Origin of the sequence: Rhodospira trueperi (genome assembly GCF_900101965.1) — a bacterium.
Taxonomy (GTDB): domain Bacteria; phylum Pseudomonadota; class Alphaproteobacteria; order Rhodospirillales; family Rhodospirillaceae; genus Rhodospira; species Rhodospira trueperi.
Window position 1 is genome coordinate 170,272 of the sequence record NZ_FNAP01000004.1, and the last position, 57,671, is coordinate 227,942.

48 protein-coding genes and 1 pseudogene (2 of these 49 only partly in view) are annotated in these 57,671 nt (G+C 68.6%); 25 read left to right on the forward strand and 24 right to left on the reverse strand.

The genetic code is table 11. The features are described from left to right. The 13 genes from meaB to BLS85_RS07355 all read right to left on the reverse strand — a co-directional run. Positions 1-87, reverse strand: partial view of a methylmalonyl Co-A mutase-associated GTPase MeaB gene (meaB, locus tag BLS85_RS07295; RefSeq protein ID WP_092784483.1) — the 5' end (the start) only. The gene continues 909 nt to the left of window position 1, outside the view; 87 of the gene's 996 nt are visible here — the first part of the coding sequence; its start codon is at positions 85-87; its stop codon lies beyond the left edge, outside the window. A 635-nt stretch (positions 88-722) separates the two neighbouring features. Beyond that, positions 723-962, reverse strand: a complete 240-nt coding sequence (locus tag BLS85_RS07300; protein WP_092784486.1) for a hypothetical protein — start codon at positions 960-962, stop codon at positions 723-725. Positions 963-1,095: 133 nt separating this feature from the next. Continuing rightward, positions 1,096-1,863 (reverse strand): triose-phosphate isomerase, encoded by a 768-nt coding sequence (gene tpiA, locus BLS85_RS07305; RefSeq protein WP_092784489.1) that lies wholly within the window; start codon positions 1,861-1,863, stop codon positions 1,096-1,098. Positions 1,864-1,988: 125 nt separating this feature from the next. Beyond that, positions 1,989-3,314 carry a TRAP transporter large permease gene (locus BLS85_RS07310; RefSeq protein WP_245699131.1) on the reverse strand — a complete coding sequence of 442 codons (1,326 nt, stop codon included), beginning with the start codon at positions 3,312-3,314 and terminating at the stop codon, positions 1,989-1,991. 24 nt (positions 3,315-3,338) lie between these two features. After that, complete coding sequence (locus tag BLS85_RS07315) at positions 3,339-3,884, reverse strand: TRAP transporter small permease subunit (protein WP_176793467.1); 546 nt, start codon at positions 3,882-3,884, stop codon at positions 3,339-3,341. Between the two features lie 147 nt (positions 3,885-4,031). After that, a complete protein-coding gene (gene dctP / locus BLS85_RS07320) occupies positions 4,032-5,117 on the reverse strand; it encodes a TRAP transporter substrate-binding protein DctP (RefSeq protein WP_092784495.1) in 1,086 nt (361 codons plus the stop codon). Between the two features lie 45 nt (positions 5,118-5,162). Further along, positions 5,163-5,867 (reverse strand): GntR family transcriptional regulator, encoded by a 705-nt coding sequence (locus BLS85_RS07325; protein ID WP_092784498.1) that lies wholly within the window; start codon positions 5,865-5,867, stop codon positions 5,163-5,165. 144 nt (positions 5,868-6,011) lie between these two features. Further along, positions 6,012-6,917, reverse strand: coding sequence for a DUF3830 family protein (locus tag BLS85_RS07330; protein WP_092784500.1), 906 nt, complete (start codon positions 6,915-6,917; stop codon positions 6,012-6,014). A 5-nt stretch (positions 6,918-6,922) separates the two neighbouring features. After that, a complete protein-coding gene (locus BLS85_RS07335; protein WP_176793469.1) occupies positions 6,923-7,699 on the reverse strand; it encodes an SDR family NAD(P)-dependent oxidoreductase in 777 nt (258 codons plus the stop codon). Positions 7,700-7,716: 17 nt separating this feature from the next. Further along, positions 7,717-9,117, reverse strand: a complete 1,401-nt coding sequence (locus BLS85_RS07340; protein ID WP_092784506.1) for an acetoin dehydrogenase dihydrolipoyllysine-residue acetyltransferase subunit — start codon at positions 9,115-9,117, stop codon at positions 7,717-7,719. 14 nt (positions 9,118-9,131) lie between these two features. Next, positions 9,132-10,103 carry an alpha-ketoacid dehydrogenase subunit beta gene (locus BLS85_RS07345; RefSeq protein ID WP_092784509.1) on the reverse strand — a complete coding sequence of 324 codons (972 nt, stop codon included), beginning with the start codon at positions 10,101-10,103 and terminating at the stop codon, positions 9,132-9,134. A gap of 1 nt (position 10,104) precedes the next feature. Next, a complete protein-coding gene (locus tag BLS85_RS07350; protein WP_092784512.1) occupies positions 10,105-11,106 on the reverse strand; it encodes a thiamine pyrophosphate-dependent dehydrogenase E1 component subunit alpha in 1,002 nt (333 codons plus the stop codon). 114 nt (positions 11,107-11,220) lie between these two features. Beyond that, a complete protein-coding gene (locus tag BLS85_RS07355; RefSeq protein WP_176793472.1) occupies positions 11,221-11,916 on the reverse strand; it encodes a GDSL-type esterase/lipase family protein in 696 nt (231 codons plus the stop codon). A gap of 96 nt (positions 11,917-12,012) precedes the next feature. Between BLS85_RS07355 and BLS85_RS07360 the strand changes: the two genes are divergently transcribed. Next, positions 12,013-13,017: a C45 family peptidase gene (locus tag BLS85_RS07360; protein ID WP_092784518.1), complete on the forward strand. Its 1,005-nt coding sequence runs from the start codon at positions 12,013-12,015 to the stop codon at positions 13,015-13,017. On the opposite strand, the gene BLS85_RS07365 is transcribed toward BLS85_RS07360, so the two are convergent. Then, complete coding sequence (locus BLS85_RS07365; RefSeq protein ID WP_092784521.1) at positions 12,980-13,618, reverse strand: class I SAM-dependent methyltransferase; 639 nt, start codon at positions 13,616-13,618, stop codon at positions 12,980-12,982. The two genes, BLS85_RS07360 and BLS85_RS07365, sit on opposite strands and share 38 nt — an antisense overlap. A 261-nt stretch (positions 13,619-13,879) precedes the next feature. Here BLS85_RS07365 and BLS85_RS07370 point away from each other — a divergent pair, with 261 nt between their 5' ends. From BLS85_RS07370 to BLS85_RS07415, 10 genes are all read left to right on the forward strand, one after another. Further along, a complete protein-coding gene (locus tag BLS85_RS07370; RefSeq protein WP_092784524.1) occupies positions 13,880-15,256 on the forward strand; it encodes an efflux RND transporter periplasmic adaptor subunit in 1,377 nt (458 codons plus the stop codon). After that, positions 15,253-18,414 carry an efflux RND transporter permease subunit gene (locus tag BLS85_RS07375; RefSeq protein WP_092784527.1) on the forward strand — a complete coding sequence of 1,054 codons (3,162 nt, stop codon included), beginning with the start codon at positions 15,253-15,255 and terminating at the stop codon, positions 18,412-18,414. The genes BLS85_RS07370 and BLS85_RS07375 overlap by 4 nt, the downstream gene beginning before the upstream one ends. 225 nt (positions 18,415-18,639) lie before the next feature. Beyond that, positions 18,640-19,125: a peptidoglycan-associated lipoprotein Pal gene (gene pal, locus BLS85_RS07380; RefSeq protein WP_092784551.1), complete on the forward strand. Its 486-nt coding sequence runs from the start codon at positions 18,640-18,642 to the stop codon at positions 19,123-19,125. 240 nt (positions 19,126-19,365) lie between these two features. Next, positions 19,366-20,253 carry a tol-pal system protein YbgF gene (ybgF, locus tag BLS85_RS07385; protein ID WP_092784554.1) on the forward strand — a complete coding sequence of 296 codons (888 nt, stop codon included), beginning with the start codon at positions 19,366-19,368 and terminating at the stop codon, positions 20,251-20,253. Positions 20,254-20,487: 234 nt separating this feature from the next. Next, complete coding sequence (tilS, locus tag BLS85_RS07390; protein ID WP_176793474.1) at positions 20,488-21,885, forward strand: tRNA lysidine(34) synthetase TilS; 1,398 nt, start codon at positions 20,488-20,490, stop codon at positions 21,883-21,885. Positions 21,886-21,970: 85 nt separating this feature from the next. Next, positions 21,971-23,902 carry an ATP-dependent zinc metalloprotease FtsH gene (ftsH, locus tag BLS85_RS07395; protein WP_092784560.1) on the forward strand — a complete coding sequence of 644 codons (1,932 nt, stop codon included), beginning with the start codon at positions 21,971-21,973 and terminating at the stop codon, positions 23,900-23,902. A 5-nt stretch (positions 23,903-23,907) separates the two neighbouring features. Then, positions 23,908-25,122, forward strand: a complete 1,215-nt coding sequence (gene folP / locus BLS85_RS07400) for a dihydropteroate synthase (protein WP_092784563.1) — start codon at positions 23,908-23,910, stop codon at positions 25,120-25,122. Between the two features lie 32 nt (positions 25,123-25,154). Continuing rightward, on the forward strand, positions 25,155-25,439 hold the full coding sequence (locus BLS85_RS07405) for a hypothetical protein (protein WP_092784566.1): 285 nt from the start codon (positions 25,155-25,157) through the stop codon (positions 25,437-25,439). Positions 25,440-25,569: 130 nt separating this feature from the next. Continuing rightward, positions 25,570-26,259, forward strand: a complete 690-nt coding sequence (locus BLS85_RS07410; protein WP_092784569.1) for a thioredoxin domain-containing protein — start codon at positions 25,570-25,572, stop codon at positions 26,257-26,259. A 21-nt stretch (positions 26,260-26,280) separates the two neighbouring features. Next, positions 26,281-29,763 (forward strand): AAA family ATPase, encoded by a 3,483-nt coding sequence (locus tag BLS85_RS07415; protein WP_092784572.1) that lies wholly within the window; start codon positions 26,281-26,283, stop codon positions 29,761-29,763. Positions 29,764-30,130: 367 nt separating this feature from the next. Here the strand turns inward: BLS85_RS07415 and BLS85_RS07420 are convergent, their stop codons facing one another. The 5 genes from BLS85_RS07420 to ftsE all read right to left on the reverse strand — a co-directional run bounded on the left by BLS85_RS07420 (position 30,131) and on the right by ftsE (position 35,848). After that, complete coding sequence (locus BLS85_RS07420) at positions 30,131-32,500, reverse strand: adenosylcobalamin-dependent ribonucleoside-diphosphate reductase (protein ID WP_092784793.1); 2,370 nt, start codon at positions 32,498-32,500, stop codon at positions 30,131-30,133. Between the two features lie 274 nt (positions 32,501-32,774). Continuing rightward, entirely contained in the window at positions 32,775-33,500 is a 726-nt protein-coding gene (locus tag BLS85_RS07425; protein WP_092784575.1) for a lysophospholipid acyltransferase family protein, read from the reverse strand. Next, a complete protein-coding gene (locus tag BLS85_RS07430; RefSeq protein ID WP_245699132.1) occupies positions 33,497-34,147 on the reverse strand; it encodes a YdcF family protein in 651 nt (216 codons plus the stop codon). Before BLS85_RS07430 ends, BLS85_RS07425 begins: the two co-directional genes overlap by 4 nt. Positions 34,148-34,170: 23 nt before the next feature. Next, the gene (locus BLS85_RS07435; RefSeq protein ID WP_092784578.1) at positions 34,171-35,064 is read right to left on the reverse strand and encodes a cell division protein FtsX; all 894 of its coding nucleotides are present in this window, start codon (positions 35,062-35,064) and stop codon (positions 34,171-34,173) included. A 13-nt stretch (positions 35,065-35,077) separates the two neighbouring features. After that, the gene (gene ftsE / locus BLS85_RS07440) at positions 35,078-35,848 is read right to left on the reverse strand and encodes a cell division ATP-binding protein FtsE (RefSeq protein WP_092784581.1); all 771 of its coding nucleotides are present in this window, start codon (positions 35,846-35,848) and stop codon (positions 35,078-35,080) included. Between the two features lie 121 nt (positions 35,849-35,969). Between ftsE and BLS85_RS19775 the strand changes: the two are divergent. The 8 genes and pseudogenes from BLS85_RS19775 to BLS85_RS07475 all read left to right on the forward strand — a co-directional run. Then, positions 35,970-36,068 (forward strand): annotated as a pseudogene (locus BLS85_RS19775) (zinc-ribbon domain-containing protein); the annotation flags it as partial. Positions 36,069-36,080: 12 nt separating this feature from the next. Continuing rightward, complete coding sequence (locus BLS85_RS19065; RefSeq protein ID WP_342729287.1) at positions 36,081-37,037, forward strand: DUF3426 domain-containing protein; 957 nt, start codon at positions 36,081-36,083, stop codon at positions 37,035-37,037. Positions 37,038-37,240: 203 nt separating this feature from the next. Continuing rightward, complete coding sequence (locus BLS85_RS07450; protein WP_092784584.1) at positions 37,241-38,794, forward strand: acyl-CoA carboxylase subunit beta; 1,554 nt, start codon at positions 37,241-37,243, stop codon at positions 38,792-38,794. Between the two features lie 102 nt (positions 38,795-38,896). After that, on the forward strand, positions 38,897-39,286 hold the full coding sequence (locus BLS85_RS07455) for an OadG family transporter subunit (protein WP_092784587.1): 390 nt from the start codon (positions 38,897-38,899) through the stop codon (positions 39,284-39,286). Positions 39,287-39,306: 20 nt separating this feature from the next. Beyond that, entirely contained in the window at positions 39,307-39,690 is a 384-nt protein-coding gene (locus tag BLS85_RS07460) for a biotin/lipoyl-containing protein (protein ID WP_092784589.1), read from the forward strand. Positions 39,691-39,745: 55 nt separating this feature from the next. Further along, positions 39,746-40,894, forward strand: coding sequence for a sodium ion-translocating decarboxylase subunit beta (locus tag BLS85_RS07465; protein ID WP_092784592.1), 1,149 nt, complete (start codon positions 39,746-39,748; stop codon positions 40,892-40,894). A 487-nt stretch (positions 40,895-41,381) separates the two neighbouring features. Then, positions 41,382-41,699 (forward strand): hypothetical protein, encoded by a 318-nt coding sequence (locus BLS85_RS07470; protein ID WP_143027124.1) that lies wholly within the window; start codon positions 41,382-41,384, stop codon positions 41,697-41,699. Between the two features lie 125 nt (positions 41,700-41,824). Beyond that, positions 41,825-42,892: a ChaN family lipoprotein gene (locus tag BLS85_RS07475; protein WP_143027125.1), complete on the forward strand. Its 1,068-nt coding sequence runs from the start codon at positions 41,825-41,827 to the stop codon at positions 42,890-42,892. A gap of 36 nt (positions 42,893-42,928) precedes the next feature. Here the strand turns inward: BLS85_RS07475 and BLS85_RS07480 are convergent, their stop codons facing one another. Both BLS85_RS07480 and BLS85_RS07485 read right to left on the reverse strand, forming a co-directional pair. Next, positions 42,929-43,498, reverse strand: a complete 570-nt coding sequence (locus tag BLS85_RS07480) for a demethoxyubiquinone hydroxylase family protein (RefSeq protein ID WP_092784601.1) — start codon at positions 43,496-43,498, stop codon at positions 42,929-42,931. Then, positions 43,495-44,028, reverse strand: coding sequence for a disulfide bond formation protein B (locus BLS85_RS07485; protein ID WP_092784603.1), 534 nt, complete (start codon positions 44,026-44,028; stop codon positions 43,495-43,497). Before BLS85_RS07485 ends, BLS85_RS07480 begins: the two co-directional genes overlap by 4 nt. Before the next feature lie 198 nt (positions 44,029-44,226). Between BLS85_RS07485 and BLS85_RS07490 the strand changes: the two genes are divergently transcribed. From BLS85_RS07490 to BLS85_RS07500, 3 genes are all read left to right on the forward strand, one after another. Next, the gene (locus tag BLS85_RS07490) at positions 44,227-44,811 is read left to right on the forward strand and encodes a nitroreductase family protein (protein ID WP_176793478.1); all 585 of its coding nucleotides are present in this window, start codon (positions 44,227-44,229) and stop codon (positions 44,809-44,811) included. Positions 44,812-44,961: 150 nt separating this feature from the next. Beyond that, complete coding sequence (locus tag BLS85_RS07495) at positions 44,962-46,338, forward strand: YcjX family protein (RefSeq protein WP_092784609.1); 1,377 nt, start codon at positions 44,962-44,964, stop codon at positions 46,336-46,338. Then, positions 46,335-47,408, forward strand: coding sequence for a YcjF family protein (locus BLS85_RS07500; protein WP_092784611.1), 1,074 nt, complete (start codon positions 46,335-46,337; stop codon positions 47,406-47,408). The genes BLS85_RS07495 and BLS85_RS07500 overlap by 4 nt, the downstream gene beginning before the upstream one ends. A 167-nt stretch (positions 47,409-47,575) precedes the next feature. On the opposite strand, the gene tyrS is transcribed toward BLS85_RS07500, so the two are convergent. Then, complete coding sequence (gene tyrS / locus BLS85_RS07505) at positions 47,576-48,826, reverse strand: tyrosine--tRNA ligase (RefSeq protein WP_092784614.1); 1,251 nt, start codon at positions 48,824-48,826, stop codon at positions 47,576-47,578. Between the two features lie 96 nt (positions 48,827-48,922). Here tyrS and BLS85_RS07510 point away from each other — a divergent pair, with 96 nt between their 5' ends. Next, positions 48,923-50,092 (forward strand): anhydro-N-acetylmuramic acid kinase, encoded by a 1,170-nt coding sequence (locus BLS85_RS07510; protein ID WP_218128335.1) that lies wholly within the window; start codon positions 48,923-48,925, stop codon positions 50,090-50,092. Positions 50,093-50,359: 267 nt separating this feature from the next. Here BLS85_RS07510 and BLS85_RS07515 read toward each other — a convergent pair whose 3' ends face one another. Then, positions 50,360-51,718: a replication-associated recombination protein A gene (locus BLS85_RS07515; RefSeq protein WP_092784617.1), complete on the reverse strand. Its 1,359-nt coding sequence runs from the start codon at positions 51,716-51,718 to the stop codon at positions 50,360-50,362. Further along, on the reverse strand, positions 51,715-53,160 hold the full coding sequence (locus BLS85_RS07520; RefSeq protein ID WP_092784620.1) for a DegQ family serine endoprotease: 1,446 nt from the start codon (positions 53,158-53,160) through the stop codon (positions 51,715-51,717). The genes BLS85_RS07515 and BLS85_RS07520 overlap by 4 nt, the downstream gene beginning before the upstream one ends. Positions 53,161-53,355: 195 nt before the next feature. On the opposite strand from BLS85_RS07520, the gene BLS85_RS07525 reads away from it, so the two are divergent. Further along, a complete protein-coding gene (locus BLS85_RS07525; protein WP_176793480.1) occupies positions 53,356-55,110 on the forward strand; it encodes an ABC transporter ATP-binding protein in 1,755 nt (584 codons plus the stop codon). A gap of 261 nt (positions 55,111-55,371) precedes the next feature. Further along, a protein-coding gene (locus BLS85_RS07530) for a sensor domain-containing protein (RefSeq protein WP_176793482.1) crosses the window boundary here: on the forward strand, positions 55,372-57,671 show its 5' portion. It continues 250 nt past the right edge of the window; only the first 2,300 of its 2,550 coding nucleotides appear in the window; its start codon is at positions 55,372-55,374; its stop codon lies beyond the right edge, outside the window.

Genomic DNA, 57,671 nt, shown 5'->3' on the forward strand with positions numbered 1-57,671 from the left:
CAGGGTGATGGCCTGACCCAGGGCGGCGCGGTCACCGGAGCGCACGCCGGTCACATAGTCCTCAACGGTCAGTTCGGCACGGGTCATGGGGCGGCTCTGGGCTGAGGGAGGCGAGGGACGCGGATGGGCGGCGGGGACGGCGCGACCGCCGAACCCCACTGAACCCGGTTCGCGTCGCCGGTTCAACCCCCGGGATGGCCGCTGCACCGCAGCGAGCCGCGCGCATCGGCGGCCAAGCCGGATCGGTTCGGACGCCGCCCTGGCGCGCCACGGCGTGGTCTCGCCGGGTTTTCCCGGTCGGCGCTGTCGGCTTCGGAGCAATCGATATCAATTTTATTTAAGATGCCACAAAAATACCTTGCAAGTGTGTGGTCGAGGTCACAGTCGTGTTCAAGACTAAAATCCTGGCCGTCTGGTCAGGTTCTGCGGAAGGGGTCACAGTGGTAAGGTCGAAGGACTGAGACAATGGGGTCATGGAGGGCGCCATGTTCATCCAGAATGAAATCACCCGCTATATATACATCGTCTACATAGTCATGGCCGGTGTATCGCTTTATGCCGGGTTCTGATGCCGCCCGACGAACAGGTCGGCCCTTTTTGGAGGGTGGCTGGCGCAAGTGCCCCGGTGTCGCGCGCCTCGAAGGGGTGCCGCGGCGATAAGAAATGACGAAGACTCATCGCCATCGCTGCACCGCAGTGATCCTGATCGAGACGAGTCAACGCTATCGACGGCTCGACAGAATCGGCGGATCGTCGCTGCGGTCGGGATCCGCCGTGCCCTCCGCCGCTTCCAGGGCGGCGAGGTGCCGGTTGCCCAGGACAATGACCGGGCCGAGGGCGACGAAGAACACCGTCTGCGTCATCCACGTCACCCAGTGCGGCAGGACGCCGACGACGGACAGGGTGACCAGCACCATCATCAGCGCCAGCAGCAACCACATCGCCAACGCCGCGTGGACCATGAACCGGCGCGGCGGCCCCGGCCGGGCGTTGTGGATCGACGCCCAGGTGCCGAGCGCGCCGCCCAGTGTGCCGATGATCGCCCCGGCGATGCCGCCGATCCATCCCTACTCCGCGCCCGTCAACCGGACAGCCTTACACGCACGCGCTGGCGATGGCCTGGAAGTCGGCGGCCTTCAGGCTGGCGCCGCCGACCAGGGCGCCGTCCACATCGTCGATGGCCATCAGTTCGGCCGCGTTGCCCGGCTTGACCGACCCCCCGTAGAGAATCAGCAGGGCCTCGGCGGTGGCGCCCATGCGCTCGCGGGCGTCGGCGCGGATGCGCTGGTGAATCTCCGCCACGTCCTCGGTGGTCGGCGTGCGCCCGGTGCCGATGGCCCAGACCGGTTCGTAGGCAATGACGACGTTGGTGCCGGTCGCGCCGTCGGGCAGCGAGCCATTGAACTGGCGCGACACGACGGCGAGGGCCTGCCCGGCGTCGCGCTCGGACTCGGTCTCGCCGATGCAGATGATGGGCACCAGACCGGCGGCCATGGCGGCCGTGGCCTTGGCGCGGACCTGCTCGTCGGTTTCGTGGTGATCGGTGCGCCGCTCCGAGTGGCCGACGATCACATGGCTGGCGCCTAGGTCCTTGAGCATCCAGGCGCTGACGTCGCCGGTGTGCGCGCCCTTGTCGGCGGCGTGGCAGTCCTGCCCGCCGACGCCCAGCGACGTTCCGGCGATCGTGTCGGCCACCGGCGCCACCAGCGTGGCCGGCGGACAGACCAGCATGTCGACATGGTCGCGCACGGCGGTGCCGTCGGCGTCCAGCCAGGCGGCCAGGGATCGGGCCAGATCCAGGCCGTCGGCGCGCAGACCGTTCATCTTCCAGTTGCCGGCGATCAGTTGCCGTCGGACGTGCATGGTATCCCCCTGCGGTGGTTGCGGTGAGTGGGCGTCTGTCTATCACGCTGGACCAGGAATTTGAACGTCGCCGTTGGGGATGGGATGGCGCCCCAGGGCGGGTCTGCTTGATCGTCGGCCTGGTTTCAGAATCCCCTGACGAGCACCGTGGGCAGCCATGTGGCCAAGGACGGGAAGGCGATCAGCAGCCCCATGACCAGAATCTGACACACAATGAACGGCAGCACGCCGGCATACATCTGCCGTGTCGTCATGTCCGGGGGCGCGATGCCCTTCAGGTAGAAGATCGAGGGCGCCATCGGCGGCGTCAGGTATGACGTCTGCAGGATCACGAACGTCAGCATGGCGAACCAGATGGGATCGACGCCGTGGCTGTCCAGCAGGGGCACGAAGATCGGCAAGCAGATCAGCAGCACCGACACCCATTCCAGGATAAATCCGGCCACGAAGACGATCAGCAGCAACAGGAGGACGAGGCCCTGGGCGTCCAGGGCGGCGGCCTCGACGAGGCCGCGCACCACCGTGTTGCCGCCCAGGCCCCGGAAGATCGAGCTGAACATCGATCCGGCCACCACGATCAGCAGGATCATGCTGGTCAGGCGGACAGTGCGCTGGAAGGCGTCCCACACCATGCTTGCGGACAATCGCCGATACAACGCGGCCAGCAGCAGGGCGCCCAGGGCGCCGACCGAGGCGGCTTCCGTCGGCGTGGCGACGCCGGCCAGGATGGTCCCCAGGACGGCGACGATCAGCCCCGTGGCCGGCAGCAGTCCCACCGCCGTCAGGCCCAGCTTGCGGCCCAACGGCATGTCCTGGTCCGTGGTGTCGGTGTCGAGCCGTGAGGGCGGACTGACGAGGCCGCGCGCGGCGATGTACAGCAGGAACAGGCCGACCATCAGCGCCCCGGGCAGGATGGCGGCGGCGAACAGCTTGCCCACCGACTGGTTGGCGACCGAGGCGTAGACGATCAGCACCAGGGACGGCGGAATCATGGTGCCCAGCGAGCCGCCGGCGCACACCGTGCCGGCGATCAGGTCGTTGCGGTAGCCCACGCGCTGCATGGCCGGGATGGCCATCAGGCCGATCATGACCTCGACCGCGCCGACAATGCCGGTGGTTGCGGCGATCAGGGTGGCCATGGACATGGTGGTCAGGGCCAATCCGTTGGGCAGGCGCCCGACCCAGAGTTGCAGCACTCGGAACAATCGCTCGGCGATGCCGGAGCGCTCCAGCAGGCAGCCCATGAGGATGAACGGTGGCACGGCGGTCAGCAGGAACTGCGACGCCGTGGTCTGCACCACGTTGAACAGCTGGATGCCGACGCGGTGGTCGTACAGCACCCAGCCGAACAGGACGCCGACCACGATCAGCGTGAAGGAGACCGGCATTCCCAGCAGCAGCAGCGCGACGGCAGCCGGAAACATCAGCACGGCGAGGACTTCGGTCTCCACGGGCGGTCGGCTCCGGCTGGGCGGTCAGGACGCGGACGGTCGGGTCGGGTCGGGCGGATCCGCGATTCCGGCAAGGCGCAGGCCGTTGCGCACGCCCTCCGCCACCACCTGAATCAGCAGGCCCAGCAGGCCCACGGCCAGCGCGGTCAGAAACGGCCAGATCAGGGGTTCCCAGGCGCTGGCCGTCTCGACCGAGCCGCGCTCCCAGGCCCGCCACGCCTTGACGATGGCGTAGTACGTGCCGAGCCCGAGAACGGGCGCGAACACGCCCAACAGAAACACCGCCTGCACCCCGTGGCGCGCGCGCGCCGGCAGCATCTGCCACACCACGTCGATGCGCACGTGGCCGTCGTTGCGCAGGGTGTGCCCGGCCGCCAGCAGGAACACGCTGCCGTTCAGCATGGTGCTGACGTCGTTCGACCAGATCGTCGGCGCGTTGAACACGTACCGCGCCACGATCTCATACAGCGTGGCGCCGATCATGACTGCCATCAGCCCGACCGCCAGGGCCGCCGTCGCGTCCGACAGGCGGTCCACGCCGCGCAGGAGTCTATGAATCGTCTGGCTCACGCCTTGTCTTTTCCACTTCATCCTTCGTCATGGCGAGCCCGCGTCATGTGACGCGGGCGAAGCAATCCAGGGCAGGGAGCGCAACGTTTCGCCCTGGATTGCTTCGTCGCTACGCTCCTCGCAATGACGGGCCTGCTTTGCGTCTTGTCACGGCCGGTGGTCGATCACCAGGTACTTGCTGTTCGCGCGCCAATGGTCCTGGAAGCTGAACACGGACTCGGCCAGACGCATCGGCAGATCATCACCGCTGGCCGCCGCCTCCTCGGCCAGACGCATGGCCCAGGCGCGTGACTTCTCCTGCGCGTCCTCCATGAACGCCTCGTCCAGGCGGACGAATTCATTCCCGCCGGCCTGCAACTCTTCCATGGTCTCCAGGTCGCGGGTGATCATGGCGTTCAGGCTGCGATAGGTGGTCAGTTCCGCCGCCAGTTCCATCTTGCGTTGGATGTCCTCGGGCAGGCTGTCCCAGGTTTCGGTCAGCATGACGGTTTCGAACGCCCAGGACGGCGCCTGGATGCCGGGATAGATGATGTACTTGGCCACTTCGTGGAAGCCGATCTTGGCGTTCTCCGAAGGGATGGAGTATTCGGCCATGTCGATGCCGCCTTTCTCCAGCATCCCATAGATCTCGGAGCCGGCGACGACGGTCGGTGAGGCACCGTAGTTTTCCTCGACGATGGCTGCCCAGTTGCCCAGGGTGCGGAACTTCTTGCCTTCCAGGTCGTCGGCATTGCGGATCGGTTCGTTGGCGTGGGCGAAGAACTCCGACGGGCCGAGCGAGGTGACCAGGGCATGCATGCCCATCTTCTCCCGGCGGTGTTCCTGCCAGAGCTCCAGGCCGCCGCCCTCGTACAGCCATGGCAGATAGCTGTCCACGCCCAACCCGGTCGGGAACGAGGCCACCATGGCGTTCACCAGATCCGACGTGCCCAGGAAGATGGGCGTGGTCTGCGCCATGTCGATCAGGCCGTCGGAGACCGCGTCATGCAGCTTCAGCACGCTGCCGACGGTGCCGGCCGGCAGGATCTCGATGGCCACGCGACCGTCGGTCAGGTCGGCCACCAGATCGGCGAAAGGCTTCGCCATGTCCTGGTAGTAGATGCTGTTCTCGCTGGAGATGATGGCCATGCGGAACTCGAAATCCGCCGCCTGCGCCGGCAAGGCCGCCGCTCCCATCGCCAGGGCTCCGGCGACCAGCGCCGGGCGGGTCCACTCCATCATCCGCTGCGTCATGACGTCGTCTCCGTTTCGGTTTTGCGTTGGGGCGACCTGGGTCCGCTAGTCGGCGGGGTTGGCTGACGATTCTTCCAGACCGCGTATCGTGTCCAGCAGGGAGCGACCAGCCGTTTCGATGTCCGCCTCCACGGCGCGGGCGAATCGTTCGGTGTCCCCGTTTTCCAGACCTTCGATAATGTTGATGTGGTTGCGGATGCCGATGTCGGCGCGGCCGTAGTCCGGATAAAGATAGTGCAGGTAGGAGCCGGTCTTCAGCCAGCAGGTTTCGATCATGCGGGTCAGGGTGGGCATCTCCGCCAGCCGGTAGATCTCGAAATGAAAGTGCCAGTTCAGTTCGATGACGTCGCGGAAGTTTCTGGTGTTATAGGCCTCGACCAGGCGATCATTGATCGCCCGGATGCGTTTGGCGGCGACGCTGTCCAGCTTCGGCGCCGCCTCGCGCGCCGCCGCGCCCTCCAGGGCAATGCGGATGACCAAAAGCTCCCGCACCTTCTGGGCGTCCATCACCGGAACCGAGACCGTCCCGTTGGGTCCCAGTTCCAGCGTTCCCTCTGAGACCAGACTGTAAAGGGCCTCGCGGGCCGGTGTCAGGCTGATGTCGAGCGAGCGCGAGACCGAGCGGATCGTCAGCTTGGCGCCGGGTTCGAAGCGGCCCGCCATGATGGCGACTCTCAACTGTTCCCGGGCGCGTTCCGCCAGGGTGCCAGGCCGGTCCACGGGGTTCAGGCGCAAGTCAATGTCGTTCACGAGGCTTCACTCCAACCAACCCATCGGCAAAGACAGCGCGAAACAAGCTCAAAAAAAGTACCGTTGCGCTTTTATCTGGCGGTGTCCTCGACTGTGGCGGGTTTCGCGGCGGTCCGTCAAGCCATTGATCCGCTTGGGGAACGGTCAGGGCTTGCTTGGCCCGCCTGCCCGATGGCGCAGAACGATCCCGTTGGCGTCCCACCACGGGATTCGCAGGTCCAGCCACGCGGCCATGCGTCCGCAGAAGATCGTGAGGTCCGCAAGCGTTTCGCCGACCGGTGAGTCGTCCGTCCGGGTCAGGGCCTCGCGACCGGCCCGGAGAACCTCGCCCGATTCGTGTAGATGGCAATAGCCGACGATCCGGTCCAGGGTCAGGTCAAGTGTTTCACAGGCGATGGTCGCCCGGGTTCGGTCGTCGTGGCCGGTCGCGTTGCGCCACAGGCGCCACATCAGTTCCTGGGTGCGTCGGAACTCGCCCTCGGCTGTGACCAGGGGGCCGAACGGGATGTTAAGGCCGTCGCGGCGCATCAAGGCCTCGACCTCGGCGGGTTCTCCGGCCCAGACCCTGCGGCGCCCCTCGCGCAGCCGCCCCAGCGGTCCGCTGTCGGCGACCGGTGAGGCGCCGGCCGGAGCCGCCGCCTCGTCCTGCCCGGAGAGGAACAGGCGCGCGGAGAAGGTCCGCCGGCCATGCTCGCGCCGCTGAACATCCGCCAGATCGCGCAGCCACCCCACGTCGCCGACGATGTGGCCCAGCAGGTTGACCGAAGCGGTCTCGGCCTGAAGGGCATCGTAGGTGAGTTCCATGTACTGGCGATCCGGGTAGTACAGGAAGGCCCCGGGCGGCAGGGAATGGATGTCGGCGCCCTGCTCCAGCGGTTCCAGAATCGGGGTCGGCCAGTAGATGTGGCAGCCGGCGATCTTGGCGCAGTGAAGGGTGATGTCGGCCGGCAGCCAAGCCTTCAGCGCGGCCAGGGTGCGCGGCGCGGCCTCGTCGGTCAGCGTCACCGCATGATCGGTGCCCTCGCACCGAAAGATGAGCTGGTCGGGCATGGCCGTCACCGGTTGGTGTTGGAGGGCTGGATGAAGCCGTTGGCGATCCAGCCGCCGTCCACCGGAAGAATGGTGCCGGTGGTCATGCCTGCGTCCGGGCTGGCCAGGAAGGCACAGGCCGCCGCCACCTCTTCCACCGTCGCCATGCGCCCCAGGGGTGTTCGGGCCTCCACGCCGGCCTGATTGTACAGGCCGCGCGCGATCAGATCGCGGATCATCGGAGTCATGACACCGGTGGGCGCGACCACGTTGACGCGCACACCGCGCGGCCCGAGTTCCACGGCCAGCGCGCGGGCCAGATTGTGGACGGCGCCCTTGGAGGCGCAGTAGGCGGAGCGGTCCGGGGCGCCGCCCTCGCCGTAGACCGAGCCGAGCAGAACCGCCCAGCCCCCGAGGTCGGGCATGGCCTCGACCGCCGCGCGCACCGAAAGCCAAGTGCCCGTGACGTTGATGTCCATGATCTCGCGGAACTGCTCGGGGGTGAGCGTTGCGATGGGAGCGATGCGGGTGATCCCGGCGGCGGTCACGACGCCGTCGATACCGCCGAAGGCCTCTGTCATGACCCGGGTTGCGCGCTCCAGGTCGGCGGAGTCGCGGACATCCCCGGTCACCGCCACGACGGAGTCCGCCGGCGCATTCAACGCGCGCCGGGCCTCTTCCATGCCGCCGCGCCCGAACAGGCACACCCGCGCGCCGTCGGCCAGGAAACGCCGCGCGATGGCGTGGCCCAGTCCCTGCCGCGCGCCCGTGATGAGGACCCGTTGCGTCGTCAGATCAGGCACATCCTGCCTCATGCCGATTACGGAACACCACCCCTGTCTGCCATCCGATTCCCCGATCCGGCGCACACGATCATATCACGAATGATCTGGGTCACGGTATCCGGAACCTCCAGGTGCGGCAGATGACCGACGGCGGGCAGCAGATGAAGGGCGACGCGGCCCGGTGCGGCCAGGGCGTGACGCCATGGCACCAGTTCGTCGGCGCGGCCCCAGACCAGGCGGATCGGCATGGTCACGCGGCGCAGAAGGGGCGTGACGTTGATCGACTGGGTCCCGTCCGGAAACAGGGATGCGGCCAGGGCCCGCTGCGAGGCCCGCAGATCCGGGTCCTCGCGCGCGACCATGGCGGCGCGGGCGTAGGCGTCGCTGATGCAGGCCGGATCGACCACGAGGCGGCGCAGCCAAGGGGTCAGGCTTTCCGGGCGTGCGGCGCGGCACAGGCCCTCCAGGACATGGTTGTCGATCTCCGTGCCCAGGCCGACCGGCGACAGCAGGGCCAGCGAGCGGACCAGGTTGGGACGCCGCTCGGCCAGGGTCAACGCCACGGCCCCGCCCAGGGAATGCCCGACCACATGCATCGGGCCGGCCTTCAGGGCATCGACGGTGTCGAGTACCGGACGGATGAAGTCGCGGAAGGAGCGGAACCGCTGACGCGGCGACCGCCCGTGGCAGGGCAGGTCCAGGCGGACGACAGGGTGAGTGCGGGCGAGCCGGCGCTCAATGGCATGCCACGCCGTGACATCGCCGGCGAACCCGTGCAGAAGCAGGATCGGTGTGCCGGTGTCGGGGCCGGATCGGGTTACCGCGAGCGGGTGGGCCGCTTCGGTCACCGCCGCTGGAACGAACTCCGGAAGGGGATCGGGGGCAAGCTCGGACAGGACCTCATCGCGCCCCCGCAGCGCGGCCGTGACATCCCGGACCTTGATACGTCCGCCGGGTCCGGTGCCGACGACCGCTTGCAGGTCCAGGCCGACCGTCTCGGCGTGGCGCCGGGCCGCCGGACTGGCAATGATGCGATCCGTCCATGCCTCGCCTGACGTCGAACGGGGCGCGTCGGCACGACGGGCCGTGCCGTCGGGGGTGGCGGGGGCGGTCGGCGTGGCGCCTTCTGCGGGCTGGATCGCTGTGGCCAGGGTCGCGTCCGCGTCGTCGCCGATCAGGCCGAGCGGGCTCGCAATCGCGATTTCGGCGCCGACCTCGGCCAGAATGGCGGAAAGGACGCCGTCGCGGGGCGCCTCGACCTCCGTGGCCGCCTTGGCCGTTTCCACCACGGCCACGACCTGCCCCGCGCGAACCGCGTCGCCGGGTGCGACCCGCCATTCGAGGACCACCACCGTGTCCATGTAGGCGCCGGCGGCGGCACCCACGGTGATCACCGTTGCCATCCGTCCGTCCTCTGTTCCGGTGGGGGTGGTCATGGTTCGCGCCCTCCTCAGGCCAGCGCCCTCAGGGCCGCCGCCGTGATGACGTCAGCGTCGGGAATGACGGCCGTTTCAAGCGATTCGGCGAACGGAATCGGCATGTCGCGCGTGGCGACGCGTTCGACCGGCGCGTCCAGATCGTCGAAGGCGTGCTCCATGATGGTCGCCGACAGTTCGGCGGCGTAGCCGCAGAAGCCCCAGTCCTCGTTGATGACCACGGCATGGCGGGTCTTGGCGACCGACCGCACGATGGCCTCCACGTCCAGCGGGCGCAGGGTGCGCAGGTCCAGCACCTCGGCCGAGATGCCCGATTCGGCGAGCCGGTCGGCGGCGGCCTCGGCCTCCACTACCATGCGCGAGGTGGCGATCAGCGACACGTCCGAGCCGTCGCGCGCCACCCGGGCGCGGCCCAGCGGGACGGGACCTTGGTCGTCCGGAACTTCCGCCCGAGTGTTGTAGAGCCGCTTGTGCTCCAGGACGATGACCGGATGCGGATCCTGGATCGCGGCCAGCAGCAGGCCTTTGGCGTCGGCCGGCGTGACCGGCGCCACCACCTTCAGGCCCGGGATGTGGGCCACGAAGGAGTCCAGCGACTTGGCATGCTGGGCGCCGGTGCCCAGTCCGCCGCCGCCCTGGGTGCGGATCACGAAGGGCAGGGTGATCTCGTCGCCCCAGACGTACCCATACACGGACGCCTGGTTGACCAGCGCGTCCAGGGTCAGGGGCATGAAGTCGGCGTACATGATCTCCAGCACCGGACGCAGGCCGGTCATGGAGGCCGACACCGCCATGGCGGCCAGGGTCTGCTCCGAGATGGGGGTGTCGCGCACCCGGTCGCCGAAGGCCTCGCGCAGGCCCCGCGACACCTTAAAGACGCCGCCGTAGTCGGCGACATCCTCGCCGAACAGGAAGACCGACGGGTCGGCCGTCATGGCCTCGCGCAGCGCGGCGTTCAGGGCCTCGGCATAGCGCATTATCGCCATCCTACCGGCCCTCCGTCGCAAAGGCGCGCGGGTCGCTGGGGGCATGGGGCACGAAGTGAGGCGGTGGATCGGCCTGGGCCGCCTCGGCAGCGGCGGCGACGGTCTCGGCGGCGGCCCGCTCCACATCCATCACACGGTCTTCGCCCAGCGCCTCGACCAGAACCGCCCGCGACAGCGTGATCGGGTCGCGCGCCCGCCAGCGCGCCAAGTCCTCGTCGGACTGATAGCCGCCCACATCGGAGGTGGAAAAGCCCTCCATCCGGTAGGTTCGGGCCTCGATCAGGCTCGGCCCGTCGCCGCGTCGCGCCCGCGCGGCCGCCCGCGCCACGGCCTGGAACACTGCCACCACGTCGTTGCCGTCGATCTGCTCGCCCGGCATGCCGTGCCCGGCGGCCCGAATGTACAGATCGGCGACGGAAGACTGGGTGGAGGCATGGGCCGTCAGGCCGTACTCATTGTGCTCAAGAAGGAAAACGACCGGTAGCTTCCACAGCGCCGCGATGTTCATGGATTCATGACAGATGCCGGTCTGCGCGGCGCCGTCCCCGAACGTGGCCAGGGCGATCCGGTCCTCGCCCAGCACCTGGGCCGACAGGGCCATTCCGGTGGCGGCCGGAATCGAGGCGCCGACGATGGCGTTGCCGCCCATCATGCCGTGGACCGGCGAGCCGATCAGCATGTGACCGGCCCGCCCGCCGTTGTAGCCGGTTTCGCGGCCCAGGATTTCGGCCAGAATGCGGCGTGGGGCGAGCCCCTTGCCGATGTACACGGCGTGCCCGCGATGGGTCGTGGTCACGCAATCGCGGTCCTCAAGGGCGCCGGTGGCGCCGACGCCGACCGCTTCCTGACCATCGCAGCGGTGAATGGGGCCGCGTGTCACGCCCGCTTTGTGCAGGGCGCCAAGCTGGCGCTCCAATTCACGGGTCACAACCATCCGCCGATGCATCTCCAGATGCTCGTCGATGGAGGGGCTGTTGTGCGGTAAAGCGGGCTTCGGGGTCATCCAAGGTCGCTCAAGATGGTGATGCAATCTGTTATAACAGGTAGCATCCGGGGCGCGCGGCTGACCATCAGAATCCGCATGCGGTGGCGAATGGTCGGGCTGCTGCGGAGCAGATCAGGCCAACGCGTCCGGCGCGGTCAGGAGTCGCGTGACACGATCCACCAGGGCATCCGCCATGGCCGCGTGATCGGATTCGGTGAAATGAACGCCGTCCTCGCCGTGTGCCGAGCCGCCCATTACGTCTCCGGCAAGAACAATGGGCCGACCGGCCGCCGCCGCCATGCGCTCCAGGACGGGACCGAGCGCCCGCGCGGCATCGTGACGGCCGCCGAAGCTGTCCTCCGTCCAGGGCGCGAGCGGTCCCAGCGGCGCCGGCCCCAGGATCAGCACGCGGGGCGGGGCATAGGCGCTGTCGGGGCGTCCGCCGACGATGTCGTCGGCCAGCGCCAGCACGCCCCCGGCGATGGTCTCGGGCGTGCGGCCGAACCGAGCCTTCAGGTCGTTGGTGCCCAGGGCCACGATGACGAGGTCCACCGGCATGGCCCGCACCAGGGCCGAGGGCAGGTGGGCGCGGGCGTTGAAGTCGTCGGGGCGCAGCGGCGTGAAAATCTCCGCCGCCACCGGGTCGTCGAGGTCGGTGGTGCGGGCGGGCACGGCGTCCACCCGGACGCGCACGTCGGGGCCCAACCGGGCCGCCATGGCCTCCGGCCACGGAATGCCGTCCGCGAACCGGTGCAGCGGCCGGCGTTCGACTGCGGGGACCCAGCCCCAGGCGTTGGAGTCTCCGAGAACGAGAATACGGCGTGGCATGGGGGACTCCATGAAGGCGGGGCTTGTGCCGGACCTGCTGCTGGAGGATGGTCGCGGCACCTTATCTTATCCTCTCTCATGTGTGTGGACGCTCGCATGCTTTCCAGCGCCGATGCCCCCGATCTTCCGGCGATTCCCGTGCTTGACATCGGCGAGGGCGGCGCCCCGGCGCTGCTCAAGGCGACACGGGAGCGGGCGGAGCGGTTGCTTGCCGTGGCCCGGCGGACCTATTCGGCACCCGCGCTGAGACTGGCCGATTCGCTGTGCGCGCGCTGGCTGGACCGCAACGCGACACCGTATGCGACGGAAATTCGCCGGGCGGCGAGGGATTTGGGGGCGCCGGGGGCGCTGGCCCTGAACCTGTCGCACCAGTGGGCTTGCACGGCCGCCGCCGCGCCCGATCCGGACGGCGGTGGGGTGACCCTGCTGCGCACGCTCGACTGGGCCATGGACGATCTGGGCGCCGCCGTCGTGGTGGCGCGGATGCGCGGGCCGGCCGGTCCCTTCGTGGCGGTGACGTGGCCCGGGTATGCCGGCGTGCTGACCGGGCTGGCGCCAGGGCGGTTCGCCGTGGCGCTCAATCAGGCGCCGATCAGCGGCCCCGGCCTGCGCCCGCTGCGCTGGGTTCATGACCGGCGGGCGGTCTGGGCCAGCACGGCGCCGCCGCCGGATCATCTGTTGCGGCAAGTCCTGGAGACCGCGCCGGACGCCACCACCGCCCTGCACCGGCTGCGCGAGGCGCCGGTGTGCGTACCGTGCATTCTGACCGTGGCGGGCGTGGATCGCGCCGAGGCCTGGACCATCGAGAAGGATGTCACCGGTGCCCGCATCCGCCAGGATCCGGCGGTGGCCGCCAACCACTGGCGCGCGGATATTCCGTGCCATCCGCGCGGGCGCGACAGCCTGGGCCGGTGGAAGGCCATGGCGGCAGCCGTGGAGGCCGGCGAGCGGGATCTTGCGTGGTTGCGCCCGCCCATCGTCTGGCCCGCCACCCGCCTCGCGGTTGAGGCCAACGCGACGGCCGGGACTCTGCTGCTTCAGGGGATGGAGGGGGCTCGTGCCGTCACCGCGCCGTTGCGTCTGGGCGAGTCTCCGCCATAGGCGCGCGTCCGACCAGTCGGGTCGTATGGGCGCGGCCCTGGTGATGGGCGCCCTCGTCAAGGTCGGTCTCGCCGTCCTCCAGCACGTCGATGTCGAGCAGGCCGCCGAAGTCGGCGGCCAGTGTGTCCGGGTCGTACAGCATCTCCGCGTTCGGCGGCCCGCCGGTGCCGTACCGGAGTTGGGCAGGGTGGAACGCCTCCATGATGAGCAGTCCGCCCGGCGCCAGAGCGCCCGCCATCGCCCGGTGAACGGCGGCGCGGTGCTCCGGCCCAAGGTGCAGGAACAGGCAGACCACCGCGTCATAGGCGGCGGTGGGCCAGGTCCAGTCGGTCAGATCGGCGCATGTGGTCCGCAGGGTCACGCCCCGGTCCAGGGCTAGCCGCATGGCCTTCTGCAGCGCCACCGCCGAGTAGTCCACGGCGTGGACGCGCATGCCGTGGCTGGCCAGCCAGACGCCGTTGCGGCCCTCGCCGTCGGCGACCGCCAGCACCGACATGCCCCGGTCGAGGCGGTGGCGCTGGCGTGTCAGAAAGGCATTGGGCTCCACGCCGTAGACGTACTTTCGGTCGGCGTAGCGCTGGTCCCAGAAATCGGCGGTCATCGGGGAGGTCCTATGGAAGTGGCCGTGCAAGCCAACCGAACCGCCGAGGCGGGGGTCGTGCATCGGTCCCTGGTATCACGGTGTCACGCCATGTCATACCTTTGGCAACGGGAAGAGACACGCGGCGTTCCGGATGGCCGCGTTCGCTATGGCCCCCGCCCATCGGCCATCCATTGACCTGCATCATGGTCGGCGGGCCGCGCGGTGGCGCACGGTCTCGCCCGTTCCCGAAACGACGCCCGCGAGAGGAGCGACTGCATCATGTTCGGTTTCGTGGCCCGCCACTGGCGCAAGAGCCTCGTCATCCCTCCCGTGCTCCTGGGCATCGTCCTGATTCTGGGAATGGCCCAGGGAAAGACGCCGCCGGTGCGGGCCGAGGGGATGGACGCCGCCCGCCCTGCGCGCGTCATCTCGGTGCCGGCCGTCGATCTGGTGCCCCGCGCCACAGGCTTCGGTCAGGTCACGCCCGAGCATGTCTGGCAGGCCGTGGCCCAGGTGGCCGGCCGCGTGGTCGAGGTGCATCCGCGTCTGAAGCGCGGCGCGATCCTGCCCGAGGGAACGGTTGTGGCGCGCATCGATCCCTCCTCCTACGAACTGACTCTGCGGGAGCGCGAGGCGGAACTGCGCGAACTGGATATTGACGAGGAGAACGCCCGCGCCTCCATCGCCATTCAGGAGCGCGCCGTCCAGGTCGCGCGTCGCGATCTGGAGCGGCAGCGCGATCTTCGCGGCAGTGGCGCGGCCTCTCAGGCGGCGCTCGATCAGGCGGAAACGGCGCTGCTGAGCGCGGAACAGAGCCTTCAGACCCAGCGTAACGCCCTGAATCTGATCCCGGTGCAGCGCTCGCTGGTTCAGGCGCGGCTGGATCAGGCGCAGCTGGATGTCGAGAACACCGCGCTGACGGCTCCCTTCGACATCCGGGTGGGCAAGGTCAACGTCGCCGAATCGCAGTTCGCCACCGTGGGGCAGGTGCTGGCCGAAGGCGATAGCATCGATGTGGCCGAAGTCGAGGCTCAGTTCACCTTCACCGATCTGGCGCCCCTGATGCACGATGTCACCATGACCGAGATGCGTCGCGCCGCCGGCGCGGACGACATGGGGACCATCACGGAGGTGGATGCGGTGGTCCGCCTCCTGGGTGGTGGCGAGGTCGCACAGGTCGTGGAGTGGCCGGCCAGTCTCGTCCGCGTGTCCGATACCGTGGATCCGCAAACCCGGACCTTCGGCGTCATCGTCGCCGTCGAGGGCAGTTACGATACGGCCAAGCCGGGTGTGCGGCCGCCGCTGGTCAAGAACATGTTCGTCCAGGTGGCGTTGCGCGGCCGGCCTGTTCCTGGGGTCATCGTCGTGCCGCGTCTCACCCTGCACGGCGATCACGTCTATGTGCTGGACGACGACGACCGGCTGGAGAAGCGGCGCGTGCAGGTGCATGCGGTCCAGGGCGATCTGGCCGTCGTGGCCCATGGCTTGACCGAGGGGGACCGCCTGGTGGTCTCCGACCTGATCCCGGCGGTCGAGGGCATGCTGATCGATCCGCGACCCGATCCCGATGAGCGTGCCCGCCTGATCGCCGCCGCCGAGGCGCGGGACGGGCAGGGCGCCCCGGGTCATCCGCATGGCGGGGAGGCCGAGCGATGATCGGCTTTTTCGCCCGCCACCCCACCGCCGCCAACCTGATCATGCTGGGCATCCTGGTACTCGGGATGGCGGCGTTGCCGGGGTTGCAGCGCGAGACCTTTCCCAAACTGTCGCTGGATACGGTCCAGGTGATGGTCGTCTATCGCGGCGCCACCGCCGAGGAGGTGGAGAACGCCATCTGCCAGCGCCTGGAGGAGGCCGTCTCGGGGATCAACGATCTCAAGGAGGTCACCTGCGAGGCCACCGAGGGCAGCGGCACCCTGACGGCGGAAATGAGCGAGGGCGGCCAGATCGCCGCGTTCGAGGCCGACATCAAGACCGAGGTCGATGCCATCGACAGCTTTCCGGAGGACGCCGAGGATCCAGTGGTTCGGACGTTGGGGCGGACCGATTTCGTCGCCTCCGTGGCCATCACCGGCGAGATGCCGGCCACCCACCTGAAGGCCTACGCCGAGGAGGTGAAGAACCGGATGAACGAGGCCGGGCTGGGGCAGGTGGACATCTCCGGCTTTTCCGACCGTCAGATCCGCATCGAACTGGCCACGGAGACCCTGCGTCGCCACGGTCTCAGCCTCGCCGACATCGCCACCTTGATCCAGCGCCAGAGCCAGGATCGGCCCTCCGGCCGGGTGGAGACCGAGGACGGCGAGGTGATCGTGCGCTTCGCCGATGAGCGGCGCTCGGCCGCCGCGCTGCGTGACCTGGTGATCGTCGCCGGCGATCAGGGCGGGGAGTTGCGTCTGGGCGACATCGCCACCGTCACCGACCGCTTTGAGCGGGACGAGGACAAGGTGCTGTTCAACGGCCAAAGGGCGGCCCTGCTGGACGTCACCAAGACCCGCGCCGAGGATACCCTGGTGGTCATGGATCGGCTGTCCGGGTTTCTGGAGGCGGAACGCGCGCGTGCGCCCGCCGGGGTCAGCCTGACGGTGACCCGGGATTCGGCCACCATCGTGCGTGACCGTCTAACCATGCTGCTCGACAACGGGGTGCTCGGCCTGGGGATGGTGTTCCTCACCATGTTCCTGTTTTTCTCGCTGCGCTTCAGCTTCTGGGTGGCCATGGGCCTGCCGGTGTCGTTCATGGGTGGCCTGTTCCTGATGGGGGTTCTGGGCCTGACCATCAACATGATTACCATGGTCGCGCTGTTGATCGCGGTCGGCCTGCTGATGGACGACGCCATCGTCATCTCCGAGAACATCGCCCGACACCTGAAGCTGGGCAAAGGCCCTTACGACGCCGCCATCGACGGCACGCGGGAGGTCATGCCGGGCGTGGTCTCGTCGTTCGTGACCACCATCTGCATCTTCGGCGCGCTGGCGTTCCTGGGGGGCACCATGGGTGAGATCATGCGCGCGCTGCCCATGGTTCTGCTGTTGGTGTTGGCGGTCAGCCTGCTGGAGGCCTTCCTGGTCCTGCCCCACCATCTGGCGCATTCGCTGCAGTCCCACGCGGAAAAACCCCCGTCGGGCTGGCGGCGGCGGTTCGAGGCGGGGTTCGACTGGTTGCGCGAGACCGTGATGGGCCGGCTCGTCGATCTGGCCATCCGGTGGCGCTACCTCACGCTGGGACTTCTGCTGTTGATGTTCCTGGCCACGCTGTCGCTGATCGCCGGCGGTCTGGTGAAGTTCCGCGCCTTCCCGCACCTGGACGGCAACACCATCCAGGCCGAGATCCTGCTGCCCCAGGGCACGCCCCTGGCCCGGACCGAGGCCCTGGTGGACCGGATCGTCGCGGCGGTGGACACCGTGGGGCGTGACCTTTCGGAGTCACTGCCGGCCAAGGCCGATGACGGTGAGGAGTCCACCATCGGTGGGCTGCTGGTGCGCAATGTCGTGACCCTCTACTCGGTCAACAAGAGCGCGTCGGAGAGCGGGGCGCACGTCGCCACCGTCAGCGTCGATCTGGTGGACTCCGACAGGCGGCCGGACCTGCCGGCCACCGCCGTGGCCGCCGCATGGCGCGAGGCCGTCGGCGAGGTGCCCGACGTCCTGTCGCTGAAGTTCGGGGAACGGGTCATCGGCCCCGCCGGTCTGGACATCGAGATCCGCCTGAAGGGCCATGACCTGGAGGCGCTCAAGGCGGCCTCCCTGGACCTGCGCCAGTGGCTGATGGGGTATGAGGGGGTGCATGACGTCATGGACGACATGCGGCCCGGCAAGCCGGAGGCCCGTCTGAGCCTGCGGGACGGGGCCAGCGCGCTTGGCATCCGCGCCGATACGGTGGCCCAGCAGATCGCCGCCGCCTTTCAGGGCGTGACGGTCGACGAGATCCAGGTCGGCGACGAGGCCTATGAGATCGATGTGCGGGTCAGCGCGGAGGATCGCGATTCCCTCGCTGATCTTGACAATTTCATGGTGACGACGGAGGCCGGCGAAACCATCCCGCTGTCCAACGTGGCGATCATCGAACGGTCGCGCGGCTGGGGGCGTGTCAGCCGGGTGGACGGCTGGCGCACCATCACTGTGATCGGCGACGTTGAGGACGCCGTGGCCAACGCCGACCAGATCGTCAAGCACACCCGCGCGGAGTTCTTTCCCGACCTGATGGAACGTCACCCGGACGTTCATCCCGACTTCGAGGGTCAGGCCGCCGAGATGAAGGCCACCATGGGGTCGATGCAGCGCAACATGCTGGTCGGCCTGATCGGGGTGTTCCTTCTGCTGTCGTTCCAGTTCCGCAGCTACGTTGAGCCGGTGATCGTCATGGTCGCCATTCCCATGGCCCTGATCGGCGCCATCCTGGGGCACCTCGCCCAGGGGCTGGAGATGTCCATGCCGTCGATGATCGGGTTGGCCTCGCTGGCTGGGGTGGTGGTCAACGATTCCATCCTGCTGGTCATGTTCATCAAGCAGTACCGCCTGGAGGGAGGCACGGCCACCGAGGCGGCCGCCAAGGCCGCGCGGGCGCGGTTTCGCCCCATCCTGTTGACCTCGCTGACGACCATCATGGGGTTGACGCCGTTGCTGGCGGAAACGAGCCTCCAGGCCCAGGTGATGATCCCGTTGGCCACCAGTCTTGCCTTCGGCCTGACGTCGGCGACCGTGTTGGCGCTCGTGCTTGTGCCGGTGGTTTACGTCATCCTCGACGACCTCAGGGTGACGCGGCGTGTGCGACCGGAGGACGTGGGAACAGTGGCACGCGAGTCGTCCTTGTAATGGCGTGGGGGACGTTCTTGTAATGGCGTTGGGGACGCTGGGGCCGCAGAATGTCCTTGTCTTCCCTGTTGTGTTCTCCGTTCGGTTTCGGATACAACGCAAGGGTCCTTGTCCGGCGGTCATCCGCGCGCGACGGTGTCGCGCGTGCCTGTGAGGCAAGTGGACCGTCCGGTTTCCCCCGGCCCAAAATGCCGACCATTCATCGGTTCTGGAGACCTCCCTGCCATGAAGTTGAAAGCGCTCTTGGTCTTGGCTGCCGCCGCAGCGCTCGCCGCCTGTTCCTCCACGCCCAAGACCGACTCTGGACAGACCGGTGGCGGCGCCGCACCCGTGACCGCGCCCAGCGGACCGGCCGCCGGCAGTCAACAGGAATTCGTCCAGGAAGTCGGCGACCGCGTGTTCTTCGCCCTCGATTCCTATAACCTGGACAGTCAGGCCCAGCAGACGCTGCGGCGTCAGGCCGCCTGGTTGCAGCAGTACGGCCAGTATTCGATCGTTGTCGAAGGGCACTGCGATGAGCGCGGCACCCGTGAGTACAACCTCGCGCTCGGTGACCGCCGCGCCAACGCCGTCCGGAACTATCTGGTGTCCCTGGGTGTTCCCGCCAGTCGCGTGCGCTCGGTGTCCTATGGCAAGGAGCGCCCGACCTGCACGCAGTCCGGTGAAAGCTGCTGGTCGCGCAATCGGCGTGGTGTGAGCGCTCTTCAGTAAGCGCGGACGCTCCGGCGTTCGGGGGCGCCGGAGCCCGGATTGCGGGGCGAGGCTTGGTCTGCTGTCGTGCCGCCGGCCCGGGCGGTGCGCGCGGTCGCAAGGGGATGTTGGGCGTCCTGACGAAAATCGGAAAGGCGCTTTCCTCGGGGGGAGGCGCCTTTTTCGTGTCATGAAATTGCGTTACAGCACAGGACGTCCGTGGCCTGCAGGCGCATCCGACACTAAGGGGAGCGAACCGTGATGACCCGTTCCATCGTTGCGACACCTCAGTCCCGGCCCTTGCGGGCGGTGACCCAGACCGCCGCCGACCGGCTCTCGCGCGGTGTCGTTGTGGTCTGCGTCGCCGCTTCGGTGCTGCTGGCCACGCCGGCTCTGGCGCAACAGGACTCGCGCTCCCTGATCGCTGAAATGCAGATCAGGATCACTCAGCTTGAGGACTTGGTGCGCTCCCAGACGGGCGAACTCGAACAGGCGCGCTATCAGATCCGTCAACTCGAACAACGCATCGATCTGCTGGAACGGACCCAGGACATGGCCCTGGGGGGCACCGCAGGCGGGCAGGCGCCCACGGCGATGTCCGGCCCAGGCGTCCCTTCCGGTTCCGGGGCCATGGACGGCGGCCCTCGATCGCTGGCGCCCGATACCGGTGTTCTGGGATACATCGAGCGGCCCGCGCCCGGGTCCGCCGGATTGGACAGCCCGGCGTTGCCCTCGGCGGCTGCAAATCAAGCGGTGCTGCCGTCGGGGCTGCCGGAGGAACAGTACCAACACGCCTTTTCGCTGCTGCGCGAGGGGAATTACGCCGCCGCCGAACGGGCGTTCTCCGAGTTCGTCGAGCGTTATCCCCAGAATACACTGGCGGGCAACGCCCAGTACTGGCTGGGTGAAACCTACTACGCCCGAGGCGACTACGAGGCTGCGGCGGTCGCCTTTGCCAAGGGCTACCGGGAATTCCAGGATGGCACCAAGACGCCGGACAACCTGTTCAAGCTGGGCATGTCGATGTCCGCCCTGGGCCGCAAGCGCGAGGCTTGCGCGGCCTTCCAGAAGCTGCGGGCCGATTATCCGAACGTCGCGGGAACGCTGCAGCGGCAGGTCTCGGACCAAATGGCCCGCAACGGCTGCTGAACCAGGGTTCGCCGCCCGTGAGATCATCGAATGGGCGAAAGCAATCGTTCGTGCGTCATTGCGAGGCGCGAAGTCCAAACAAGATATATGGGGCAATCCAGGGTGGGTATCTGCGTTCCATGCCCTGGATTGTTTCTCCCTCGTCTTGCGACGCGGGTTGCAATGACGGATCATGTGCCCTCACGAGCGAGGGGCTCCTGCTTGGACGCCGCGAAACGTGACGACGAGAGCCCCTTGAGCCGGGAGACCGGTCCTCTTGACGCTGCCGCGTTCGCGGGCCTCATGGCGCCATTGGAGCCGTTCGGGGATCGGCCGCACCTGGCCGTCGGTGTTTCCGGCGGCGCGGACAGTCTCGCGCTGGCGCTGTTGGCGCGGGATTGGGTCGCGGGGCGCGGCGGGCGGCTCACCGCGCTGACGGTCAATCACGGGCTGCGTCCAGAGGCCGGGGACGAAGCGCGCGCCGTGGCGGCGTGGATGGAGGCCGCCGACATCGCCCATGATATCCTGACCTGGACCGGACCGCGCCCGGTGGCCGGAATCCAGGCGGCGGCCCGGGAGGCCCGGCTGTCTCTGCTGGAGGACTGGTGTCGTCGCAACGGGGTCGTCGACCTGATGCTGGCGCACCATCTGGATGACCAAGCCGAAACCGTGTTGCAGCGGCTGGGCAAAGGCAGTGGACCGGACGGATTGTGCGGCATGGCGCCGGTCTCGTACCGTCGGGCCGTTCGGGTGCTGCGGCCGCTGTTGTCCGTGCCCGGGGATCGGACGCGGGCCACGCTGGAGACTCGCGGGCATCCATGGATTGAGGACCCGTCGAACGACGACGCCACCTACCAACGGGTTCGACTGCGCTATCTCCGCCCGGCTTTGGCGGACGCCGGTCTTACCGCCTCCGGTCTCGCCCTGACCGCCGAACGGGCGGCGGAGGCTCGGTCGGAGCGCCTCGCCCGCCTGAATACGCGTCTGGCGGCGGGCGTTTGCCTCGACCCGTTGGGGTTCGCCCGCGTGGACCTGACCGTCCTGCTGGCCCCGCCGGACAGTGAAGCCCGGGACGCGCTGGGGCGGGTGTTGGCCTGTGTCGGCGGGCTCGCCCGGCCGCCGCGCGCCGACGCCCTGGAGCGCCTGCGTCGGCACCTCATGGCGCGTCCGGCGCCGTCAGCCGGGATCACTTTGGGGCGCTGCCATCTCTCCCCGGATCGTCACGTCTCGAAAGGTTGGCTGGTCTGCCGGGAAGTGCGGCACTTGCCGGACCCGCAACCCGTTTTTTCCGGCTCGGCGGTGATCTGGGATGGTCGCTTCGACGTTTCATTCATGCGTGAAGAGACGTCGGACAGTCCCCTTGTCCTCGGGGCGCTTGGCCCGGTGGGATGGCGGGAGGTTCGCGGCGACCCGGAGCGCACGAACGGAGGTGAGCCAGTCGCGGTATCGCACACGGTGGCGGTGACCCTGCCGGCCCTTCGGACTCCGTCCGGCACGGTTTGTGCCGTGCCTCAGTTGCGGTATTGTGACCGACCGGGGTCCGCCGCGCTGGCCGTTCGCAGCCGGTTCGCGCCGCGCGTGCCAGTGTTCGGGGGCGGTGCGGGCCACGGGCGTTGCGGCTTGCATGCCGGGGCCGACGGCCTATGTCAGTGAGACGGATCCGGCCGGGATCCGATGATCGGTGAAGCGGATCGGGCACGAGAGAGCTCCGGCCGCCGCAGGGGAAAGGTGCAAGGCCTTGAATTTCAGCCGTAATCTTCTGATCTGGATTATCATCTCGGTGCTTCTGGTGGCGTTGTTCAACGTCTTCCAGGGATCGGCCCCGCCGGCCACCGGGACGTCGATCTCCTACACGGAGTTCATCAGCCGGGTCGAGAGTAACGAGGTTCAGGACGTCACCATAGAGGGTGAGAAGATCACTGGTAACCTGATCAGTGGCGGCCAGTTCTCGACCTATGCTCCACCCGACTCGAACGTCGTTCCGACCCTGCGCGAGCATGGTGTGACCATCTCGGCGCTGCCGTCGAACGAAGACGCGCCGACGTTCTGGAGCGTTATGATTTCCTGGTTCCCGATGCTGCTTCTGATCGCCGTGTGGATTTTCTTCATGCGGCAGATGCAGGGCGGTGGCGGCAAGGCCATGGGCTTCGGCAAGTCGCGGGCCAAGCTGCTGACGGAGCGCACCGGCCGGGTGACCTTCGACGACGTGGCCGGCATCGACGAGTCCAAGTCGGAGCTTGAGGAGGTCGTCGAGTTCCTGAGGGACCCGCAGCGCTTCCAGCGCCTCGGCGGTAAGATCCCCAAGGGCGTCCTTCTGGTCGGCCCGCCCGGCACCGGTAAGACGCTGCTCGCGCGCGCCATTGCCGGCGAGGCCAATGTGCCGTTCTTCACCATCTCCGGCTCGGACTTCGTCGAGATGTTCGTCGGCGTCGGCGCCTCCCGCGTGCGCGACATGTTCGAGCAGGGCAAGAAGAACGCGCCGTGCCTGATCTTCATTGATGAAATCGACGCCGTCGGTCGCCATCGCGGCGCCGGCCTGGGCGGCGGCAACGACGAGCGCGAGCAGACCCTGAACCAGCTGCTGGTGGAGATGGACGGCTTCGAGGCCAACGAGGGCGTGATCCTCATCGCCGCCACCAACCGGCCGGACGTGCTGGATCCCGCGCTGCTGCGCCCGGGCCGCTTCGACCGTCAGGTGGTGGTGCCGAACCCCGATGTGCTCGGCCGCGAGCGGATCCTGAAGGTCCACATGCGCAAGACGCCGCTGGGGCCGGACGTGGATCCGAAGGTGATCGCGCGCGGCACCCCCGGCTTCTCGGGCGCCGATCTGGCCAACCTTGTCAACGAGGCCGCGCTGCTGGCGGCGCGCCGGGGCAAGCGGGTGGTCGGCATGTCCGAGTTCGAGGCCGCCAAGGACAAGGTCATGATGGGCGCCGAACGGCGCTCCATGGTCATGACCGACGCCGAGAAGAAGCTGACCGCGTATCATGAGGGCGGGCACGCCATCTGCGGCCTGCACATGTCGGAATCCGACCCCATTCACAAGGCGACCATCATCCCGCGCGGCCGCGCGCTGGGCATGGTCATGCGCCTGCCGGAGGGCGACCGGATCAGCATGTCCCGCGCCAAGCTGGAGGCCGACCTCGTGGTGGCCATGGGCGGGCGGGTGGCCGAGGAGTTGATCTTCGGCCACGACAAGGTCACCACGGGCGCGTCGAGCGACATCAAGATGGCCACCAACATGGCCCGCAAGATGGTCACCGAGTGGGGCATGTCGGAAAAGCTGGGGCCGCTGCTGTATGCCGAGGATCAGGAGGAGGTCTTCCTGGGCCATTCGGTGGCTCGGCACAAGAACATGGCCGACGAGACCGCGCGGCTGGTGGACGAGGAAATCCGCCTCATCGTTGATACCGCGTACGAGAAGGCGCGGGAGATCCTGACCACGCACAGGGACGAGTTGGAAAGGCTGGCGCAGGGGCTTCTTGAGTACGAGACCCTGAACGGCGACGAGATCCAGGCGTTGTTGCGCGGGGAGACGATTGATCGCGAGGAGCCGCCGCAGTCCGACCCGACACCACCACGCGGGCGGAGGGCCTCCGTGCCGAACACAAGCGGCACTCGCCCACGCGGGACGTCCGGCCTGGGGCCGGAGCCGCAACCCGGCGGGTAACGGGTATGCAGCGGGACGGGATCACGTCCATTGACGCGTCGTCCGCGCCCTCGACCGGCGCCGCGCTTCCCCGGGGACTGTTCCGGGGCGGTGCGGCGCCGCACCCTCTCAAGGGGTTGCTGTTGTGCCCGACGGGTCTGCTGCGCGGCGTGGCCGCCCGGCAGGCCGTGGCGGCGGGCCGCGCCCGGCCGCTGGCCGGCAGTGGGACCGCGTTTTCCTCCGTGACTGTGTTCCTGCGGCCGGACGCCGAGACCCCGCCATGGCACGTCCATACCGCCGATCTGGGGAGCCTGACCGCCTGGGCCGAGGACCATGGCCCCGCCATGGTGGCGATCATGGGCGCGGTTCTGGCCCGCCTGTGCAGTGTTCGCGCGCCCTTCGCGGGGCTGACGCTCGACCGGCCCCGCGTCATGGGTATCGTCAACTGCACACCGGATTCCTTTAGTGACGGGGGCGACCATTTCGCCGCCCGCGATGCCATCGCCCGCGGCCTGGCCATGTTGGAGGCGGGGGCGGACCTGATCGATGTGGGCGGGGAAAGCACCCGCCCCGGCGCCGAACCCGTGGATCCGGAAGAGGAGCGGCGCCGCGTTCTGCCGGTGGTCAAGGCCCTGGCCGCCCGGGGGGCGGTGGTTTCCATCGACACCCGGCACGCGCGGGTCATGGAGGCCGCGCTTGATCACGGCGCCACCATCGTCAATGATGTCACCGCCCTGACCCATGATCCGGAGGCGCTGGCCACGGTGGCGCGCGCGCGGGCGTCGGTCATCCTCATGCACATTCGGGGCGAGCCCCGTTCCATGCAGGTTGATCCGACCTATGATCGGGCGCCGGCCGACGTGTATGCGTGGCTGGCGCGGCGCGTCGCGCTGTGCCAGTCGGCCGGGATTCCGCCCGGGCGGTTGTGTGTCGATCCGGGCATCGGCTTCGGCAAGATGCTGGACCACAACCTCGACCTGCTGCACCACATCGGCCTGTTCCACGGCCTGGGCTGCGCGGTGGCCCTGGGCGCCTCGCGCAAGAGCTTCATCGCCCGGGCGGCCGGTGCGGTCGATGCCGAGGGGCGGCCGACCGACCATCCCAAGGCGCGCCTTGGGGGATCGCTGGCGGCCGCGCTGTCCGCCGTCGAGCAGGGCGTGCAGATCCTGCGCGTCCACGATGTCCCGGAGACGGTGCAGGCGGTGACGGTGGCCATGGGGATTCGCGACGGCGGCTCTTGACCCGCGACGGTCGCGAGGGGGATAACCGACGCATGTTCGGACTCAGCCTTGGCAAGGTGCTGTTCACGGCCGTCGTGGTGGTCGTGGTCTGGGGCGCCTTTAAGTATTACAGCCGCGCCGTCGGCGGGCGTACGCCCGGTGACCGGCCGAGTCTGCGCGAGCGGGTCGAAAAGGCGGCGGAAGACGCCGTGCGCAAGCGCATGGACGAGCGCGGTCACGGCACCGCGCCGCCGCCGGCCGAGGACTTGGTGCGCTGTCCCAACTGCGGCGCCTGGCACGCCAAGGGTGCGGCGTGCGACTGCGGATACGGGCGCTGACCGATCACGGCGGCTCCTTCGGGCCCTCCCCCCGCTTGTGCCGGGCCGTCCGGCGCCCCTATACAGACACAATGGACCGGAAACCTGCACCCGGTCCCTGTTCATTGTCCCAGGATGGAGTTCCTCCGCGATGTCCCAGACCCCGTCCCGCCGTCGCCTGCCGCTGGCCATTGTCGCCATTACCATTCTGACCCTGGCCGGCGTCGGGGCGCTCTATGCCGTGGTCATGCCCGCCAGCAGCGATGCCACGGAGCCGGAGCCGGCGAAGGCCGATGGTCCCATCGTCGAGGCCCTGCCGTATGAGCCCCACACCTGGGGCGACGCCGACGCGCCGGTCGAAATCCTGGAGTTCTCCTCGTACACCTGCGGTCACTGCGGGCACTTCCACCAGGACACGTTTCCGGTGCTGAAGGAGCGCTACATCGACACCGGCAAGGCGAGACTGGTTCTGGTCGATTTTCCGCTCGACAATGTGGCCGGCGCGGTCTCGCTCGTGACCCACTGCGCGCCGCCCGAGGTTGGACGGAAACTGTCGGAGATTTTCTACGCCGACCAGCAGGCCTGGATGACGCGAACCCCCGCCGAATCCATCGCCGGGATCGCTCGCCTTGGCGGCATGGCGCCCGAGGACGTCGACGCCTGCCTGACCAACGAGGACCTGTATCAGTCCATCCTGGACGGTCGTTCGCTCGCCGATGCGCGTTACGACATCAGCGGCACGCCCACGTTCGTCATCAATGGCGAAATCCTGCGGGGTGCGCACGACGCGGAGGAGATGTCGGCCGTCATCGACGCCGCCCTGGAACAGGCTGGCGAATAGGCCGGTCCCGCCCGCTTCGACATGGTCGCGTTCACCCGCCTGCGCCTGACCGGCTTCAAGTCGTTCGTTGATCCGACCGATCTGGTGATCGAACCGGGCCTGACCGGCGTGGTCGGCCCCAACGGCTGCGGCAAGTCGAATCTGGTCGAGGCGCTGCGCTGGGTCATGGGCGAAACCTCCGCCAAGCAGATGCGCGGCGGCGAGATGGACGACGTCATCTTCGGCGGCACCGGGCAGCGGCCGGCCCGCAACATCGCCGAGGTGACCATCGATCTCGACAACGCGGACGGGTCCGCCGCCGTCTTCCGCCAGTTCCGTGAGTTGGAGATCACCCGCCGCATCGAGCGTGGTTCCGGGTCCGTGTATCGCGTTAACGGCAAGGAGGCACGGGCGCGCGACGTGCAGCTTCTGTTCGCCGACGCCGCCACCGGGGCGCGCTCGACGGCCATGGTGTCTCAGGGGCGGGTCGGGGCGATCATCGCCGCCCGTCCGGCCCAGCGCCGCGCCCTGCTGGAGGAGGCCGCCGGCATCGGCGGCCTGCACGCCCGCCGGCACGAGGCCGAAACCCGCCTGAAGGGGGCCGAAGCCAACCTGGAACGCCTGGACGACGTTCTGGGGGCGCTCGACGGGCAGGCCCGCAATCTGCGCAAGCAGGCGCGGCAGGCCGCGCAGTACAGGGAGGTCTCCGAGGGCATCCGCCACGCCGAGGCCGTGGTGCTGCGGCTGCGCTGGCTGACGGCGATCCGGGGGCTGGACGCCGCCCGGACGGCCGCGCGGGAGAGTGAGCGGATCGTGGGCGAGCTGACCGCCCGCGCCACCACCGCCGAGCGAATCCACGACGAGGCCGCCGAGGCGTTGGCTCCCCTGCGTGACCGTGCGGCGGAAGCGGCCGCCGCCGTGCAACGCCTGTCAGTGGAGCGCGAGCGACTGGACGCCGAGGATGCCCGCATTGCCAGCGCGCGAGAGGACCACCGTGCCCGCCTGGAGCAGACCGGCCGCGACACCGGCCGCGAGCAGACCCGCGCCGCCGATGCCGAGGCGGCGCTGTCGCGTCTGGCCGAGGAGGCGGAGTCGCTGACGGCGGCCTCCGAGGGCGAGGCCGAGGCGCGCGAGGTCAGCCAGCGGCGGCTTCAGGCGGTCAACACCGAGGTCAACGATCTGGATGGGCAGGCCACCCGGGCGACCCAGGCCCTGGCCGACGCCGAGGCGCGCCGCGCCGCGTTGGACCGGCGTGTGGCCGAGGCGACTCAGCGGGCCGAACGGCTGGCCCGGCGCAAGGACGATCTGGTGCGGGATTTGGAGGCCGCGCGCGCCCGGGCGCTGGAGGATGGTGCCCTGGAGGCCGCCGGCGCCGCCGTGGCGGCCGCTGAACAGGGGCAGGCCGAGGCCATCACCGCGCGCGAGCGGGCCGAGGCGGCGCGGGGTGAGGCTCGCGGCGGCTTCGACGATGCGCGCGAGGCGCTTCAGGGCGTCGCGGCCGAACGCGCCAGCCTGCGCGCCGAGGTCGAGGCCCTTGAGGGGATGCTGGCCCGCGAGGCACCGGAGAGCACCGCCGGCCCGCCGGTGCTGGAATCGTTGTCGGTGGCGTCGGGGTTTGAGACCGCCCTGGGTGCGGCCCTGGGCGATGACCTGACGGCCTCGCTGGACGCGGCGACGCCCGCGCACTGGGTCGATCTGCCGCCGTTGCCCGACTTGGCGCCGTTGCCGGCCGGCGTGGAGCCCTTGGCCGATCACGTCCAGGCGCCGACCGCCCTGGCCCGGCGGTTGTTGCAGGTGGGTGTGGTCCGTGACCGCGACACCGGCGATTCGCTCCGCCACGATCTGCGGCTGGGCCAACGCTTGGTCAGCGCGGAGGGCGACCTGTGGCGCTGGGATGGGCTGACGGTGCGCGCGGGCGCGGGCGCGGCGGCGGGGGACCGGGCGGCGGCGCGGCTGCGCACCCGCAATCGGCTCGCGGACTTGCGCGAGGCGCTGTCGGGCGTCGAGGCCCGCGTGACCGACGCCGAATCCGCCGTGCAGGCGGCGCGTGACGCGCTGACCCGTACCGAGGAGGCCGAACGCGTTGCCCGCGACGCGGTCAAGGCCGCCGACCGGGCGCTGGCCACGGCACGCAGCGAGCAGGAGGGCTTGCGCCGCAAGGCCGCCGAGGCGGACGCCGCCCTGGCCTCACTGCGGGCCACTCTGGCCCAGGTCGAGGCCGACGGCTCCGAGGCCGCCGCCCAGGCCGAGGCGGCCCGGGCCGAGCGCGCCGATCTGGGGACCGGAGATGCGGCGCGGGCGGATCTGGACCGCCTGCGGGCGGCTCTGACCGAGAAACGCACGACGCTCGTCGAGGCCCGGGCCGATCACGATCGGCTGCTGCGTGAGATCGGCGACCGCGACCGCCGGGTCAAGGCGATGGAGGTCGACCGGCGCTCCTGGACCGAGCGTCTCGAACAGGCGCGCGCTCAACTCGTGGACCTCGACAAGCGTCAGGCCGATCTGTCCGCCGCCCTGGCCGAGCTGGACGCGGCGCCGGCGCGTCTGGCCACCGAACGGGCGGCACTGCGGGAGGCGACCGAGGCCGCCGAGGCCCGCCGCGCCGCCGACTCCGATGCCCTCGCGGCGGCGGAGACAAGGGCGCGCGAAGCGGCCCAGGCCCGCGCCGAGGCCGGCCGCGCCCTCGCCGCCGCCCGCGAGGAGCGGGTGCGCCGCGACGCCGCCGTCGAGCAGGGGCAGGCCGCGTGCCGTGAGGTGGCCGGGGCTATCGCCGAACGCCTTGATGTGCCGCCGGACGGACTGCCCGAGGCGGCCGGGCTGCCGACGGACGATGCCCTGCCGTCGCTGGAGGAGGCGGAGGCGGCGCTTTCCAAACTGGCCCGCCAGCGCGACGGGATGGGGCCGGTCAACTTGCGCGCCGAGGCGGAGTTGGCCGACCTCGATGAAAAGGTGGCCGGCCTGCGCCATGAGCGCGAGGACCTGACCGGGGCCATCGCCCGCCTGCGTCAGGGCATTTCAGAGATCAACCGCGAGGGCCGGCAACGGCTGGTCGACTCCTTCACCACCGTCAATGGGCACTTCCGCGACCTGTTTGCCCGCCTGTTCGGCGGCGGTCAGGCGCACCTGGAGATGATCGACAGCGCCGACCCGCTGGAGGCCGGCCTGGAGATCATGGCCAGCCCGCCCGGCAAGAAGCTGCAAATCCTCTCGCTGCTGTCCGGCGGCGAGCAGGCGCTGACCGCGCTGGCCCTGCTGTTCGCGGTGTTCCTGACCAACCCCGCGCCGATCTGCGTGCTCGACGAGGTGGACGCGCCACTCGACGACGCCAATGTGGACCGCCTGTGCCATCTGCTGGAAGACCTGGGGGCCACCACCGCCACGCGCTTCCTGATGGTTACACACCACCGCATGAGCATGGCCCGCATGGACCGCCTGTTCGGCGTCACCATGATGGAACGCGGAATCTCCACCCTGCTGTCGGTGGACCTGCGCGAGGCCGAACGGTTGCGGGAGCGGGACGGGTAGCGCCGTGCTGCCGTAGGGCGGGTGGCCCCAGGACACCCGCCGTGTCATGCGGATTCCCGGCATTTCGTTCCTGTCGGTACCGGGGCGTTCGTTTCAGCCGGTCGGTGCCGCCCGGATTCCCTCCCCTGGATAGGGGAGGGCTGGGGTGGGGTTGATATGGACAATGCTTGGGGTTGACGCCGCAAGCGACATCGGTGCGAAAACCAACGCGCCCCCCTCCCGGCCTCCCCCCGAAGGGGGGAGGAGACGACCGGTGCACACCGAACCGGAACGGATACAAGGGCCGCTGTATCACAATCCGCGCGGTGGCTGTCCTGCGGCCAGCCGCCCTAAACTTGCCTTCCACCGCGAGGGATGGGCGCCGTCCCTACCCGCAGCGGGAGTAGCCGCAACTGGCACAGGTGTCGCATCCCTCCTGACGCATCAGGGTGGGCTGGCCGCATTTGGGGCAGAACCGCATGCCGGCCGGGCGTCGTCCGGGCGTCGGTGCGCCACCCTCGGTGGCGGCTTCCGGGACGGCCTCCGGCGCGGCCTCTTCCCCGGCGGAGAGGAACCCAGTTTCGATCATGTGCCGTTCGATCACCCCGCCGATGGCCGCCAGCAGCGAGGGCACGTAGCGGCCCTCCATCCACTGGCCGCCGCGCGGGTCGAACACGGCCTTCAGTTCCTCGACCACGAAGCGCACGTCGCCGCCGCGCCGGAACACCGCCGAGATCATGCGGGTCAGGGCCACGGTCCAGGCGTAATGCTCCATGTTCTTGGAGTTGATGAACACCTCGAACGGCCGCCGCCGGCCCTCGGGTCCGGCCACGTCGTTGACGGTGATGTAGATGGCGTGGTCGCTTTCCGGCCAGCGCACCTTGTACGTTCGTCCGGGCAGCACCTGGGGTCGGTCCAGGGGGCGCGTTAGGTGGACCACGCGACCGTCGCCGCGCGCCGCCGGGTCGGTGGTTTCAAAGGCGCCGCCGCTCTCGTCCGCCGACACGGTGGCGAGGTCGGCGCCGGAGTCGGCCAGGGCCTGCGGGCTCTGTTCGGGCGCGGGCGTGCCTTCGTCCGCCGGGGCCTCCGGGGCGTCACCATCGGTCGCCACCGACAGCACCGCGCCGGTCACGGGGTTGGGTCGGTAGGTGGTGCAGCCCTTGCACCCCATCTCCCACGCCTGCCGATAGACATCCTTGAAGGCCGGGAACGGCAGGTCCTCCGGCACGTTGATGGTCTTGGAGACCGCGCTGTCGACATACTTCTGCACCACGGCCTGCATCACCAGATGGTCGCGCGGCGCCAGCGTCTGGGCATCCACGAAGGCGTCGGTCAGGGGCGCGTCGGGCCCCTTGATGGCCCGATACAGCCGGATGGCGTAGTCGGAAACGGTTTCCTCACGCCGGGTGCCGTCCGGTTGCAGCACGGCGCGGGTGTAGCTGAAGCTGAACACCGGCTCCAGCCCGGACGAGACATTGTCGGCGAACAGCGAGATGGTGCCCGTGGGGGCCACCGACGTGATGAGGGCGTTGCGGATGCCGTGTTTGGCGATGCCGGCGCGCAAGTCCTCGTCCAACGCGCGGATGGTCTCGCCCTGAAGGTATTTGTCGCGGTCGAACAGGGGGAACGGCCCCTTCTCGCGCGCCAGATCGATGGAGGCGCGGTAGGCCGCGCGGCGCAGCACGGCCAACCACCGATCCGTCAGCGCCACCGCCGCGTCGGAGCCATAGCGGGCACCGCACAGGATCAGGGCGTCCGCCAGCCCGGTGATGCCCAGGCCGATGCGGCGTTTGGATCGGGCCTCGTGCTCCTGTTCGGGGAGAGGGTAGCGCGAGACTTCAATGACGTTGTCGAGCAGGCGCACGGCCGTGGCGGTCAGGTCTTCCAGCGTCTCGATGTCCAGGCGGGCCGCGTCGGTGAAGGGGTCGCTCACCAGCCGCGCCAGATTGATCGACCCGAGCAGGCAGGTGCCATACGGGGGAAGTGGTTGCTCTCCGCAGGGATTGCAGCTATTAATTGCTTCGCAATACCATAGATTGTTTTCGCGATTCACCCGGTCGATGAAGATCACGCCCGGCTCGGCGTGGTCATAGGTGGCGCGCATGATGCGGCCCCACAGGTCCCGGGCGCGCACCGTGCGAAAGACGGAGCCCTCGAAAACAAGGTCCCACGCCGCGTCCGAGTCCACCGCTGCCATGAAGGCGTCCGTCACCAGCACCGACAGATTGAACATGCGCAGCCGTCCCGGCTCGCGCTTGGCGTCGATAAAATGCTCAATGTCGGGATGATCGCAGCGCAACGTGGCCATCATCGCGCCGCGCCGTGATCCGGCGCTCATGATGGTGCGGCACATGGCGTCCCAGACGTCCATGAAGGAGACTGGTCCGGAGGCGTCGGCTCCGACGCCATGCACGGGCGCGCCCTTCGGCCGGATCGTCGAGAAGTCGTAGCCGATGCCACCGCCCTGCTGCAGCGTCAGGGCAGCCTCCCGCAAATGGGCGAAGATGCCGCCCATGTCGTCCGGTACGGTGCCCATGACGAAGCAGTTGAACAGGGTTACCTTGCGGTCGGTTCCGGCCCCGGCAAGGATGCGTCCGGCCGGTAGAACCCGGAAGCCGTCAAGGGCCTCGGAAAACCGGTCGAACCAGTGTTCCGGCTCTGGTTCGACAGCGGCCAGGGTTCGCGCGACCCGGGTCCAGGTGTCCTCGACGGACTTGTCCACAGGCTCCCCGGTCGGCGTCTTGAACCGATATTTCATATCCCAGATTTGATGGGCGATGGGCGCGATTGGCGCCGGGGCGCTCTCGGACACGGACGCGACCTCCCTGTGGAACGAACGATTCCGTCGTTCATATGAACTCAACGCCGAATCCGCCGATCCGGAAAAGGTGTCGACCTGATTACGCCGCAGGGCTCAGGTGGTCAAGCGATGTTCGCTTTGTGTTCCGCTCCGAATCATCTGGCGCGGATGGGGTCGGTCCCTGTGTCAAGGCCCGAAAAAAACCGATCCACAATGTTATCCACAGACGCCGTCACAGCGGCGGCGACCCCGGGTGTGGCAAGGCGGCGCCGGCCTCCTCGATCCGGGTTTGCAGCGTGTCGAGAAACGCCCGTTTGGCGAGGCCCGGCTCCATGGCGGGCAGAACCTTCAGCGTCACCGTGCCGGGGTGTTTCAGAAAAGCCTTTCGGCCCCACAGCAGGCCGGAATTCAGGGTGACCGGCAGGACCGGCACGTCGGGAAAGCGGGCCGCAAGGGCCGCGATCCCGGGATGGTAGGGACGGCTCTCACCGACCGCCACGCGGGTGCCTTCGGGGAAGATGACGATCTGGCGGCCTTCGGCGAGGGCCTCGCCGCAGGCGTCGAGCATGCTCCTCAGAGCCTTGGCGCCGGCACTCCTGTCGATGCCGATCATCCCGGAGGCGCGCATGTACCAGCCCACCAGCGGAATCCGGAACAGTTCGCGTTTCAGCACATAGACCGGATCGTCCAGAAGGGCGTGGAACAAAAACGTATCGAACGCGCTCTGGTGTTTCGCGGCGACGATGACGGGGCCGGCGGGCAGGTTCTCCAGGCCCTCGATGCGCCAGGACACGCCGACGACAAGGCGGGCCAAGCCGCGCAGCCCGGCCAGCCAGATTTTGGTGGCGGCCACAACCACCGAACGGGGCGCCAGCAGCAGGGGCAGGTACAGAAGCCCCAACAGCAGGGTCGAGACCACGTACAGGATCAGGAACAGCGCCGAGCGAACGACCGTCATGGGGACTCCTTTGCGGGCAGAGCGGATGCCGGCGCCGGGCCTCGGACGCTGAGTCGTGCCCAGGCCACCAGGTACTTGGTGTACTCCCGGGCCAGCAGCAGGGTTGTGCCGGGAAAACGCCACCACTCGTCCTGCTTGACGTGCGGCGGAAAGACAGGGTGAGGGATCAGGGTCATGCCCGGCATCATCGAACGGAATTCCAGCAGGGCACGGCGCATGTGGTACGCCGCCGTCACCAGGCGCAGGCTTTGATACCCTTTCTTCCGAACCCAGGCGGCCGTTTCCTCCGCGTTGCCCAGGGTATCGGCGGCGGCATGGCCGAGCACCACGCGGTCGGCCATCCCCGCCGACGGCGCGACCCCGAACGCCTGCCACAGGTCATCCTCCGCCACCTGTTCCGGAACGCCGCTAATGAACAGGGCCTCTCCGAGCCCGGCCTCCAGCAAGGAAAGACCCGCGCGGATCCGTTCGCTCCCGCCGGTCAGCACCACGATGGCATCGACGGGCCGGTCCTCGTCGGCATCGCGCGGCGCCGGAATGGCGCCGGCAAACCAGACCAGACCAGCCACCCAGGCGAGCACCATCAGTGCCAACACCCCCAGGAGGGTGGCCCGGACGACCAGGGAGGAAAGCAGGGAGCGCACCACGGGTCACTCTGTCCAGACTCAGATCACGGCATGCAGGCAAGGGTTCGCAGCACCGTCAGGCGCGCGGTCAGCATCGCCAGCCCGGCCGCGCCCAGGGGCAGAAGCAACAGCACAGCCCAATCGAGAGCCGACAGGCTGACGCTGGGCACCAGACCGGCCTCGACGCGATCCGCCAGCAGGCCGACCCCGGCCAGGGTCGGCAAGGCCAGCATGAAACCGCCCATCCCCCCTTTCAACCCCTGAAGCAGGGCGGACCGGGCGAACTGCCGCGCGATGTACTCGTCCTGCGCGCCGATCATGTGGAGCACTTCGATCACTGGGCGATAGGTCGCAAGCGCGGCCCGGGTAGCGTGCGTCACCGCCACCGCCGTGGCGCCGCTGACCACGAGGACCACGGCCAGCCCCAGGGCCCCCAGGGCCTCCCCCAGGTCCATCAGCCGGCCCAGCCACAGCCGGTGCTCGTCCACGGTCGCGCCCGGCACGGCCTCACGCAAGGCTTGGGCCAACTGTCCCGGGTTGGCGCGGGCGGCGGCGCCGGGCTTGAGCGTGATGTCCAGCAGGCGGGGCATGGGGAGGTCACGCACCAGTTCGCCCGTGCCGATCCAGGGTTCTACCAAGGCCATCAATTCGGCCTCGGCCAGCACCCGGACGGAGGCCACGCCGGGCTGCGCGCGCAGAACCGCGGCCGCTTGTGCCACCCGCTCGTCGGTCGCCACCCGGGAGGCCTCGCCGAGTCCGGGAACCGGCGGCACCTGCGCGGTCAGACTGCCGGAGACATCGCGCCGCCAGTCCTCAAGAATATTGCCGAGCGCCAGCGCGCCCGCCGCCGCCAGCACGGCCAGGAACACCATGACCCCCACCAGAACGGGAACCAGCATGGCGGTCTTGTCGCGGGCCAGGGGCAGATCGCTGTGCATGGCGGGGCGTCCCTCAGGATTGCCGGGGCCGGGGCGGCACCGCGGTCGCCCGGTCGGGGGGAGGGTCGCCGACCCCGTGCCATGTCAGCCGGCCCGCGTCCAGGTGCAGACGTCCATAGGGGAAGCGCTGCACGAGCTGTTCGTTGTGCGTGGCGATCAGGACCGTCGTGCCCATCTTGTTCAGTTCCTCGAACAGGTGCAGCAGCCGCATGCCGATACGGTCGTCCACATTGCCCGTGGGCTCGTCGGCCAGCAACAGGTCGGGACGATTGATGACGGCCCGGGCGATGGCCACGCGTTGTTTTTGCCCGCCGGAGAGGGTGGGCGGCTTGGCGTTCAGATGGTCGGCAAGTCCGACCCAGGCCAGCAGTTCCGGCACATGGCGCCGGATATCCGCCTCAGGCGCGCCGGAGACCCGCAGCGGCAGGGCCACGTTGTCCATGGCCGAGAGGTGGTCGATCAGGCGGAAGTCCTGGAATACCACCCCCATGCGACGGCGCAGGCGTGGCAACAGGCGGCGCGGCAGGCGTGTGACGTCGTGCCCGAACAGGCTGATGCCACCCCGCGTGGGGCGCAGCGCCAAATAACATAATCCCAGCACCGACGACTTGCCGGCGCCTGATCCGCCGGTCAGAAAATGGAAGGACCCGCGCGGCAGGGTAAACCCGATGTCGCGGAAGACCTCGGGCCCCAGGTCATAGCGCAGTCCGACATGGTCGAACCGTACGACCGACTGGCCTTCGGGATCGTCGCGGCGTTCCCGCGTCCCGGTGTCATGGCTCATGGCCCTTGGTCCGTGTCCGGTGTGATCCGCAAGTTCCCGCCGCCGTGCCCCGCCCATCGCTTGTGCCCAGTCCCTACAGGTTCTATAACGATCACAGCTTTCGCCGCAAACCGATTGCCGCATGAAAATAACCTGCCCCAACTGTACGACACGATTCACTGTTCCCGATCAGGCGCTCGGCCCGGCGGGACGAACGCTGAAATGTGCGCGCTGCGGCCATCGCTGGCACCAGATGCCGTCCGATGGTGCCGAGGGCAGTGCGACGCGGCCGGAAGCCTCGTCAGTCGCCGAGCAGCGCGGCGACCATGGGCCGCTTGCCGCGCACCTGGAGACGCCTTCCGCGCCCGCGCCGGCCGACCCCGTCGGCGACGGCGCGGCCGATGATCTGCCCCCCGATCCGGTGGCGGAGAGTCCGCGATCATTCCCCGATGAACCGCCGGCCGGGCGCGGCCGCACCATGCTGGACGATGTTCCCCTGACACGCGAACCGGGCTCGGACCGCGATCAGCCGCACACCAACGACGATGACGGTCCGGATTTCGACGATATTCTGGCCCGGCTAGAGGACCAGGAACGCGAGCGCAGCGGTCGGGCGGGGCATGTCGGTGATGATGATGACGTGTTCGACGGTGATGACGACGACCTGACCGCCGGTCTTGGCGGCGGGTCACGAAAGGGCCGCTCCCGGGGTGGACGCTCTGGTGGACGCTCTGGGGGCCGTCTGGCGCCGCCCTGGGCCTCCTGGACGCTTGGCGCCGTCGTGGTTGTGTTGGGTCTTCTGGGAGCGCTGTACTTCCTGCGCGACAGCATCGTCGGTTGGGTGCCGGAGTCGGAGGGCGTGTACAACGCGCTGGGCGTGTCGCTGAACCGACCGGGCCTTGGTCTGCAACTGGAGAACGTGGTGCCGACCCGTGAACTCGTTGACGACGAGGAAATCCTGGTGGTGCGTGGGATCGTCGCCAATGTCAGCGACAGGGTGCGGCCGGTGCCAGGGATCAATCTGACACTGAACAACAGTGAGGGGGAAATGGTTCAGAGAACGGTCGCGCCGCCGCCCACTGACACGCTTGAACCGGGCACGACGATCCCGTTCCGAATCACCATGCGCAATCGGCTGCCAGAGGCCGTGGCCATCGAGGTGACGTTTTCCGACCGGCCCGCCGAACCGATCATGGCGCCACCCCAGTAACCGTCCCTGGAAGGGACGGCGCCTGGGCTGGGTTGTTGATCGTCGGTCCCGCTCGGGATAAGCAGGGGGCGTGTTCGCGGTGGACGCCCCCCCCGTACCCTCGCGTATACTCGCCGCGCCGCCAACCGACCGCCCGTCCGAGGTCAAGCTCAGGGGGACCGTCCGCTGCATCATCGCGGGCGGATCGAATCAGGGGAAGCCACATGCCGATTTCCAAGCAGGCCGTCGAGGAACTGGAACGCCGCCGCGCCGCCGCGACCCTGGGGGGCGGTCAGAAAAAGATCGACGCCCGCCATAACAAGGGGCTGTGGTCGGCGCGTGAACGCCTGGATGCTCTGTTCACCGCCGGCACGTTCCAGGAATTCGGCCTGCATGCTCAGCATGAGAGCCGCCAGTTCGGCATGGAGGGCAAGGACCTGCCGGGCGACGCCGTGGTCACCGGCGTTGGGTTCATCGACAATCGCCCGGTGGCCGCCTTCAGCCAGGATTTCACGGTCGCCGGCGGTTCGCTGGGTTCGAAACACGCCGAGAAGCTCTCCCTGGTCATGGATCACGCCGAACTGAGCGGTGTGCCGGTGGTCGGCTTCAATGATTCCGGGGGGGCGCGCATCCAGGAGGGCGTGATCGCCCTGTCCGGCTACGGTCAGGTGTTCAACCGCAACGTCCGCCTTTCGGGCGTGGTGCCACAGATCGCCGTCATCGCCGGTCCCTGCGCCGGTGGTGCCGCCTACTCCCCGGCGCTGATGGACTTCATCATCATGATCCGGGGCGGCTCGGAGATGTTCATCTGCGGGCCGGAGGTGATTCGCGGCGTCACCGGGCAGGCCACCAGCAAGGACGAGATCGGCAGCGCCGACGTTCACGCCAGCGTCTCCGGCAACATCCACTTCGTCGCCGACAGCGAGCAGGACGCCGTGGACATCGTGCGCCGCCTGCTGTCCTACCTGCCCTCCAACAACATGAGCGAGCCGCCCCACCAGATCGCCCCAGAGGTCGATCTCACGCCGGATCCCGGGATAGAGGACATCCTGCCCGAATCCGGTAAGGTGCCGTTCGACGTCAAGGACGTCATCAACCGTCTGGTGGACCCCGGCACCTTCCTGGAGGTCCAGCGCGACTTCGCCAAGAACATGGTGGTCGGGTTCGGGCGCATCGACGGCATCGTGGTCGGCTTCATCGCCAACCAGCCGAAGGAACTGGCCGGCTGCCTGGATATCGACGCCTCCGACAAGGGGGCGCGGTTCATCCGCTTCTGCAACGCCTTCGGCATTCCCATCGTCAACCTGGTGGACGTGCCCGGCTTCCTGCCCGGCGTGCGGCAGGAGCGCGGCGGCATCATCCGCCACGGCGCCAAGATGCTGTTCGCCTACGGCGCCACCACGGTGCCCAAGATCACCATCATCATGCGCAAGGCCTACGGCGGTGCCTTCCTGGCCATGTGCAGCCGCGACATGGGCGCCGACATCGTGCTGGCGTGGCCGGCGGCAGAGATCGCCGTCATGGGCGCCGAGGGCGCGGTCAACATCCTCTACCGGGGCGATCTGGAGAAGGCCGACGACAGGGTCGCGCGGTCGCGTGAGCTGGCCGACGAGTACCGGGCCCACTTCGCCTCGCCGTACATCTCGGCCGGCAAGCTGTTCGTGCATGATGTCATCATGCCGTCGGAGACCCGGGGACGTGTCTCGCTGGCGCTGCGCACCCTGCTCAGCAAACGCGAGACCCGGCCGCCCAAGAAACACGGCAACATTCCGCTCTAACGCCGCAGCGGGCCAGTAGACCCGGGACGCATAGGACATTCCCGGCTCCGGTGTCAGCGGGACTGCGGCCGGGAGCCAAACGATAGCAACGGGGAGACGCGCGTGTTCAAGGGACTGGATATCCTCTTGATCGGTATCGCCGTCGTAATGGCGGTGCTGATTCTGCTGTGGACGGCCTGCGCGGTCGTGGGCATGGTCTTCCGCGCCGTCGAAGCCCGCCAGCAGGCCTCGAAGGCCAAGGACGCCGAGCCCCCGCCGGCTCCGGCCCCCGGCCGCGAGCCGGCGACCGGCGTTCCGCCCCATCACCTGGCGGCGATCGCGGCGGCGGCCGCGGCCGTGCTGGACCGTCCGCACCGCATTGTCAGGGTGAGCGCGCCCCCGCTGGCCGCCACCGACTGGGGCAATCAAGCGCGTTTGCAGACGTTCAACAAGAACCTCCGTCAGGGTGACTGGGGTCGCACCATTTCCGCCCACACCGGGGCGAACACCTGAGCTGGCAAGGGAACCATCCCATGAGGAAACTGCGCATCACCGTGGAGGGCACGGTCTACGACGTGACCGTGGAAACCTTGGACGAAGAGGGCGGCGCGGCGCCGGCCGCTCCTCCGGCGGCGCGTCCCGCCGCTCCTGCGGCTGCCGCTCCCGCGCCAGCGCCGGCCGCGACGGCTCCGGTCGCCGCCGGCGCCGGTGACATCGTCAGCCCGATGGCCGGGACCGTCGTCTCCGTCGACGTCAAGGTGGGCGATACCGTGGCGGCGGGCCAGCAGGTGGTGATGTTGGAAGCCATGAAGATGAACACACCGATCCAGGCGCCCCAGGGCGGCACCGTGGCCAGCGTGGCCGTGCAGGCCGGCGCCACCGTCGCCGAGGGGCAGGTCCTGTTGTCCCTGAGCTAGCGCTTCTTCGACGGAGAGCACAAGACATCCGGACCGTCACTGGGGAGCGCCGTTCATGGAAACCGTCCAACATCTGTTCGAGTTGACCGCCATCTCCGGGGTCACCTGGCGGATGGCCGTCATGTGGGTCGTTGTGCTGGTGCTGTTGTACCTGGCGGTCTACAAGAAATTCGAGCCGCTTCTGCTGGTGCCGATTGCTTTCGGCGCCCTGCTGGCCAACCTGCCCACCGAGGGCATCGTCAACGAACCTGTCGGCGATCATCCGGGCGGGCTGTTCTATTACATTCAGCAGGGCGTTCACCTGGAGATCTTCCCGCCGCTGATCTTCATGGGGGTGGGCGCGCTGACGGACTTCGGTCCCTTGATCGCCGCCCCGCGAACGCTGCTGCTGGGTGCGGCCGCGCAGTTCGGTGTCTTCGCCACCTTCCTGGGCGCCACGGCCATCGGCTTCACCGCGCAGGAAGCGGGGGCCATCGGCATCATCGGCGGCGCCGATGGGCCCACCTCGATCTTCCTGGCCAACAAGCTGGCGCCGGATCTGCTGGCGCCGATCGCCGTGGCGGCCTACAGCTACATGGCTCTGGTGCCGTTGTTGCAGCCGCCGGTCATGCGCGCCCTGACCACCAAGAAGGAGCGGGCCATCCGCATGCGCTCGCTGCGCAAGGTCTCGCGGCTGGAGAAGCTGATCTTCGCCCTGATCGTGACCGTGGCGGTGATCCTGCTGGTCCCGGCGGCCTCGGCCCTGATCGGCATGCTGATGCTGGGCAATTTCATGCGCGAAAGCGGCGTCGTGGAACGCCTGAGCAAGGCCGCGCAGAACGAGATCATCAACGCCGTGACCATCTTCCTGGGGACCAGTGTCGGCATCACCATGACCGGGGAGCGGTTCCTTCAGGGCGAAACCCTCAAGATCCTGGCCCTGGGCGTGGTCGCCTTCGGCATCGCCACCGCCGCTGGCGTGCTGATGGCCAAGGGCATGAACCTGTTCATCAAGGAAAACAAGATCAACCCGCTGATCGGGTCGGCCGGGGTGTCGGCCGTGCCCATGGCGGCGCGCGTCTCGCAGGTGGAGGGCCAGCGCGCCGATCCCGGCAATTTCCTGCTCATGCACGCCATGGGGCCGAACGTCGCCGGGGTGATCGGCACCGCCGTGGCGGCCGGTTATTTCATCGCCGTTTTCGGTGGCACCCCCACCGGACACTGACCCTCGCGCCTTGTGCGAGCTGCTGCCGACTCGACACGGAAACGCCCACGCCGCGCTGACCGCGCGTCGCGGGCGTTTTTGTTGGGGTGCGCCCGGCGCCGTCCCCCGTGTCAAAAATACCGTCATGCCTTGCGACACCGCCGGATGCGCCCTACGTCCCACCTGGGTAGTAGGTTTTTGCGCTGCGGTATCGTCCGGGATTCGGTGAGGGTGGAGCGATGTCATTGCGTGAGCGGAAAAATCCGGCTGGCGTGTGGGGCGGAGCCGCGCTTGGCGAACGCCTTGCTGCGCTGCAGCGCGGGTGCGCTATCGAGTCCGCCCCGGTTGACGCCACAGGGGTATTGTAAATTTCGTGACAAAGTTCCCAGTCCGCAACAAAACAAATTGACTCCTGTTAAATCAGACCATATGAGTCACATATTCGAACGGTCCCCACCCATCCGACCGATCAGAGGCCGCAACAGGGACCCAGGGGAGGCCATTGTCCATGAGCCAGACACAGACCAAGGCAAAGACACAGCCATCGGCCACACGCCGGACCACCCATTCTTGGCGCGCGGGCGCGTTCCGTGCGATGGGGCACCGTAACCGCTCCGACGCGCGCGGGGTCGCGACCTCTTCGCGGCAGGCGGCTCTGATTGGAGGCGCCCACGTCTGGGAAAACGACCACGAGCCGGACCTGGCCAGTGTGCTGGCCGATCCCATCGTGGGGCTGGTCATGACCCGCGACGGCCTGTCGCCGGACGATGTGGCCGGCGTGGTCCGGCAGACGCGGGACCGGCTGCTGGCGGCGCGGGTCTCCTGATCCGGGCCGGTGGTCCCGGCGCATCGAATCCGACATGTCGAAAACGGCGGATGAGACAGGCTCATCCGCCGTTGTTATATTAGGAGAACGTTGGTCCGCCCTTCCAGAACCCGCCGGTGGTGTCCATGATGTTCGCGTTCTCCCGTTGCCCGACGCCGCGCGCCGTGGCTGTCCTGCTGTTCTCTGCCCTGTTTCTGGCCATGTCCGCCGCCTCCGCCCTGGCTGATCCGCCCTGGTCCGAGCCCTGGACCACCACCATTCGCGCCGACCATCCGCTGGTCGGGCGCATCCTTGACGCCCGCACCGGCGCCGAACTCGACGGCGCGGCCATCGACGCCCGTCTGGCGGTCGCCGACTATGTCATGCTGGGCGAGAAGCACGACAATCCCGATCACCACCAAGCCCAGGCATGGCTGCTGGCGCGCATGGTGGCCGCCGGGCGCCGTCCCGCCGTGGTGTGGGAGATGCTCGACAGCGGGCAGGCCGACCTGTTGGCCGCCTTTCTGGATCAGTCGGCGGTCGCCGCGTCGGATCTCGGCTTGGCGGTCGGCTGGGACCGGACGGGGTGGCCGGACTGGACGATGTATCAGCCCATCGCGGCGGTCGCGCTCGATGCCGGTCTGCCGATGCGGACCGGCAACCTGCTGGCGGACGAGGTGCGCCGCGCCGCGACGGAGGGCTGGGAGGCCGTGGTCGGGCCCGAGGGGTTGGCCCCGCGCGCGCTTGACGTGCCGTTCCCGGATGCCCAGCGCGACGCGCTCGGCGCGGAGATTCTGCGCGGCCACTGCGACATGCTGCCCGAGGAGGCCGTGCCCGGCATGATCGCGGCCCAGCGCCTGCGCGACGGCGAGATGGCCCGCGCCCTGCTCGCCGGAGCGGCGCTGCCCGGGACGGACGGCGCGGTGTTGATCGCCGGCAACGGCCACGCGCGGGCGGATCGTGGCGTGCCCTGGGTGCTCGGGCACCTGGCGCCCGACGCCACCGTGATATCCGTGGGGGTGCTGGAGGTGTCCGAGGACCTGCCCGCCGCGCCGGAACCGGACGACCTGCGCGAGATCGCCGCGGAGGACGGACGCCCCCCGTACGACCTGATCGTGTTCACGCCGGCGCTGGAGGATATCGACCCGTGCGAGAAGTTCCGCGCGCAGCTTGAGCGTATGCGCGACCGTCATGGGGCGGGCGGGAACGAGTAAGGGCGGCCGCGTCCACGATACACGGCCGAAACGGCGCTACACCCGCTCCGACACCCAGATCGCGAGGCGCGAGCCGCCCTTGATGACCGACGACAGCAGGGGATAGGCGGGCGCCTGCTCGGCGCCGTTGCGCAGGCCGATGTCGCGATGCTCCAGTTCCTCGTCGCGGAAGCGCAGCACCGTCTCGCGCAGGCCGCTTTCATCGTCGCCCAGCGCATCGGCCTGTGTCTTGTAGTGGCCGTCGATGGCCTCCTCGACCGCCACCGTGCAGGCCATCGCCGCCTTCTCCCCCATCAGGGCAGTGCCGGCCCCAAGGGCGAACCCCAGAACGTGCCAGACCGGAGCCATCGCGGTGGGGCGCACCCGGCGCTGGCGAATCAGGTCGTTGAAGGTGTCGAGGTGAACCTGCTCCTGGTCGCGCATGTGCCGCAGCACTGCCGCGTTGGCGGTGCGATTGCCGAGCACGGCCATCTGGCCTTCGTAGATGCGCACGGCGCCGTACTCGCCGGCCTGATCGACCCGGATCATGCGTTCGAGCTCGGCGCGCGGGGTGCGATCGCCGGGCAGGCGGCGGGGGGGCGGCGCGGCGGTTTCGGAATCGGTCATCGTTCTCTCCAGCGGTCGGGCCGGCGGACGCCCCACAGGGCTAGACCCGCCAGCAACATGGAAATCATCATGTTGTATCCAGCCAGCGAGATTCCAAGCAGCGACCACGGAATGGCATCGCACGGGACGATCTCCGGTGCTTCCAGGGCTTGGCGCAGATCCGCCAGATTGGTGGAGAGGTCGACCGGTGGCGCGGTCTCGCCGCCGCACTGGGCCGTTCCCGCCCACCAGTGCTGCTCGACACCGACGTGATAGCCGGCTAGGCCCGCGCTGGCCAGGAACACCAGACCGATCAGGGCCGTCAGCCGGCGCGCCCAGCGCCCGGGCATGCGGGGGACTGCGGCCACTCCGGCCAGAACGGCCACCAGCGCTGGCGGAATGCGCTGATAGACGCACAGGATGCACGGCGCGATGCCCATGACATGCTCGATGAACAGGGCGCCGAGCACCAAGCCCAGGCCGGCGGTCAGCAAAAGGAATGGAACGGGTCGGAGCGCGCGCGGGGCGCCGACGACAAGGGAGGAGGTCATATCGGACTCTGCTTCGATGCCCGGGATCGGGGCGGTCATCGTCCCCGGTCGATGGGGACCTGGGCAGGATATGCGCCTTTCTCCCAAGGCTGCGCAAGGGCGACACGGGGCGATTTCATTCCTATATCAACGGCAGCCGGGCGGGCCGGCCCGCCCGGTCTCCACCGATCCGTCTCCTGCTATCTGGACCCATTCCCCATGACCACGCTTGTCGAACGCCTGCAACGCCGCGAATCCACGTCGGCCAAGCATCTGACCGACCCTGGTCCCACCGACGACGAGTTGGCCGAGGTGCTGCGCGCCGCCGTGGCGGTGCCGGAGCACGGTGCCATCCGGCCGTGGCGGTTCCTTGTGTTGCGCGAACCCGGCCAGCGCCGCCTGAGCGAGGTGTTCGTCGCCGACCTGCTGTCCCAAAACCCCGACGCGCCAGAAGAGGAGATCGCCAAGCGCCGCGAAGGACCGGTGCGCGCGCCGCTTCTCCTGGTGGTCGCGGCCTCGCCGCGCGTTCATCCCAAGGTGCCGGAGGTCGAGCAGGTGGTCAGCGCCGGCTTGTGTGCCTACGTCATCCAGGCGTGCTTTCACGACATGGGGTACGGCGCGGTGTGGGTGACCGGCAAGCCGGCCTACAGCGACCGTGTCAAGGCGGCGCTGGGCTTGGAGCCCGCCGACCATATCGTCGGGTTCGTTCACGTCGGCACACGCGGTCCGGAGGCCGGCGCGCGGCCCAAGACGCGCCCGGATCCGGACGGCTTCGTGACGGAATGGACAGGCGCGGACGGATAACGATTCGATCCGGCTCGGCCTCAAAATCCCTGATGTTTTCCATGGCAAGGCCGGGGCGCGGGACTTAGACTGTCGGCACGCCGCGCGACGCGGGAGCGGACCCATCCCGTCCCGCGCGGCGGCCTGGAGGGGACACCAAAGGCGGCGGCGATGAAGACCCTGGAAGACCTGCTGTCACGGCGCATCTATCTCGGCGTCACCGGCCTGTCGCGGGCCGGCAAGACCGTGTTCGTGACTTCCCTGCTGCACAACCTGCTGCGCGCCGATCCGACGACGGAGGAAAGCCCGCTGCGTGGCTTCGATCCGTTCGACGAGGGCCGGCTGGTGGGCGCAGTGCTGCGCCACGATGCCAACGCGACGGTGCCGGAGTTCCCGTACCGCAAGGCCGTGGACGCGCTGACCGGCGAGTCGCCCCAGTGGCCGGAGCCGACGCGCGGCATCAGCCGCATCCGCGCCGATATCCGCTTCAAGCGGGCGGAGGGGCTGGGCGCCAATGCCGCCGCCCAGTTCGGCATGACCGAAGCGACGCTGCAATTGGAGATCGTCGACTATCCCGGGGAATGGCTGGTCGATCTGCCCATGCTGGGGCAGGATTTCGATTCGTGGTCGTCCACCATGGTCGCCCAGGCCCAGCGCGGCAGCCGCGCCGAGCTGGCGCGCGAGTGGCTGGCCTTCGTCAGTGCCCGCGCCCCCGGCGCCGACCATGACGAGGAATGGGCCGAGCAGGCCGCGGCGCTTTACACGGACTATCTGCACGCCTGTAACGAGGCGCGGCTGCGCTATCTCCAGCCCGGCCGCTTCCTGCACCCGGCGGACCTGAAGGGCGCCTCCGTGCTGCGCTTCTGCCCGCTGCCCAATCTGGGCGCCAAGGCGCCGCCGGGCAGCCTGCACGCGGCCTTCCGGGGCAAGTTCCAGGACTATCAGAACAAGGTCGTGCGCGCCTTCTTCCGCAAGCATTTCGCCGGCCTGGACCGCCAGATCGTGCTGGTGGACACGCTGACCGCGCTCAACGACGGCCAGGAGGCCTTCGACGACATGAGCGAGGCGCTGGCCAACATCCTGGAGAGCTTCCGCCACGGTAAGAACAGCCTGTTGGGCTGGCTGATGGGCCGGCGCATCTCCCGCGTGCTGTTCGCCGCCACCAAGGCGGACCATGTGATTCGCGGCGACCGCCTGCATCTGGAGAACCTGACCCGGCGCATGCTGCATGTGCTGGACGAGAAGAACACCATCAAGACCGCCGCCGACATCGATGTCGCCTCGCTGGCGTCGGTGCGCGCCACCCGGGACACCCGGCGTACCGACAACGGCCGCGAGATCCTGCTCGGCCGCCGCCCGGGCGACATCGAGGATACCCCGCTGGAGCCGGGCGCCATTCCGCTGGATTTCCCGCCCGACTGGGGGGCGCTGAACTACCGCTATTGGGACTTCCAGCCGCTGCCCGATCCGGGCTGGCGACACGGCGGCTTTCCTACCCTGCGCATGCCGGAGATCATGAATTTCCTGATCGGGGAGGATCTGCGATGAATGACCGTCGATTGCCGCCCGGATCTGTCTCCCGCAAGGGTGGGGTTGGGTCCACGCCGCGCCAGCCGGGCGTGATCGACCCCACCCTGGTCATGGGCGCCGAGTCGTCGCGCCCCGATCCCCGCCATGCGGCCGAGGCCGAGGCTCCCCCGCCGCGCATGGACGCGCCGCAGTCGGTCCGCGACCCCGGGGCGTCGGCGCCGCTGCCGGTGGCGTCCGTCGAGGAGATCGCGGCCCCGCGCCCGGAGCGCCCCTCGCGCTGGGGTCGGGTGGTCTGGCTGTTCGTGGCCATGGTCGCCAGCTTCCTGCTCTACGACACCGGCCGCGCCCTGGTGGACATCTGGTCCCGCGATTGGATCGGCGCCGCCGTGCTGACGGCGCTGGCCGTTGCCTTCGTGGCCGCGTTGATTTCGGCCACGCTGATCGAACTGCGCGCCGTGCGCCGGCTCGGCGAGGTGGCCCGCTTCCGCGAGGCCTTGAACCGGTCGCTGGAGCACGACTCGGGCACCCGGCTGCGCCGCACCCTGGAACCGACGCTGGCCCTGATCCGCGCCCGCCGGCCGGAGCTGGTCAAGGCGTTCGGCCAGCGCACCCAGGGCCTGACGGAGTGTGACGCCATCCTGAAGCAGTTCCGGGGAGCCGTTTTGACGCCGCTGGATCAGGAAGCGCGCCGCGTCGTGCGCGCCAACGCGCTGACGGTGATGGGGGCAACGGCGGTGGCGCCGCACCCGGCGCTCGACGTGGTGATCGTGCTGTGGCGCAGCACCGTCATGGTGCGCCGGGTGGCGGAGGTCTACGGCCTGCGGCCCAGCGGACTGTCCACCCTGGTGCTGACCAAACAGGTGGTGGTCAACGCCGCCATCGCCGTGGCCGCCGATCCCACCGGGGATCTGGTCGCCAACACGCTGGGCGGCGGACTGGCGGAGAAGATCTCGGCGCGCTTCGCCGAGGGCTCGATCTCCGGCCTGCGCGCCATGCGCCTGGGCGCCCGAGCCATCGAGACCTGCCGGCCGCTGCCGTTCGAGCCGGACGAGCGCAAGGGGATGTGGCACACCCTGACCCAGGGGTAGGACGGATTCCGGTTCGATCTGTCGACGATCACGTGTCGGGCGGGTGACCGATGGGCCCCCGCCGCCCCTTGGCTTGGCGGCGGCTGTCCTTCGGCCAGCCGCCCCACAGGTGCGAACGATTGAGCCGGAAACCGCACCACACAGCCGCGAAGGCGGCGCCCCCGAGCCTATCCCACCTTCACCAGGGCGTGTTGTTTCTTGCCGGCGGACAGCTTGATCTCGCCGCCGGAGAGGTCGGCCGAGGTGATCGCGCGGTTGATGTCGGTGATCGCCGCGCCGTTCAGGCGCGCCCCGCCGCCCTTGATGAGCCGCTTGGCCTCGCCGTTGGACGCCGTCAGCCCGGCCCGGGTAAACAGCGTCGACGCGGGAATGCCGGCCTCCAAGTCCGCCGCCTCCACGGTCACGGTGGGCAGGTCCTCGCCCACGCCGCCCTGCTCGAACACCGCCTTGGCGGTTTCCGCCGCCGCCCGCGCGGCCTCTTCGCCGTGCGCCAGCGTGGTCGCCTCGTGCGCGAGGACCTTCTTGGCCTCGTTGATCTCGGCCCCGCCCAACGCCTCCAACCGGGCGATCTCGTCCAGCGGCAGTTCGGTGAACAGGCGCAGGAAGCGGCCGACGTCGGCATCCTCCGTGTTGCGCCAGAACTGCCAGTAGTCGTAGGGGCTCAACTGATCCTCGTTGAGCCACACCGCGCCCTGCGCGCTCTTGCCCATCTTGGCGCCCGAGGCGGTGGTGATGAGCGGTACCGTCAGGCCGAACAGCGACAGGCCGTCGCAGCGCCGGCCCAGTTCCACGCCGTTGACGATGTTGCCCCACTGGTCGGCGCCGCCCATCTGCAGGCGCACGCCGTCGCGGCGTGCCAACTCCAGGAAGTCGTAGGCCTGGAGGATCATGTAGTTGAACTCCAGGAACGACAGATGGTGCTCGCGCTCCAGCCGCAATTTCACCGAATCGAACGTAAGCATGCGGTTGATGGAGAAATGCGGCCCATAATCGCGCAGGAAGGAGATGTACCCAAGGCAATCAAGCCAGTCCGCGTTGTTGACCATCACGGCGTCGGTCGGGCCGTCGCCGAACGTCAGGTATTTTGAGAACACGCCCTTGATGCCGGCCATGTTGGCGGCGATCTCGTCATCGGTCAGCATCTTGCGGACGTCGTCGCGGCCGGTCGGATCGCCCACACGGGTGGTGCCGCCGCCCATCAGAACGACCGGACGGTGGCCGGCTTTCTGGAGCCATCGCAGCAGCATGATGGACACCAACGAGCCCACGTGCAGACTGGGCGCCGTGCAGTCGTAACCGATATAGGCGGACACGACCTCCTTCGACAGCACAGCGTCGAGTTCCTCTGTGTGTGTGCAGGCGTCCACGAAACCACGCTCGTGAACGGTGCGCAGGAAGTCGGAGGACAGGGTCGTCATGGGGTCGGCTTTCGTGTGAGTGTGACGCGGGCCCTTGCGGCGGGGGCCGCTCCTTTAGCACACTCGCCGGGTCTGGAAAAGAAAGGGCGACCGCCGATGATCCCCTTCCCGAAGGGTCTGTCCCGCACACCGGCCGCCCGTCCGGGGCCACTGGGCCCCGTGGCCGACGCGCCGCACGGCTTCGGCGGCACATGGCTGGCTGTCGGCCTGATGAGCGGGACCTCCATGGACGGCATTGATGCCGCCATCATCGAAACCGATGGCGAGACCGTGGTCGGCGTCGGCCCCTCCCTGACGCTGCCCTATGACGACGCGTTCCGGGACCGACTGCGCGCCATGCTGGGCCGCACATCGCTGGACGATGAGGACGGGCGCCGCTTGCATCGGGACCTCGCCCTGCGGCATGCCGAAGCGGTGCGCGCCCTGCTGAAGGGATCGGAGGTCACGCCGGACCTGATCGGCTTTCATGGCCATACGCTGTGGCACGATCCGAAGGCCGGGGTGACCGTGCAGGCCGGAGATCCCGCGCTTCTGGCCCGTGAACTCGGTGTTCCCGTGGTGGCCGACCTGCGACAGGCGGATGTCGCGGCGGGGGGCGAGGGCGCGCCGCTGGTGCCGATCTATCACGCGGCCCTGGCCGAGGGCCTGGACCGGCCGCTGGTGGTCCTGAACATCGGGGGCGTGGCCAACGTCACCTGGATCGGCAAACGCGGCCCCAAGGACCTGATCGCGTTCGACACCGGCCCCGGCAACGGGCCGCTGGACGACTGGGTGGCCCGTCACACAGGCGAACCCTGCGACCGGGACGGCCGGCTGGCGGCGGCGGGCTCGCTGGACGAGGTCCGGCTGCTGCGCCTGATGGACCATGCCTATTTCGCGCGTCCGGCCCCGAAGTCGCTGGACCGCAAGGACTTCGACCATGTCCCGGGCATCGTCGAGGGCTTGTCGCTGGAGGATGGCGCGACCACGCTGACGGCGTTCATCGTCGCCGCCGTGGTGCAGTCGGCGACCCACCTCCCACGATCCCCGGTGCGCTGGGTGGTCACCGGCGGGGGGCGTCACAATCCCGTTCTGATGGACACCCTGACCGGCTGGCTGGGCGCCCCGGTGCAACCGGTCGAGGCGGTCGGCTGGAACGGCGACGCTCTGGAGGCCCAGGCCTTCGCCTTCCTGGCCGCCCGCCACCGGCGCAATCTGCCGATCACATTTCCCGGAACCACCGGCGCGCCCGAACCGATGACGGGGGGGCGCCTGTACCGGCCGTAAGACCGGCCGACGAAAGAGCCTCCCTTTGGGCGGCCGTGGCCACGTCGTGACCCCAAGCCGGACGAGTCATCCTTTTCGTCGCTCGGCTCTATACGAAAACCGCTTGATCGGTTCGCGTTCTTCGACCGGCTTTCCGTAGGTTGGGGTGAGGTGCCACGCACCGCACCCCAACGTTTCGGCCCCCAGAACCGAACGATGTTGGGGTTCGCTACGCTCACCCCAACCTACGCATTTGCGAACGGATCAAAAGGTCTTCGTATTAGAGGGTCACGGGTCTTCCGGCTGTTCCGCCCGTTTCGCCCGCAGTTTGTCCCAATAGGCCAACCGCTTGCGGATCTCGCGCTCGAAGCCGCGGTCGGGCGGGGCGTAGAACCGCTCCCGCTCCATGCCCTCCGGAAAGTAGTTCTGGCCGGAAAAGCCATCCTCGGTGTCATGGTCGTAGGCATAGCCGGCGCCGTAGCCCAGGTCCTTCATCATCGCCGTGGGCGCGTTGAGGATGTGCATCGGCGGCATCAGGCTGCCGGTGCGTTTGGCCGCGCGTCGCGCCGCGCCGAGCGCCACATAGCCGGCGTTGCTCTTGGGCGCCGTGCCCAGGTAGACCACCAGATGGGCGATGGCCAGATCGCCCTCGGGGCTGCCCAGGCGGTCGTAAATCTCCCACGCGGCGATGGCCTGTTCGGCCGCCGCCGGGTCGGCCATGCCGATGTCCTCCACCGCGAACCGGGTGAGCCGGCGCAGAATGTAGGCCGGGTCCTCGCCGCCCACTAGCATGCGCGCCAGCCAGTACAGCGCCGCGTCTGTGTCCGATCCGCGCAGCGACTTGTGAAGCGCGGAGATGAGGTTGTAGTGCTCCTCGCGGTCCTTGTCGTAGACGGGGGCGCGGCGTTGGGCCACGCGGGCCAGCCCCTCCGGGTTCAGCGGCGCCATGCCCTCGCCCTCGGCCTGCTTGAGGGCGAACAGCGCCTCGGCCAGGGTGAGCAGGTAGCGGCCGTCGCCGTCGGCCATGGCCCGCAGGGTGGCGCGGGCCTCGTCGGTCAGGGGCAGCGCTTCGCCGGTGGCGGCCTCGGCCCGGGCCATCAGCCGATCCAGCCCCTCGTCGTCCAACCGCCGCAGCACGAACACCCGCATCCGCGACAACAACGCGGCGTTCAACTCGAAGCTGGGATTCTCGGTCGTCGCCCCCACCAGAATGACCGTGCCGTCCTCGACATAGGGCAGAAAACCGTCCTGCTGGGCGCGGTTGAAGCGGTGGATCTCATCCACGAACAGCAAGGTGCCGCGCTGTTCCCGCCGACGCCGTTCCCGCGCCGCCTGGAACACCTTGCGCAGGTCGGCGACGCCGGAGAACACCGCAGACAGCGGCTCGAAATGCAGATCGACGTGATGGGCTAGCAGACGGGCGAGCGTGGTCTTGCCGCACCCCGGCGGCCCCCAGAACACGAGGGAGGCCAAGCGCCCCGCCGCCAGCATCTGGCGCAGCGGACCGTCGGCGCCGAGCAGGTGATCCTGCCCGACCACATCGTCGAGCGACTGCGGCCGCAGGCGGTCGGGCAGCGGCCGCGACGGATCGTCGTCAGGCACCGCCGACGACGCGGACGCCTCCGATGTCCCGAACAGGTCGCTCATCCGCCCACCGCGATGCGCGCGCGCCGGCCCTCGCGCAGGATGTCGATTTGCCACGGCGGGCCGGTGCGCCGCATCAGGGTGTCGAGATCGCTGACGGACGCCGGCTCACGGCCATTGACCGCCAGGATCACGTCGCCGGGCCGCAAGCCGAACCGTGCCGCCGGGCTGTGCGGGCCGATTTCCAGCACGACCACCGCGCCCTGCCCGTGAGGCTGGCGCAACTCTTCCGCCAGGGCGGGGTTCAGGTTGGCGACGACGACATCGTTCAGCGGATGGCGTCCGTTCAGCCGGGTGGGGTTGCGTGGCGGATCCTCCGGCGGCGCCCTGAGGGCGACCGTCAGGTCGCGCGCGCGGCCATCGCGCCAGATCCGCACCGTGGCCGAGCCCCCCACCGCGCTGGTGCCGATGCGGTAGCGCAGGGCCTCCTCGTCGGGCAGGTCGTGGCCTTCGAACGCCAGCACCACATCGCCCCGGCGCAGTCCGGCGCGCTCGGCCGGGCTGTTGGCGAACACGGTTGAGATCAGAACGCCGGCCGGGCGGGGCAGCCCCAGCGACCGGGCGATGTCACTGGTCACGCTCTGGCCGTCGAGCCCCAGCCACGGCCGGGTGACGGTGCCGCCGGCCAGCAGGCTGTCCACCACCACCCGCGCCATGGTGGCCGGCACGGCGAAGCCGATGCCGACGCTGCCGCCGTCCTGACTGTAGATGGCGGTGTTGATGCCCACCAGACGGCCTTGCATGTCCACCAGGGCGCCGCCGGAGTTGCCAGGATTGATGGCTGCGTCGGTCTGGATGAACGAGCGATAGTCGGTCAGGCTGACAGTGGATCGGGCCAGCGCCGAGACGATGCCCATGGTGACGGTCTGGCCGACCCCGAACGGATTACCGATGGCCAGCACCAGATCGCCCACTTCCAGGGCGTCGGAGTCGCCCAACGTGAGCGCGGGCAGCGATTCGGCGCCCACGTCGATGCGCAGAACGGCAAGGTCGGAGCGCTCGTCCGTGCCCACCAGGGTCGCCTCGAACTCGCGCCGGTCATGCAGCACGACGGTGATCTCGTCGGCGCTCTCAATGACATGGCGGTTGGTCAGGATCACGCCGTTGGGCCGGACAATGACCCCGGAGCCGAGCGAGTTCTCCACCCGCTCACGGGTCAGGGGACCGCCGAACGGATGGCCGAAGAAGCGGCGGAACACCGGATCGTCGAACATCGGCGGCATGCGGCGCTCGCGCACCACGCGGCGGCTATAGATATTGACCACGGCCGGCGCGGCCCGCTCGACCACCGGAGCGAATGACAGGGTGATCTCGGCGCGGGATTGGGGACGCTCGCGCGCGGTGGCGCCGTCCTGGGCCATGACGGGGCGGGGCGGAAGAGCGATCACGCTCCCCAGCAGGGCCGCCAGCAGGATGGCACCGACACGTCGGGGCAAGGATGGCATTGCTGATCCCGTGTTCAGGCGTGGTGATGCGGGTGGTTCCCAAATAGGGTGATCGCCCGCGTGGAGCAATCGAGGATCCCAATCCGGCGCGTCCTGATATATGTAGGGCTCGCCGACCCGGCGCGGGCCGGGTCCCCTCTTCCTCTCTATGCGGACGACATGCCGCCAGTGCCCAACGCTTCACCGGACTCCCCAATGCCCACCCGCGCGGGAACCGTGGCCCTCATGCGTCGCCTGATGCGCGAGTTCCTCGGCCCGCATGTGCGGACGATGGGGCTCGCCGTAACGTTCATGCTGGTGATGGCGCTGGCGACGGCCGCCACGGCATGGCTTCTGGAACCGGCCATCAACGAAGTGTTTCTGGGGAAACGCGAAGACGCCCTCTGGTGGGTGGCCGGCGGTCTCCTGGTGGCCTTTCTCCTGCGGGCGGTCGGCAACTACGCCCAATCCCTGCTGGTGACCCGCGTGGGCTTCCGCATCCTCACCGAGGCCCGTGAGCGACTGCAAGACAAGATCGCGGGGATGGAACTGCGGTTCTTCCGCGCCCACGCCACGGGCGACCTGATTACCCGCTTGACGTTTGATATCAACCGGATGCGACATGCCACCGTCAATGCCCTGACGGCGCTTGGCCGCGACCTTATGTTGCTGATTGCGCTGGTCGCCCTGGTGTTCTGGCAAGACTGGGTTCTGGCGCTGATGGCCTGCGTGGCGGCGCCCCTGACCGTCGTGCCGATCCGGCGCCTTGGCCGCAAGGTGCGCCGACGCGCCAGCGACACACAGGAGGAGACGGGCCGCCTGCATTCCCTGATGAGCCAGACGCTGCGCGGGATCCGCGTGGTGTGGATCGATGGGCGGGCCCAGGACATGCGCGCCCGCGTCGATGCGCTGATCAACCGGATCTTCCGCCGTCAGGTCAGCGGCGAGCGGGCGCGGACCCTGGTGACACCGATCATGGAACTGGCGACGGGGGCGGGGCTGGGGCTCGCCCTGTTCGTCGGCGGACAGCGGGTGCTTTCGGGCGGCATTGATCCCGGATCCTTGACCTCAATGCTGGCGGCCCTCCTGATGGCGTATCAGCCGGCCAAGCGGCTGGCCAACCTGTATTCGATCATCCAGGAGGGGCTGGCGGCGGTCGAACGCCTGTTCCAGCTTCTGGACACGCCGCCGGACATTGTTGAGCGGCCTGGCGCGATCGCCCTGCCCGCCGGTCCCGGCCGTATTGATCTGCGCGGCGTCGGATTCGCTTATCAGGCGGGGAGCCCGGTGCTGCACGACATTGATCTGACGGTCGAACCGGGTGAAATGGTCGCGCTGGTGGGGTCGTCGGGCGCCGGAAAGTCAACCTTGCTCAATCTGATCCCGCGCTTCCTGGAGGCTGAGGAGGGTGCGGTCCTGGTCGATGGCCATGACGTGCGTGACGTGACGATGGCCTCTTTGCGATCCCGGATCGCCCTGGTGACACAGGAGACCTTCCTGTTCGACGACACCATCCGCGCCAACATCGCCTATGCGCGGCCGGACGCCTCCGAGGAGGCCATTGAGGCCGCCGCGCGCGCCGCCGATGCCTGGGACTTCGTGTCCGCACTGCCGAAGGGCCTGGACACACCCATCGGAGAGCTGGGCGGGCGCCTGTCGGGCGGCGAGCGGCAGAGACTGGCCATCGCCCGCGCCCTGCTCAAGGATGCGCCGATCCTGCTGCTGGATGAACCGACGTCCGCGCTGGATTCGGCGGCCGAACACAGGGTTCAACAGGCTCTGGGTACTCTGAGTCGCGGGCGGACGACGCTGGTGGTGGCCCACAGATTGTCGACGATTATGGACGCCCACCGTATCTGCGTGGTAGACGGCGGTCGCTTGGTCGAACAAGGCCGCCACACCGAGCTTCTGGACCGGAACGGCCTGTATGCCTATCTCTACCGGGACTCGGGCCGGGGCGGCCCGGCATGAGGGGCCGGGACCACCCGTCGTGTGGCGGCATGGCCGTGCGGATCAAACGACACCGGCAATCTCACGTATCGAAAGGCGGAGAGTCGTTTTCGGTGGTCTGCAACGGCGCGGTCTGAAAGGATACCGTCATGCGCCTCTCCACGCGGTTCAAGTGATCGCGGCTCGGAACCGGGGCGCCTCAATGGTACGTGAGATGGGAACAGCCTGAACGGACGGTCGCGATTTGGCATCATGACGACGGCCCGGAACGAAGCCATAGCCGTGGGATCCACGGATGCGGGGCACAGCGATCCCGGACAGCGCGGACCGGCGCCAAGCGAGCCGGGCGCGGCGCGCCTGGATGCGCTGATCGAGTCGATCCCGGGGATCGTGTTTCAGCGCCTCCTTCGTCCCGACGGAACGCTGTCCTACCCCTTCGTTTCTTCATCGGTGGCGCTGCATACGGGCTACCGGCCGGACCAGTTGCGGCTGGCACGGGACGGCAGCCTGGATGTCATCCACTGGGCGGATCGTGACGCCAATCTTGCGCGTGTGCATGAGTCGGCGCGGACCCTGAAGACCTGCGACGAGGGCTTCCGAGTGATCGCGCGCACCGGCGAGGTGCGCTGGTTGGCGGGGGCCAGCGTGCCACGCCGGCTGGAGGACGGCAGCGTGCTTTGGGACGGAACGCTGATCGACGTCACCGACCAAAAGCGGGCCGAGCAGTGGCTTGGCATGGTCATGGATCACGCTGCCGACGTCATCATCACCATGAATGATGCCGGTCTGATCGATTCGTCCAACGCCGCCTCCAGGGTCGTCTTCGGGTGTGATCCGGACAGCCTGATCGGCCAGCCAGCCTCGACCCTGATGCCGCAGTTGGAGCAGGGCGACCTGAGCGAAGTGCTCCGGCAGTATCTCAACACCGGAGAGACCACGCTCGTCGGTCAGGGACCGCGCGAGTTGATCGGGCGGCATTTTGACGGCCGGCTGTTTCCCATCGAGATGGTGCTGTCGGAGGTCCTGACGGAGGGGCGCCGCCTCTTTATCGCGGTCATTCGCGACATCAGCCAGCGCAAGGAGACCGAGACGGCCCTGCTGGAAACGCAGCGCCGCCTGACCAACATCGCCGACAACCTTCAGGGACTTGTCTTTCAGCGCGTTCTGACCGACGACGGGCATCTGCGCTTTCTGTATATCACCGGCATGACCCTGGAGACGCTGGATCTGTCCTCCCAGGCCGTGATCGACGACGGCGACCTGCTTCTCAACGCCATGGATCCGGAGGACCGCAAGCGGTTTCTCGAGGCGGCGCATCACTCGGCCCGCACCCTCGATCCGATGGAGGACGACTACAAGATCGTCAGCCGTGAGGGCGCCGAGCGGTGGCTGCGCGGGTGGTCTCGACCCTATCGAACCGACGACGGGACCGTGGTGTGGGAGGGCGTTACGCTTGATGTGACGGATCGCAAGCAGGCCGAGAAACGGCTGATGTTCCTGGCGTATCACGACGCCCTGACCGGCCTTGGCAACCGCACCCTGTTTCTGGACAAGTTCGCCGCCCTGATCGGGGGTCAGGGGCCCGGAGAAGAGGGCCGCCCGTCGCGGTGGGCGCTGGTTGCGATTGGTCTGGATCGGTTCAGCATCATCAACGGCACGCTCGGACATGCCATTGGGGATCGTGTACTGGTCGCGGTTGCTCATCGCCTGCGCGAACCGCTCGGCGGTCATGAACTGCTGTGCCGAACCGGCGGCGATCGCTTCATGATGCTGTTGACGGACTGCGACACCGACGAGGCGCTTCAACTCGCGTTGAACGAGCTTACGGGCAAGTTCCAACGACCCCTGGAAGTCGGGGGCCACCAGTTCGACCTGTCCGTCAGTCTTGGCGTGAGTCTGTTTCCGGATCACGGGCAGGACGCCGAAACGCTCATCATGCACGCGGACGCGGCCCTTCACGAGGCCAAGTCGGAGGGCGGAAGCGCCTGCCGCCTGTTCACCCCGGCCATCAGCGAGCAGGCCAACCTGATCCTGACCATGCGCCACCGCATGCGGCGGGCGCTGGAGGAAAACCAGTTCAAGGCCTACTTCCAGCCCCAGGTGGATCTGGCCACGAACCGCATCGTCGGCTCCGAGGCCCTGGCCCGCTGGATCGCGCCTGACGGCACGCAGGTGTCTCCCGGCGAGTTCATTCCCATCGCCGAGGAGTACGGCCTGATCGACGAGATCTGCGTTCAGGTCATGGAGGATGCCTGCCGTTGGACGGCGCACTGGAACACCTTGGGGCTAGGCGATATCACGGTCGCGGTGAACATTTCCGGGCGCCAGTTCCACAATTCGCGTCAATTGGTGGAGATCGTGGACTCGGCTCTGACGAAATTGCGTCTGGCCCCGCATCTTCTGGACCTGGAACTGACCGAGAGCGCGGCCATGAGCGATCCGGAAAACGCCAGCCGGGTCATGCGCATGTTCACGGATCGCGGCATCGGCTGTTCGATCGACGATTTCGGGACGGGCCATTCGTCGCTGGCCGTGCTCAAGCGGTTCACCCTGCGCACGCTCAAGATTGATCGTTCGTTCGT

Excerpts from the sequence above, each read along its gene's own strand:
- BLS85_RS07300 (WP_092784486.1), bottom strand. The coding sequence starts at position 962 with ATGGTCCACGCGGCGTTGGCGATGTGGTTGCTGCTGGCGCTGATGATG.
- tpiA (WP_092784489.1), bottom strand. The coding sequence starts at position 1,863 with ATGCACGTCCGACGGCAACTGATCGCCGGCAACTGGAAGATGAACGGT.
- dctP (WP_092784495.1), bottom strand. The coding sequence starts at position 5,117 with ATGACGCAGCGGATGATGGAGTGGACCCGCCCGGCGCTGGTCGCCGGA.
- BLS85_RS07330 (WP_092784500.1), bottom strand. The coding sequence starts at position 6,917 with ATGCCCGACCAGCTCATCTTTCGGTGCGAGGGCACCGATCATGCGGTG.
- BLS85_RS07340 (WP_092784506.1), bottom strand. The coding sequence starts at position 9,117 with ATGACCACCCCCACCGGAACAGAGGACGGACGGATGGCAACGGTGATC.
- BLS85_RS07345 (WP_092784509.1), bottom strand. The coding sequence starts at position 10,103 with ATGGCGATAATGCGCTATGCCGAGGCCCTGAACGCCGCGCTGCGCGAG.
- BLS85_RS07350 (WP_092784512.1), bottom strand. The coding sequence starts at position 11,106 with ATGACCCCGAAGCCCGCTTTACCGCACAACAGCCCCTCCATCGACGAG.
- BLS85_RS07355 (WP_176793472.1), bottom strand. The coding sequence starts at position 11,916 with ATGCCACGCCGTATTCTCGTTCTCGGAGACTCCAACGCCTGGGGCTGG.
- BLS85_RS07360 (WP_092784518.1), top strand. The coding sequence starts at position 12,013 with ATGCTTTCCAGCGCCGATGCCCCCGATCTTCCGGCGATTCCCGTGCTT.
- BLS85_RS07365 (WP_092784521.1), bottom strand. The coding sequence starts at position 13,618 with ATGACCGCCGATTTCTGGGACCAGCGCTACGCCGACCGAAAGTACGTC.
- BLS85_RS07370 (WP_092784524.1), top strand. The coding sequence starts at position 13,880 with ATGTTCGGTTTCGTGGCCCGCCACTGGCGCAAGAGCCTCGTCATCCCT.
- BLS85_RS07375 (WP_092784527.1), top strand. The coding sequence starts at position 15,253 with ATGATCGGCTTTTTCGCCCGCCACCCCACCGCCGCCAACCTGATCATG.
- pal (WP_092784551.1), top strand. The coding sequence starts at position 18,640 with ATGAAGTTGAAAGCGCTCTTGGTCTTGGCTGCCGCCGCAGCGCTCGCC.
- ybgF (WP_092784554.1), top strand. The coding sequence starts at position 19,366 with ATGACCCGTTCCATCGTTGCGACACCTCAGTCCCGGCCCTTGCGGGCG.
- folP (WP_092784563.1), top strand. The coding sequence starts at position 23,908 with ATGCAGCGGGACGGGATCACGTCCATTGACGCGTCGTCCGCGCCCTCG.
- BLS85_RS07405 (WP_092784566.1), top strand. The coding sequence starts at position 25,155 with ATGTTCGGACTCAGCCTTGGCAAGGTGCTGTTCACGGCCGTCGTGGTG.
- BLS85_RS07410 (WP_092784569.1), top strand. The coding sequence starts at position 25,570 with ATGTCCCAGACCCCGTCCCGCCGTCGCCTGCCGCTGGCCATTGTCGCC.
- BLS85_RS07415 (WP_092784572.1), top strand. The coding sequence starts at position 26,281 with ATGGTCGCGTTCACCCGCCTGCGCCTGACCGGCTTCAAGTCGTTCGTT.
- BLS85_RS07420 (WP_092784793.1), bottom strand. The coding sequence starts at position 32,500 with ATGAAATATCGGTTCAAGACGCCGACCGGGGAGCCTGTGGACAAGTCC.
- BLS85_RS07425 (WP_092784575.1), bottom strand. The coding sequence starts at position 33,500 with ATGACGGTCGTTCGCTCGGCGCTGTTCCTGATCCTGTACGTGGTCTCG.
- BLS85_RS07435 (WP_092784578.1), bottom strand. The coding sequence starts at position 35,064 with ATGCACAGCGATCTGCCCCTGGCCCGCGACAAGACCGCCATGCTGGTT.
- ftsE (WP_092784581.1), bottom strand. The coding sequence starts at position 35,848 with ATGAGCCATGACACCGGGACGCGGGAACGCCGCGACGATCCCGAAGGC.
- BLS85_RS19065 (WP_342729287.1), top strand. The coding sequence starts at position 36,081 with ATGCCGTCCGATGGTGCCGAGGGCAGTGCGACGCGGCCGGAAGCCTCG.
- BLS85_RS07450 (WP_092784584.1), top strand. The coding sequence starts at position 37,241 with ATGCCGATTTCCAAGCAGGCCGTCGAGGAACTGGAACGCCGCCGCGCC.
- BLS85_RS07460 (WP_092784589.1), top strand. The coding sequence starts at position 39,307 with ATGAGGAAACTGCGCATCACCGTGGAGGGCACGGTCTACGACGTGACC.
- BLS85_RS07465 (WP_092784592.1), top strand. The coding sequence starts at position 39,746 with ATGGAAACCGTCCAACATCTGTTCGAGTTGACCGCCATCTCCGGGGTC.
- BLS85_RS07470 (WP_143027124.1), top strand. The coding sequence starts at position 41,382 with ATGAGCCAGACACAGACCAAGGCAAAGACACAGCCATCGGCCACACGC.
- BLS85_RS07475 (WP_143027125.1), top strand. The coding sequence starts at position 41,825 with ATGATGTTCGCGTTCTCCCGTTGCCCGACGCCGCGCGCCGTGGCTGTC.
- BLS85_RS07480 (WP_092784601.1), bottom strand. The coding sequence starts at position 43,498 with ATGACCGATTCCGAAACCGCCGCGCCGCCCCCCCGCCGCCTGCCCGGC.
- BLS85_RS07485 (WP_092784603.1), bottom strand. The coding sequence starts at position 44,028 with ATGACCTCCTCCCTTGTCGTCGGCGCCCCGCGCGCGCTCCGACCCGTT.
- BLS85_RS07490 (WP_176793478.1), top strand. The coding sequence starts at position 44,227 with ATGACCACGCTTGTCGAACGCCTGCAACGCCGCGAATCCACGTCGGCC.
- BLS85_RS07495 (WP_092784609.1), top strand. The coding sequence starts at position 44,962 with ATGAAGACCCTGGAAGACCTGCTGTCACGGCGCATCTATCTCGGCGTC.
- BLS85_RS07500 (WP_092784611.1), top strand. The coding sequence starts at position 46,335 with ATGAATGACCGTCGATTGCCGCCCGGATCTGTCTCCCGCAAGGGTGGG.
- tyrS (WP_092784614.1), bottom strand. The coding sequence starts at position 48,826 with ATGACGACCCTGTCCTCCGACTTCCTGCGCACCGTTCACGAGCGTGGT.
- BLS85_RS07510 (WP_218128335.1), top strand. The coding sequence starts at position 48,923 with ATGATCCCCTTCCCGAAGGGTCTGTCCCGCACACCGGCCGCCCGTCCG.
- BLS85_RS07515 (WP_092784617.1), bottom strand. The coding sequence starts at position 51,718 with ATGAGCGACCTGTTCGGGACATCGGAGGCGTCCGCGTCGTCGGCGGTG.
- BLS85_RS07520 (WP_092784620.1), bottom strand. The coding sequence starts at position 53,160 with ATGCCATCCTTGCCCCGACGTGTCGGTGCCATCCTGCTGGCGGCCCTG.
- BLS85_RS07525 (WP_176793480.1), top strand. The coding sequence starts at position 53,356 with ATGCCCACCCGCGCGGGAACCGTGGCCCTCATGCGTCGCCTGATGCGC.